Here is a 56,724-nt window from a genome sequence, read left to right on the forward strand (position 1 = left end):
GCCTGGCGGCGGCGGTCCTGGGCGTGATCGTGGTCGCCACCGGCGGCTGGAGCGAGGCCGGGCCGCGGCTGTGGTTCGCGGTGGCGGCGGGTCTGGTCGGGCCGGTCGCGCTGTTCTCCTTCTACAAGGCCCTGGCCCTCGGCCCGATGGGGGTGGTCTCCCCGCTGGCCACGCTGAGCGTCGCCGTCCCGGTCGGGGTCGGACTGTTCCTCGGTGAGCGTCCGGGGCTGCTCCAGGTCGCCGGCATCGCGGTCGCCGTCACCGGAGTCGTCCTGGCCGGCGGCCCGCAACTGCGCGGCGCGCCCGTCCAGCGCCGGACCATCCTGCTCACCCTGGTCGCGGCGGCCGGCTTCGGCACCGTGTTCGCACTGATCACGGAGGCGTCCACCACGGTCACCGGCCTGTTCCTGGCCCTCTTCGTGCAGCGGCTGACCAGTGTCGCGACCGGCGGCGCCGCCCTGTGGCGGTCCGTGCGGCGGGGCGCGCCCGCGTTGCCGGAGGGCGGCTTCGCCCTCGCCGCGCTCCCGGCGCTGGGCTTCGTCGGTCTCGCCGACGTCGCGGCCAACGGCACGTACTCGGTCGCCGCCCAGCACGGCCCGGTCACCGTCGCCGCGGTGCTCGCCTCGCTCTACCCGGTGGTCACCGCGCTCGCGGCCCGCGGCTTCCTCAGCGAACGGCTGCGCGCGATCCAGGCGGCCGGCGCCGGGCTGGCGCTGGTGGGGACGCTGCTGCTGGCCACCGGCTGAACCGACGGCCGGCGACCCGGCCGGGACCCGCTCAGCTCTCGGGCTCCAGTTCGGCGAGCCGGGCCACGTCCTCCTGGTCCAGCTCCGCCAGCGCGCGCAGCTGCTCCGGCGTGGTGCCGGCCGGGATCGGTACCGGCGGGGGCGTGCGCAGCGGCGGCTGCCAGCCGGTCTCGGGCGTCCAGCGGCGTACGACCCGGGCGGGCGCGCCGGCCACCACGGCGTGGTCGGGCACCGTGCCCCGGACCACCGCACCGGCGGCCACCACCACGTTCCGGCCGATCCGCGCACCCGGCAGGATCACCGCGCCGGTGCCGATCCAGCAGCCCGGGCCGATCTCCACGGGCTCCATGCGGGGCCACTGCCTGCCGATGGGCTCGTGCGGGTCGTCGTAGGAGTGGTTGGTGGAGGTGACGTAGACGTAGGGGCCGAAGTAGCAGTCGCTGCCGATGGTGACCGTCGTGTCCGCGATGACGTGGCTGCCGCGGCCGAGGACGACGCCGTCGCCGATGCGCAGGATCGGGTCGGGGCCGAGGTCGAGGTCGGGCATCAGGCCCGCGGTGAGGGTGACCTGTTCGCCGACGATGCAGTGCGAGCCGAGGTGGATCCACGGTTCGCCGAAGACCGTGCCGAGCGGGAAGGCGAGGCGGGTGGCTTCGCCGAGGGCGCCGAAGTGGAAGCGGCCGGGGTGGTCGGCCGTGACGGATCCCGTGCGCTGCGCCCAGGCCCAGGCCGCGTGCACTGCGCGTTGGGCGAGGCGGCGGCGCCAGGACGAGAACGTGTTCTTGGGCTTCGGCACGCAGTCACGCTACTCAGCGGGCGCCGACTTACAGAGGGTGGGCTGCTGTGATCTTCGCCCCAAGCGGTGGCGTAGGTTTCCGGGGAATCGACGACGACGGGAGACGGTGATGACGCAGCAGGCGCTGATCGTGGGGATCGGGGGGCGTGAGCCGAAGGTCGAGGCCGACGTGTTCGTGGCGCCGACGGCCTCGGTGATCGGGGACGTGACGCTGAAGGCCGGGGCCAGTGTCTGGTACGGCGCGGTGGTGCGGGGGGACGTGGAGAAGATCACCGTGGGAGCGCGGGCGAACGTCCAGGACAATGTGACATTGCACGCGGATCCGGGGTTCCCCGTGACCGTCGGGGAGCGGGTGTCCATCGGTCACAACGCGGTGGTGCACGGGGCGACCGTGGAGGACGACTGCCTGATCGGGATGGGGGCGACCGTGCTGAACGGGGCCGTGATCGGGGCGGGGTCGCTGGTGGCCGCGCAGGCGTTGGTGCCGCAGGGGATGGTGGTGCCGCCGGGGTCGTTGGTGGCGGGGGTGCCGGCGAAGGTGCGGCGCGAGCTTAGCCGTGAGGAGCGGGAGGGGGTGACCCTCAACGGGACCTTGTATGCGGAGTTGGCCAAGGCGCATCGCGGGGTGCATGAGCAGGACTCATAACGGGTGCGGCGCGGTGGGGGCTTGTCGCGCAGTTCCCCGCGCCCCTAAGGGGCGCTTCAGTCGCCGGCGCTCACAGGTTCCGCTTCCTTCTGAGTGAGCTGGACCTTCTTCGCCTTGCGGCGGACGATCAGCATCGACGCCAGGCCGAAGAGGACCGCCGCCGCCAGGCCCACGTAGGAGAACCGCTTCAGCCAGTCCTCCGCGACGATGCCGACGTAGTAGACGACCGCCGTGGTGCCGCCCGCCCAGCAGATGCCGCCGAGGAGGTTGGCGATCAGGAACTTCCAGTAGGGCATCTGGAGGACGCCGGCCAGCGGGCCCGCGAAGATGCGGAGCAGGGCGATGAAGCGGCCGACGAAGACCGCCCACATGCCCCACTTCTCGAAGGAGCGCTCGGCGGTGGCGACGTGGCCCTCGCTGAAATGGCTCGGGAACTTCCTGCCCAGCCAGGCCAGCAGGGGGCGGCCGCCCTTGCGGCCGATCGCGTAGCCGATCGAGTCGCCGATCACCGCGCCCGCGGTCGCGCAGGCGCCGAGGACGAACGGGTTGACGCCCGAGTGCTGGGAGGAGAGCAGCGCTGCGGAGACCAGGACGATCTCGCCCGGCAGCGGGATGCCCAGGCTCTCCACCCCGATGACCAGCGCCACCACGGCGTAGACGGCGACCGCCGGTACCGAGTCGAGCCATTCCTGGACGTGCACGGCCGGATCCTCCCCTGTCGTGTGCTCCTTCCCCAGGAAGGCTACCGGGTCGGCCGGGTACCACCGCGCCCGTGGCACCGGCCCGCCCTCCCGCCTTCGGTTATCGGACATCCAGGTGTCATACGGGCGGGGAAGGCTCCCGGCGTCTCCGCTCACCGGCGGCTCCCCACCGCCGGCCCGCCGTGGAAGGACAACGTCCCCGTGTCCTCACTGTCGTCACTGTCCTCGTCCTGCTCCGACGCCCCTGTGCGCCCGCTACCGGCGCCCTCGATGGCAGGCCGTCCGCTCCGGCTCGCCCTGTGCCTGTCCCCGCTGCTCATCGCCGCGGTCTGGGGGCTGACCAACCAGTCACTGCTGTACGAGGGCGTCACCCGGCTCGCCCGCGCCGAACCGGTGTGGCTGCTGGCCGCGGGCGGTTTCACCTGCCTGACCTGGGTGGTGGCCTCCTGCATGCGGCAGGGCGCCGTGCCCGACCGGCTGCCGCCGGGGCTGCTGCTGGCCTCGCAGTTCGCCGCCGGCGCCGCCAACCACGCCCTGCCCGCCGGACTGGGCGCACACGCCGTCACCGTCCGCTTCCTGCGCACCCGCGGCGTTCCCCTGGAGCGGGCCACCTCCTCCATCGCGCTGTACTCGGTGGCCAAGTCGGGCGCGAAGACGGTCGTGCTGATCGTGTTCCTGCTCTCCTCGTCCGCCTGGCGGCGGCTGGGCGAGCTGGTCCCGGACGGCGTGGTGCTGATCCCGGTCGCCGCGGTGCTCACCCTGGTGGGCGTGGCGACGGCCGTCGTACGACCGCTGCGGCGGCCGGTCACCGGGCTGGTGCGCTCCGCGCTCACCGACGCCCGGACGGTGCACGCGCAACCCTCCCGGGTGCTGGCCCTGTGGGGCGGGGCCACCGCGATGCCGCTGGTGCAGGCGTGCGTGCTGGCCTGCACCGGGGAGGCGCTCGGGCTCGGGCTGTCGTGGGGCACCGTGATCTTCGCGTACCTGGCTGCGGGCACCGCGGGGGGTGCCGTACCGGTACCCGGCGGGGTCGCGGTGGACGCGGCGCTGGTGATCACGCTGGTCGCGTTCGGCTCCCCGGTGGCGGTGGCCACCGCCACCGTGATCGGCTACCGCGTCCTGACCGACTGGATACCGCTGCTGCCGGGCGCCCTGGTGCTGTCGGCGATGATCCGCGCGAAGGTGCTGTGAGACGAGGCGTCAGTCGCGTCGGGCGACGATGCGGTAGGCGTTGGAGACGCGGAGGCGGTGCGAGAACGGCCGTACGGCGAAGCGGTCCAGGAGGGTGCCGGCGATCAGCGCCGGGATGCCCGCGAGGAGCAGGGCGGCGCGGAGCGTCTTGCGGAGCGTGCCGGGCGGTGTCGGCAGCCAGGGGGCGTCCTCGCGCGGGGCGGTGTGGTCCAGGGCGAGCCAGACGGCGGCCAGCAGGTCGACCGGGTCGTGGGCCTCGGCGTGCTGTTCGGCGACGACCGTGAAGCCCAGCTCGGTGAGGCGTGCGCGCAGGTTGGCGACCGGGATGAAGTGCAGGTGCTGCGGCTGGAGCCAGGGCAGCCACCAGCGGCCAAGGAGGCGGGCGTAGCGGCTCTCGGGGTCGGGGACCTCGATGAGGAGGTGGCCGCCGGGGCGTACCGTCTCGTGGGCGGCGCGCAGTTCGCGGTCGGGGTCGGTGCTGTGTTCCAGGTAGTGGAACATGCTGACGACGTCGTAGCGGGCGGCGAGGTCGGGGGCCAGGTCGGGGAAGGCGCCGCGGTAGGCGCGCTCCACGCGGCCCTCGCGGGCGGCGAGTTCGACGCCGTCGGTGAAGTCGAGGCCGTCGAAGGCGGTGCCGGGCAATACCTCGCGGGCGGCCTCGCAGAAGTGGCCGTGGCCGGTGCCGACGTCGAGCCAGTTCTTGGGGGTCGGGTCGTGCGGGACCATGGCCTGGGCGCGGCCCTGGTACATCTTGGTCCGGCCGCCGAAGGTGCCGCTCATCTTCTGCTCGCCGAGGCCGTCGTAGAAGTCGCGGTAGTAGAACTCCAGGCCGGTGTCGTTCAGGCGCGGGTTCTGGAAGGTGTGTCCGCACTCCTCGCAGCGGTCGAGCACGAAGGCGCCGGGCTTGTGCTGAAGCAGGTCGGTGGTGCGCAGCCGGGTGGTCAGCCGGCCGGAGCCGCACCAGGGACAGGTGGTCCGCGGGGGTTCGAAGAAGCGGTCGGTGCCCTCGGCGAGGTCCCGCCGGTAGGCGGAGCGCAGTGCCTCGATCTCAGTCTGCTTGCTCATCGGCTCTCCTTGCGTGCGGGTCGGCTGCGAGGCGTTCCAGGTGGGTTGCGGCGGCCGGCGCGCCGCCGGCCGCGCGGAACGCGGTGCGGATCCGGGCCGCCGCCGTGCGCGGGCCGGGTTCGTACAGGACGGTGTCGAGGGCCTCGCCCAGCCGCGGGGCGGTGACCCGGCCGAACCTGACCCGGACGCCCGCGCCGGCGTCGACGACCTGCCCGGCGATCACCGGCTGGTCGTCACGGATGGGGGCGACGACCAGCGGGACGCCGTGCCACAGGGACTCGCACACCGTGTTGTGTCCGGCGTGGCAGACGACCGCGTCGACCCTTTCCAGGAGCGGGAGTTGGGGCAGCGAGGGCAGGATCAGCAGGTCCTTGTCGTCGGCCGCCGGGGGCAGGGTGGAGCCGGGGTCGGCCACCAACGCCTGCACGCGGTGGGCCCGTTCGCGTACGGCGGCCACGCACTCGGCGAGGAACCGCCCGCCCACGTCCGCGTTGGCGGTGCCGAGGGAGACGAGGACCCGCTCGCGGCTCGGGTCCAGCCACTCCCAGGGAAAGCCGTCGGCGACCGGCCGCTCGGAGATCGACGGGCCCACGTAGCGGACCGCCGGCCGGTCGGTGGGGCCCGCCAGTTCGGGTGTGGTGAAGGCCAGGGTGAGATACGGCGAGAAGCGCGGGTCGGCGGTGCCCGCCGGGTCGCCGATGCGCTCCCGCAGTTCCGTGAGCCGGTCCCGGAGCCACTCGGCGACCTTGGGGATGCCGTCGTAGGCGCCGCCGAACTCGGCCGAGGTGGTCGCGGAGGTGGCCCAGGGCAGACCGAGCCGCTCGGCCACCAGGGCCCCGGCGAAGGCCTGTTGGTCGGCGACCACCACATCGGGGCGGAAGTCGTCGACGGCCGCCCGTACGCCGGGCGCCATGGCGTCCGCCAGGGGCACCAGGAACCACTCCCAGAGGAACTTCAGCGCCTCCGCGCCGCGCAGGTCGGCGGGCCGCTCCCCCTCGGCCGTCCCCGCGCACGGGAACACCCGCGCCTGCGGCCCCGCCAGCCGGCGCAGCAGCCCGGCGTCCGCACAGACCCAGGCCACCCGGTGCCCGCGCGCGGCGAGTTCGGCCGCGACGCCGACGGCCGGGTTGATGTGCCCGACCAGGGGCGGTACGACGAACAGGAATCCGCTCACCGGACCCCGGCCGCCCGCGCCCCGCCGACCGAGTGGATCAGCTCCAGGATGTGTCCGCCGACCGTGCCGGCCGCCTCGACCAGCACGGAGTGCTCGTGCCCCGGCAGCACCACCGACCGGTAGTCCGCCAGCAGGGCCTCCTTCAGCGGGACCACCCCGACCAGGTCGGAGTCACCGCCGTACACCCCGAGGACCGGGCAGCGTACGGCGCTGATCTGGTCCTCGGTCAGGACCCGGCTGGCCGGGATGTCCCGGCCGAGGCTGGTCTCGCGGGCGAGGCGGGCCGCGCCCTTGGCCAGGCGGGCGGTGTTGTGGCTGCGGTTGGCGGTGATCCAGGCGATCGCGTCCGACTCGTTGTGGGCGAGTTCGGTGACGACCCGGTGCAGGATGCCGCCGAGTTTCGCCGCCCAGGCGGCGGTCGCCGGTTCGGACTCGATGAGGGTCAGGCTGGCCGTGCGCTCGGGGTGCCGGGCCGCGTAGCCGAAGGCGATGGTGCCGCCGTAGGAGTTGCCGACGAGGTGGACCGGGCCGGTGACCGACAGCCGGTCGAGGAGGGCCTCCAGGTCGTCGATGTTGTGGTCGAGGGTGTAGCCGCCGGCGGGGCGGCCGCTGCGGCCGTGGCCGCGCAGGTCGTACATGACCACGTCGAGGCCGGAGGCCGCGAAGGCGGGGGCCACGGTGAAGTAGTAGCTGGCGAGGCTGTCGGTGAGCAGCCCGTGGACGAGGACCACGGTGGCGACCGGGATCCGGTCCTCCCCCGGGCCCATTCTCTGCACGTGCAGCGAGACGTCTCCGGTGTCGATGATCGCCATGGCTCAGCCCGCCTCCGTGGCCTTCAGGCTCCACACGACGTACTCGACGAGCCGGCCGACGGTCAGCTCGATGATCTCGTCGAACTCCATCCCGGCCAGGAACTCCGCGAAGTTGACCCGCTTCCCGTACCGCTCCTCCAGCAGTCCGGCCAGGGTGACCAGGTCGATGCTCTCCAGCTCCAGGTCGCGGTTGAAGGTGGTGCTCATGCCGATCTCGGCGTCGTCGTCGCCGTACTCCTCCAGGAGGGTACGGAGCATCCGCGCGAGGTCGGCGAGCACCGCCTCCTCGTCGGCACGGATCTCGGGCTCGGTGGGATTCATCGCGGGTCCTCCTCGGGGTCTGCTGCTGCCGGTCCGGTCGTCCAGGCCACGACGTAGTCGCGGTCCGGCAGTGCGGGGGGATTGCGGACCGGCGCGCAGTGCACCGGGTAGGCGCGTTCCAGCCGGCCGGAGACCAGCAGCCGGCTGCCGTCCGGGGCCGCCTCCAGAACGGTGAAGTCCCGTGGCCGGCCGTCGAATCCGGTGCCCTCCGCCTTGGCGACGGCCTCCTTGGCCGCCCAGAACCGGGTGAACCACAGGGACCGGGAGCCGTCTGGGCCGTCTTCGGAGAGGGCGTGCAGCAGCCGGAGTTCGTCCGCGCCGAGCGCGGCCTGCAGGGTGGCCGGGTCGCGGTCGGCGACCTCTTCGAGGTCGATGCCCGGCCCGGGTCCGGGGGTGTGCGGGCGTACGATCGCCACCGCCGCCTCCGCCCGGTGGGCGAGGGAGACGTCCAGCGCGGGCAGCGTGCGGCCGTGCACGCCGACCACGTAGGGGCGGCCCAACGCGTCGTTGTGGACCCGGAGTTCGGCCGGGAAGACCGGCCCCTCGCCGTGCTGCCAGAGCCACTGGCGTACCGCGTCCTTGGCGGCGATCCGGCCCAGCAGCCACTGCCGGCGGCCGCGCGGCGGACGCGCGCCGTACTCCGAACGCTCCGCTCCGCCCAGGGAGTTGCGCATGATCAGCTCCCGGGAGGCCAGGTCCGGCCAGCGTTCGTGGAGCAGGGTCCAGCCGCCGGGCCGGGCCTCGGAGAGGGTGTTGCGCTCCGGGAAGCGCTCGACGGGGCGGGTGTGCGGGTCGTTGTCGAAGCGGCGGTCCTGCCAGCCGTCGATCCGGGCCCAGACCCGGCCGTCGACGGTCAGCTCCACGTCCGCCTCCAGGACGGTGTCGGTGAGCGAAGTGATCCGCACCAGGCAGCCGACCTCGGTGCCGGGGGCGGGATGCGGGCCGTGGAAGCGCATCTCCCGCATCTGCACCGGGAAGACGACGGTCCGCTCGGTGCGGGTGGCCATGATCCAGTAGCCGAGGATCTGGCCGACGTTGTCGAGGAGGGCGCCCGGGGCGGTGGGCGTGGTGATCACGCCGCGGACGTGCCGGTCGCCGATCGCGGTGAGCTCGGTGACGCCCTGGAAGGCCGGGCCGTGGAACATCCAGCGTTCCGAGTACAGCTCGGCAGCGGTGTGGTCGGGGGTGCGTCCGGGGGCCGGGGGGTGCGCGGGGGCGGCGGGGGGTGCGGAGTGGTGGGGGGCGAGTTCGATCACCGCGCGGGCGGTGGGGCCGAAGGTGACCGAGACGCGGCCCGGCCCCTCGGGGGTGACGGTGACCGGGACGTCGACGGGGGGTGTGGCGGTGAGCCAGCGGTCGAAGCGGGCTCCGTGCACGGCGACCGCCCGCAGTCCGGTGGCGTCCTCGGCCGCGTCCATCATGTGCTGGACGATCGTGGTGGCGGGGACCACCGGCCAGCGGTCCTCGGTGTCGGGCCAGTCGGGGCGTTGCGGGAAGAAGCAGTGGTCGAGGAGGTGGGGCATCGCCTCGGGGGACACCTGGATGATGGTGGTGCGGGAGGTGGGGGGCGGCGGTGTCGCGGCGGCGGGGACGGGCGGCGCGGGCCGGGGTGCGGTGGGCTGAGGTGCCGCGGGAGCCGGGATACGGGGCAGGGCACGGGCGGCGGTGGGGGCCGTGGTGCTGCCGGACGGGGTGCGGATCGCGGTGAGGACGGCCGCTGCCGTGTCGGCGGTCTCCCGGAGCAGTGCGTCGAGTTCGGCGGCGGCCGGGATGCGGGTGGCGAGGTCGTCCAGTGGGGACGGTCCGGCGGACGTCCGCCGACTGCCCAGCGCCGCGCGGAGTTCAAGCAGTTCCGGGCCGTCCAGGGACACCAGTGCGCCGCCCAGGTCGAGCCGGACGGGCGGCCGCTGCCGAGCGGGCGCGGTCGTGCCGCCCGTCCTCGGGACAGCCGGTGCGACGGAGGCGCCGGCCGTCCACAACGCGGTGGCCACGCGCCGGAGTTGGGCCAGGCCGGAGCGGTGCGGGGAGTTGGCGGCGACGGCGAGGTGGTCGCGGTCGCCGAGGGTGTCGCCGATCAGGGAGGCCAGCTGGCCGGGTCCGGTCTGGACGAAGACCCGGTGCCCCGCGGCGTACAGGCCCTCGACCAGCTGCCGGAACCGGACCGGCTCCAGCAGGTGCCGGACGAACAGCTCGCGCACCTCCGCCTCGGCCGCGGGGAAGGGGGCCGCGGTGGTGCCCGACCAGACCGGGACCGTCGGCCGGTGCAGCCGGAAGCGCTCGGCGGCCTCCTTGATCGGGGTCAGGTACGGCTCCAGCATCGGGGTGTGGAACCCGGACCGGAACGGCAGCACCTGGCACAGCACGCCGTCGGCCCGGAAGGCACGGACGAAGTCCGCCACCGCCCGGTCCGGGCCGCAGACCATCGACTGGTTCGGCGCGTTGTCGTGGGAGAGGACGATCCCGGCGTCCGTCCAGTCCTCGTGGAGCACGTCGAGGACCCGGTCGGCGGGGGCGCCGACCGCGGCGAAGGCGAGGCCCGGGACGGTGACCGCGTCGGGGTCGAAGTCGGCCATGAACGCGTCGACCTGGTCCCCCGAGTAGAGCCCGGCGGCCGTCATCGCCGTCCACTCGCCGACGCTGTGCCCGGCGACCGCGTCCGGCACCACGCCCATCCGGCGCAGCGCCGAGTCGAGCAGCCGCCCCACGCCGACGACACCGAACCCATGACGGCCTACGTCCCCGACCCGCACGGCGTCCGTGGCCGGGCCGGTGACGGTGGGGAGGCCGAAATGCGCGGCGATGTCGTCGACGCGGGGAGTGAACTCGCCTTCCAGACCGGGGAAGACGAAGGCCAGCCGGCCGGTGCGCAGCAGTTCGGCGGGCCGGAACCACACGTCGTTGCGGCCCTGCCAGGCGCGGCCCCTGCCGACCGCGCGCCGGGCGAGGGCGAGCCGTTTGGCGGTGGGGTCGACGATGCCCAGACGGACCGGGCCCGCCTGCGGATGGGTCCCCTCGGGGGCGAGACCGGCGGCGAGGACGGCGGAGTCGTCGGCGGCGAGGATCGCGGTCAGCTGCTCGGGTGTGTCGGCGGCGAGCAGGAGGATGCGCTCGGGTTCGGTGACTTCGGTGATGCGGGGTTCGGCGACTTCCGTGCCGCGGGGTTCGGCGCCCCCGGTGCTGCGGCTGACGGCGGCCGCGCGGTTGCCCGGGGCCTCCTCCAGCACCACGTGCGCGTTGATCCCGCCGAACCCGAAGGCGTTCACGCCGGCTCTGCGGACCGGCTGTCCGGGAGCGGTCTCCCAGGGCGCGGCCCGGTCCAGGGTGCGGAAGCGGGTGGCGGCGAGCGCCGGGTGCGGGTCGTCGCAGTGCAGGGTGGGCAGCAGGGTGGCGTGGTGCAGCGCGAGGGCGGCCTTGACCAGCCCGGCCACTCCGGCGGCCGGCATGGTGTGGCCGATCATCGACTTCACCGAACCCAGCACGGCCCGCTCGTCGCTGAGCCCGCTGGGTCCGAACACCTCGGCCAGCGTGGTCAGTTCGGCCGCGTCACCGGCCGGGGTGGCGGTGCCGTGCGCCTCCAGGAGGCCGACCGAGTGCGGTGCGGCGGGGTCGAGTCCTGCGGCCCGCCAGGCCTGGCGTACGGCGTGGGTCTGGCCGCCGGGGTCGGGGTTGACGAGCCCGGCGGTACGGCCGTCGCTGGCCACGCCGGTGCCGCGGATCACGGCGTAGACGCGGTCGCCGTCACGTTCGGCGTCGGCGAGGCGTTTGAGGACGACGACGCCGGTGCCCTCGCCGATGAGGATGCCGTCGGCGTCGCGGTGGAAGGGGCGGATGCGCTCGCTCGGGGAGAGCGCGCGCAGCTGGGAGAAGACGCTCCACAGGGTGATGTCGTGGCAGTGGTGCACTCCCCCGGCGAGCATCAGGTCGCAGCGCCCGGCGGAGAGTTCGGTGACGGCCTGGTCGACTGCGACCAGGGAGGAGGCGCAGGCCGCGTCCACGGTGTAGGCGGGACCGCGCAGGTCGAGGCGGTTGGCGATCCGGGAGGCGGCGAGGTTGGGCACCAGGCCGATCGCGTGCTCCGGGCCGGCGGGGCCGAGCCGCTCGGTGAACGCCTCGCGCACCCGGGCCAGTTGGCCGGGGCTGAGGTCGGGCACCAGCTCGCCGAGGGTACGCACGAGTTGCCCCGCCGTCCGGACCCGCTGGTCGAGCCGGACCAGGCCGGGCGTGAGATAGCCGCCCCGGCCCAGGACCACCCCGATCCGGTGCCGGTCGGGCAGCCGGTCCTCGCCGCCCGCGTCGGCGATCGCGGCGGCGGCCACGTCGAGGGCGATCAGCTGGTCGGGTTCGGTGCCGGACACGGAGTTCGGCATGATCCCGTACCGGGTGACCTCCACCTCGGCCAGCCCGTCCACGAAGCCGCCGCGCCGGCAGTACACCTGATCGGGGACGGCGGGCCCGGTGGCCGAGCCCGGCCGGTAGTAGTCCGGGTCCCAGCGTCCCTCGGGCACCTCGCCGATCGCGTCCACGCCGTCGCGGAGGTTCTCCCAGTACGCGTCGAGCCCTGCGGCGCCGGGCAGCAGCACCGCCATGCCCACGATCGCGACCGGTGTCTGACGGTCGTCGGTCATGTCACCAGCCCGAGGCGGTGTAGACGACGGCCCGCACGGACTCCTCGCCCCAGGCGAGCTCGCGCAGCAGGGCGGCGGTGCCCTCGTCGGGGTCGATCAGCGTGACCCCGCGCCGGGCGTACTCGCGCCCGAGTTCCGGGCTGACCATGCCGGTGTGGCCGCCGACGGGCGCCCACGGCCCCCAGTGCACGGTCAGCGCGCGGTTCCCGGTGCGCTCCGCCCAGCCGGCGCCGAGGCTCTCCAGGGCGTCGTTGGCGGCGGCGTAGTCGGCCTGGCCGCGGTTGCCGAGGACGGCCGAGATGCTGCCGAACAGCACGGCGAAACCGGGCCCGTTGGGCAGCTCCTCCAGGGCGGCGAGCAGGGTGGCGGCGCCGGTCGTCTTGGTCCCGTACACCCGCTGGAAGGACTCCGGGGACTTCTCCGCGATCAGCCGGTCCTCGATCACCCCGGCCGCGAACACGACTCCGTCCAGGCGGCCGTGGTCGGCGTGGATCTCCTTGACGGCCTGGAGCGCGGCGTCGCGCTCGCGGAAGTCGACGGCGTGGTAGCGCGCCTCGCTGCCGAGCGCGGCGAGTTCGTCCAGGGTGGCGGTGATCTCCCGCTGGGCCAGGATCAGTTCGGCCTCGCGGTTGATCTCGGCGGGCTTCAGGCCGCCCCGGGCGGCGAGGGCGGCGCGGAGTTCGGCGGGGGTGCGGGCGGCGGCGGTGTCCGAGGCCTCGGGACCGTTCGGCGCGGGCGTCCGGCCGAGCAGCTCGATCCGGCAGCGGCAGGCGGCGGCGAGGGTGGCCGCGAACTTCGCGGTGATGCCCCGGGCCCCGCCGACCAGCAGCACCACCGAGTCCCGGTCGAGGCCGAGGGCGGCTGCCTCGGCGGCCCCATCCCCGGCCGGTCCGGCCCCGGTTCCGGCGAGCGCGCCGGGTGGCACCTCGACCAGTTCGAGGCCCTGCCGGCCGGCGGCCGTGCGCAGTACGACCGGGGCCGGTTCCGGTGCGAGCAGCTCGGCGAGCAGTGCGTCGGCGACCGCCTCGGGTGCGGTGTCCCCGAGGGTCACGACCCGGGCGACGGTGTCCGGGTACTCCCGGGCGACGGTACGGAACAGCCCGTGCAGCCCGGCCGAGCGTGCCGCGTCCGCGCCGTCGGCGGGGCGGACGGCCAGCAGCCAGCGCGGGCCCTTGGCCAGGGCCGCCCGCAGGACCGGGAAGGCGTCGGGCAGCACGGGGGCGTCGCTGCCGGGCAGCGCGCCCAGGTACAGCACGCCGTCCACGGCGCCGTCCGCCTCCCCGAGCAGGTGGTCCGCGTCGACGGTGACGGCCTCGGCGCCGTACCCGGTGAGCCGTGCCGCCACCTGTGCGCCGTCCCCGAGGACGAGGAACCGCCTGCCGGCCAGCACGGCGGCCGGGTCGGCCGCGGCATCCGGCTGCGGCAGGGCCACGGGCCGCATCTCGAACCGCTTCGGCGCCTCGCCCGAGGGGACCTCGTCGGCCGCGGCGGGCCGGGGCGCCGGTACGCCCGCGCCGGGCGCCGGCTCCGACACGGCGACGGTCGCGGCCACCGGTTCGGGCGCGTCGGCCGTCGGGTCGGTGGTGGCCGGGGCCGGTCCCGTCGGAGCCGTGGCCGTCTCCTGCTCGCCGGAGCCGACCCGGGCCCTCAGCCATCCGGTGACGGCCGCCGCCGTTCGCGCCTTGGCCAGGTCCTCCAGCTCGGCGTCGTCCAGGGTCTCCGCACCGCCCGCGATGCCGAGTCGCTTGGCCAACTCCCCCGCGATCTCGGCCCGCTTGATCGAGTCGATGCTCAGGTCCGCCTCCAGATCGAGGTCGGGCTCGATCATGTCGACGGGATAGCCGGTGCGCTCGCTGATGATCTCCAGGACGACCCGCTCGACGTCGGCCGCCGTCTCTGGCTCGGCCGCCGGAGCGGGCGCGGGCGCAGGTGCGAGTGCGAGTGCGGGCTCCGCCGACTGCGGCTGCGCCACGACCACTTCGGCGGTCGGCAGCTGCTGGAGCACCGGCGCGCCCGGCACCTGCACCTGGGTCGCCCCGAAGTAGGTGAGCAGTACGTCGCGCTGGGCGGCGACCATCTCCCGGCTGGTGCGCAGGAACTCGGAGATCAGCGCGTCCCGGTCGGCCGGGGCGCCATGCGGCTGGTTCGTCGTCACGGTCGTCGTCTCCACGACTCGTCGGGCCGGTGCGAGGGCACCGGGCAGGAGGTCTCCGGCGGCGGTGCGCACGAGCTGTCCGTCGACCGTCCAGCCCGGCCGCTTCGGCGCCGGGGTCCGGACCGCGTCCACGGCGTCACGGCCGCGCAGCAGCCAGGCGGTGCGTACCGGGGCCCCGGCCACGGCCAGCCGGGCGAGCGCGTCGAGCCAGCCGGGCAGTCCGCTGCCGGCTCGCGGCTCGCAGGCCACGGTGGTGTGCGGGCGGTCGCCGAGGATCTGCCCGACGAGCCGGGTGAGGACGGTTCCGGGCCCGGCCTCCACGAAGACGCGGGCCCCGGCCTCGTACATCGCCTCGATCTGGGCGGCGAAGGCGACGGGCGAGCCGATCTGGGCGGCGAGTTCGGCGCGTACGGCGTCGGCGTCGGGCCGGTAGGGGGCCGCGGTGCGGTTGGACCACACCGGGAACTCGGGCGGTCGTACGGCCGTGTCCGCGAGGACTTCGGCGAACCGGTCGCCCGCCCCGGCGACGACCGGGCTGTGGAAGGCGCAGGCCACCGGGATCCGCTTGGCGCCGAGGCCGGCCTCGCGCAACAGCCGTACGGCTTCGGTCACTTCCTCGGTCGGGCCGGAGACGACCGTCTGCCGGGGCGAGTTGTGGTTGGCCACGACCACGGAGGCCGGGGCCCCGGCCGTCCGCAGCGCCCGCTCGACGTCGTCCGCTGCGCCGGACACGGCGGCCATGGTGCCGGGTTCGTCGCCCGCGGCGGCCAGGATCGCGGCCGCGCGTTCGGCGCTCAGTTCCAGGAGGGTCTCGGGAGTGAGGGCACCGGCTGCGCTGAGGGCGACGAGTTCGCCGTAGCTGTGTCCGGCGGCCATGTCGGGGCGGACGCCGGCGGCCGTCAGGAAGGCGTGGGCGGCGAGGCCGGTGATGCCGAGGGCGGGCTGGGCGGCCCGGGTGTCGGTGAGGGCGGCCCGGCGGCGCTCGCGGGTGTCGTCGTCGAACGCGGTGGGCGGGTAGAGGGCGTCGGCGTGGGCGCGGCCGAGCTGGAGGTAGTGCTGGAGCTCGGGGAATGCGATGAGGATGTCGGCGAGCATGCCGGGGCGCTGGCTGCCCTGGCCGGGGAAGAGGAAGGCGACCTTGGCGTCGGTCCCGGCGCCTGCAACGGTGCCGGCATCGGCGTCCTGCTGCGGGGCGGCCAGGTGGATGCCGGCGGCCGGGTCGTGCTCCCCGGCGAGGACGCGGCGCAGTTGTCCGGCCAGCCCGGCCACGTCGCCGGCGACCACCGCGGCCCGTACCGGCTCGTGCGAGGCGTCCGCGCGGCGGGCGGCGGCGAGCGCCAGGTCGCGCAGCCGCCAGGAACCGGCCCCGGCGGCCCGCAGGATCTCCTCGACGCCCCGGTGGGCGGCCTGCTCGTCCCGTCCCCGGAACACGAGGAGCTCGGCGGGCCAGGCGTCCAGTCCCTGCTCCGGCGGTACCGCGCTGTCGTACGCGGCCAGCACCACATGGAAGTTGGTGCCGCCGAAGCCGAACGCGCTGACCCCGGCGACCCGTTCGGCGGGCGGGGTGGCCCAGGGCCGGGCCTCGGTGTGGAAGGCGAACGGGCTGCCGTCCTCCCGCCAGGCCGGGTTGGGGTGGTCGAGGTGCAGGGTGGGCGGCTTGACGCCGGTGTGCAGGGCGAGGGTGGTCTTGATCAGCCCGGCGAGACCGGCGGCGCACTTGGTGTGCCCGATCTGGGACTTGACCGACCCGAGCGCGCAACTGCCGTTCTCCGCACCCGCTTCCGCGAACACCTCGCTGAGGATGCCGAGTTCGGTGCGGTCGCCGACGACGGTCCCGGTGCCGTGCGCCTCGACCAGGCCGACCCGCGCCGGGGAGATCCCGGCGCTGCGGTACGCCCGCAGCAGCGCGGCCCGCTGGCCCTCGGGGCGCGGGGCGGTCAGGCCCAGGGAGCGGCCGTCGCTGGACGAGCCAAGGCCCTTGATCACGCCGTAGATCCGGTCGCCGTCGCGCTCGGCGTCCGCCAGCCGCTTCAGGACCACGCAGGCCACGCCCTCGCCGAGCGCGATGCCGTCGGCGGAGCCGTCGAAGGCGCGGGAGCGGCCGGTCGGGGACAGCGCATGGACGGAGGAGAACAGGACGTAGTCGTTGATGCCGTTGTGCAGGTCGGCGCCGCCGCACAGCACGACGTCGCTGGTGCCGGCGGTGAGTTCCTTGCAGGCGACGTCGACGGCGGCCAGCGAGGAGGCGCAGGCGGCGTCGACGGTGTAGTTGGCGCCGCCCAGGTCGAGGCGGTTGGCGATGCGGCCGGAGATGACGTTGGCGAGCATGCCCGGGAAGGAGTCCTCGGTGAGCCGGGGCAGCTGCTCTTCGAGGCCGTCGGGCACCTTGCCGTAGTAGGAGGGCAGGACGGCGCGCAGGGTGGCCGCGTTGGAGAGGTCGCTGCCGGCCTCGGCGCCGAAGACGACGGAGGTGCGCGAGCGGTCGAACTCCCGCCCCCGCTCGCCGTATCCGGCGTTGTCCAGGGCGCGCCGGGCGGCCTCCAGGGCGAGCAGCTGGACGGGCTCGATGTGGCCGAGGGAGGCGGGCGGGATGCCGTAGCCCAGCGGGTCGAAGGGGATCGGCGGCAGGAAGCCGCCCCACTTGGACGTCGTACTGCCGTCGGCGTGGTGCACGGCGGGATCCCAGCGCTCCGCCGGTACCTCGGTGACCGCGTCGTGTCCGGCGACCACGTTCGCCCAGAAGGCGGCGAGGTCGGGGGCCTGCGGGAACATGCAGGCCATGCCGACGATCGCGATGTCGAGCGGGGCGGGGACGGAAGGCTGTGCCGGCCGCGCCGTCGCCGTGCGCCGCGCCAGGAAGTCGGCGGCCCCGTCGGTCACGGCGTGGTGCAGCGCGGCCACGGTGGTGGTCGCCGAGCGCAGGACGGCGACCTCCCCGGCCATGAACATCCCGTCGGAGAGCTGCCGTTGCTCGTCCACGGCCGTCAACTCGCCGTCGGCCGACCGGTCGACGCCCTTGCTGGCGATGCGCAGCCGGCCGACGTTGAGGCGCTCCAGCTCCTCCCACACCCGCCGGTCGGGCACCCCGCTGTCCCGCAACTCCGCTTCGCGCTCTCGGTAGTTGAAGGTGAACGGGCTGGGGACACAACGGGTGGCGTGGCCGGGTGCGGTCTCCAGCAGGGCGGTCGAGGCGGCCGCCATGACCTGGCGCTGGAACAGGGGCTGGATCGCGCCCCGGTCCACGGCCTCCTCGGTGAAGAGGTAGGCGGTGCCCATGAGCAGGCCGACGGCCGCACCCCGGGCGGTGAGCGGCGCGGCGAGCGTGGCGACCATCGCCGCCGAGCGTTCGTCGTGGATGCCGCCCGCGAAGAACACCTCCACGTTCGCCGCGTCCGGGAAGTCCTCCAGTACGGCGAGCTGGGCCTCCCAGAGCGGGAAGCTCGCGCGCGGTCCGACGTGGCCGCCGCACTCGGAGCCCTCGAACACGAACTTCCGGGCCCCGGCGTCCAGGAACTGCCGCAGCAGCCCCGGCGAGGGCACGTGCAGGAAGGTGCTGATCCCGGCCCGCTCCAGCGCCTCCGCCTGGGCGGGGCGGCCGCCCGCGACGATCGCGTGGCTGGGCCGCAGCTCGCGTACCGCTTCGAGCTGGGCGTTCCTGAGTTCCTCGGGCGCGAAGCCCAGCACGCCGACACCCCAGGGACGTCCGTCGAGCGCGGCCTTGGCCTCGGTCAGCATCTCCCGGGTGCGGGTGCCGTCGGCGAGGGCCAGCGCCAGGAAGGGCAGCGCCCCGTCGTCGGCGACGGCCGCGGCGAAGGCGGCCCGGTCGCTGACCCGGGTCATCGGGCCCTGGGCGACGGGCAGCCGGGTGCCGAGGGCCCGGCTCATGGCGGAGGTGGCGGGCCGCAGCGCGTCGACGGCCGGGCCGGCGACCGGCACGGCGGTCGGCAGCGCGTCGACGGCCGGGCCGACGACCGGCACGGCGGTCGGCAGCGCGTCGACGGCCGGGCCGACGACCGGCACGGCGGTCGGCAGCGCGTCGGACGCGGCACCGGCAGCCGGGTCGGTCGGCCGCAGTGCGTCGGCGGCAGCGGCGGCACCGTTCCCGCGGATGGCCGCCGTCAGTTCCCGTACGGTCCGCCGTACGTCCCCCCACCGCTCGGCGAACCGGGCGGCGAGGAAGCCGTCCTGGCCCACCGGGAGCAGTTGGGTGCGCAGGTCCTCGGCGCCGAGCAGCGCGGCGACCGCGGCCGGGTCGTCGGCGGGCGGGCGCACGGCGTCCGGGCCGCGGCGGTGCAGGACCCGGTATCCGGCCACGACGGCGGTCTCGGAGCCGTCCAGGGAGCGCAGTGCGGCCGCCGTCGCCTCGGGCAGCCGGGACTCGGCGAGCAGGGCCAGCTGGCTGTCCAGGACCACCCCGGCCGCGCCACCGGCCACCGCGGCCGCCGCGGTGTGCGGTCCGATGCCGCCGGCGGCCCAGACCGGTACCGCCAACTCGGTTGCGGAGAGCAGCTGTTGGAGGAGGACGAAGGTGCTGAGCTCGCCGACCCGGCCGCCGCTCTCGGCGCCCCGGGCGATCAGTCCGTGCGCGCCGGCCGCGACCGCCGCACGCGCCCCGGCGAGGTCGGTCACCTCGGCCAGCACCCGGGTGTGCGGGGCGAGTTCGGCGACGGTCCAGGGTGCGTCAGCGGCCCGGACCACGGTGTCGGGGGCCGGGCCGAGACCGTCCGGGCCGAGACCGTCCGAGATGAGATCGTCCGGGGTCAGGGCGCAGCCGGCGGCGATCCGCACGCCGTACGGTCCCGGAGCCGCTCGTCTCAGCCGGGCCAGCGCCTCCCGGGTTCTTCGGTCGCCGCGGCCCAGGTCGAGGACGCCGAGTCCGCCGGCGGCGCAGACCGCTGTGGCGAGCCTGGCATCGGGTTCTCCGAAAGGGGTGATGCACATGATCAGGTCGACGGCACGCACAGGGGACGTCATGACGCTCCGAATAATCGGGAGGACAGCACGGTGGGGGATGTGTGCGGCGGAAAGCTCGTGGTGAGGCCACCGGAAACTAGCGAGTTCGTTACTCGCGGGTCAATAACGGAGCGTGCCTATCGCGTCCGGTAGCATTGATTCGGCCAGCAGGAGGAATTCACCGCAAGAGCCGAAAATCCGAGCAATCCACTTCGGGGCGGCCGTCGTACGGCACCGGGATCCCTGGCGGCACACCGCCACAAGCCCGTCAAAGCACCCTGGCCATTCACCGGGCACTCATCGCGGCGCAACGCGGCGTGTGGCTGCGCCGAGCTCTGTAAATTCGGGATGACTTCGGTCCGCTGGCTCGATCGTGACACACCGGAAAGCCACGCCGAACACCTCCGCGTCAACCCTCACCCAATCCTGACAAAAACCTGCCGTCAACCGCACGGCTTCAAATGAAACACACGGCGGGGAAAATTCTTGTAAACCCTTGAAGTAAAGGGCCGGAGAGCCGCTGGCTCCCCGGCCGCTCATTGACAGGAATTCAGCGGTGGCCGCCGCCCACCCGGGCGCCGGTGCGCAGCCTCAGGTCGCCCGAGGAGGCACCGATCCAGACGGTCCGCCGTCCGGTGCCGAGTGTCCAGCGGTGGTGCCGCGCGTCCCAGGACGACAGGGTGCCCGCGGCCACCCGCACGGTCACCCGTTGCCGCTCCCCGGCCCGCAGGGCCAGTCGCCGGTAGCCGCCCAGCACCCGTACCGCCTGGTCGAGCCGGAGGTCCGGGGAGGGTCCGACGTACACCTGCGGCACGTCGGTCCCGGCGCGGCGCCCGGTGTTGTGCACGGTGAACGTCACCTCCAGCCCGTCGTGCGTCCAGCGTGCCCGGGGGTCGGAGTACGCGAAAGAGGTGTAGGACAGTCCGTGCCCGAAGGGGAAGAGGGGCCGCACGCCCTGCGCGTCGTACCAGCGGTAGCCGGCGTGGATGCCCTCGGAGTACTCCTCCACACCGTCGACGCCGGGGTAGCGGCGCGGGTCGCCGGCGACCGGGTGGTGCTCGTCGTCGGCCGGGAAGGACTGGGTGAGGCGGCCGCCCGGGTCGCTGTCGCCGAAGAGGACGGCGGCGGTGGCGGCCGCGCCCTCCTGGCCGGGGTAGTACATCTGGAGCACGGCCCCGGTCTCCGCCAGCCACGGCATCGAGGTGCACGACGAGGTGTTGAGGACGACGGTGGTGCGCGGGTTGGCCGCGGTCACCGCACGGATCAGCTCTTCCTGGTGGCCGGGCAGGGCGACGGTCGTGCGGTCGAGGCCCTCGGTGGCGTCCTCGTAGGCGAACAGCACGGCGTGCCGGGCGGCCCGGGCGGCGGCCACGGCGTCGGCGACGTCCTGCCCGCGGGTCGCGCCGGTGCTGCGCCGCAGCCGGAACAGCAGACCCGAGTCTCCGCCGTCCGCCGTGATCTTCAACGTGTGCGCGCCCCGGGCGAGTTGAAGCGTCTTACGGCGGACGCCGAGGCCGTCGGGGGCGACGGCGACCAGGCCGCCCGAGAAGTACTCGCCGTATCCGGCCGCGAGCGGGAAGAGCTCCTCGCCGTCGAGCAGGACCTGGGGGCGGGCGGTGGCCGCGGAGGAGAAGTGCAGCACGAAGGTCCACTCGTCGTCCTCGGCGACGGTGAGCGTGCCGTCGTACGCCCATGCCTTTCCGGCGCCCACCTGCTGTCCCTCGCTCGTGAAGCCGGGGCTGAGGGCGCCGGCCGGCAGGGCCTTGCCGAACAGGTCCGCGCCGAGGGCGTAGCCGACCGTGGAGCGGGTCCGGGCCCTGATGGCGTCGAGGGGGCTTTCGGCGTGGTCGGGGACGACATGGGCGCTGCCGCCGCCGCTGACGAAGGGCAGTGAGCCGGTCGGTCCGATCACCGCGACGCTGCCGCCGTCCAGCGGCAGGGTGCGGTGCTCGTTGCGCAGCAGCGTCGCGCCGGCCTTCGCGACCTCCAGGGCCACGGCCGCGCCCGCCCGGGCGTCGCGGCCGGGCCGGGGCGGGGCGCTGCCGTCGAGGAGGCCGAAGCGGTCCATGACCGCGAGGATCCGCCGTACCGCCCGGTCGACGTACTTCTCGGGCACACTGCCGTTCTGCACCGCCGACTTGAGGGCCGTCCCGAAGTAGGTGCCGTCGGGTATCTCCATGTCGAGGCCGGCGGTGAGCGCGGCGGCGGTGCTGTGGGCGGCGAACCAGTCGGTCATCACCCAGCCGCCGAAGCCCCACCGGTCGCGGAGGATGTCGGTGAGCAGGGTCCGGTTCTCGCAGGCGAAAGTGCCGTTGACCTTGTTGTAGGAGCCCATGACCGCGCCGGTGCCGGCACCCACCGCGGCCTCGAAGCCGCGCAGTTCGAGTTCGTGCATGGTCTGTTCGTCGGCGTGCACGTCGATCGAACTGCGGTCCTGCTCCTGGTTGTTGAGGGCGAAGTGCTTGACGGTCGCGATCAGGCCCTCGCCCTGGATCCCTCTGATCTCGGCGGCGACCAGGTCGGCGGTGAGCAGCGGGTCCTCGCTGAACGTCTCGAAGTTGCGGCCCGCGTAGGGGGTGCGGATGAGGTTGACCATCGGGGAGAGCAGCACATCCTGGCCGAGGGCGCGGCCCTCGCGGCCGATCACCTGGCCGTAGCGGCGGGCCAGTTCGGGGTCGAAGGCGGAGGCGAGCAGGACGGGGGCGGGCAGGGCGGTGGCGTGCTCGGTGATGCGGACACCGGCCGGGCCGTCGGCGAGTCTGAGGGGCGGGATGTCCAGCCGGGGGACGCCGGGCACGTAGCCGGCCTGGCCGAGCGAGCCGGGGTCGTCGGCCCCGTGCAGCAGGGAGATCTTCTCGTCCAGCGTGAGCCTGGCGAGCAGCCCCTCGACGCGGGGGCCGGCCCCGGCCTCGGGTCTGTCCGCCGCCGCGGCGGAGGTGAGGGGGACGAGTCCGCCGGTGGCCGCGGCGGCGACCGCGACGGCGCCGGCCGTCAGTCGCAGGGCGGATCGTCGGGAGACGGTTTCGGACATGAGCCGTCACTCCTTCGGTGTGCGGGCACGACGATGTGGACCGCGAAGGCGCCGGGGCCGCCGGACCGCGTTCGGCCTGTGAACGCGTCAACGGCCACAGGACCTTGACGACCAGTCAGCCGCACCACCGGCGCTCCGGAAACGTAGATCCGGTGGTGACTCGTGTCAACGATCTGAACAGAAGACGGACCGAAGCCGACAAGAGCCGAAGACGGAGAGCCACTGCATGCAGCGGTCCCCCGACACGAGAGCGAGGGGGCTCGGGCCGACGGCACAGGAAGTTCCTCGCAACGCGTAGGGCGCGTTTGATCTACTTCTGTTCAGAACACCGATCGACGAAGAGCCGAGGTCATGACCACCCACTGCTGCGAGGCGATGAACAGCCGCGTCAACGTGCCCTGCGACCGGCACGACGACCCCTTCGCGTGCCCGGACGCGTTGGTCACGTTCAGCGCCGAGTTCCAGGAGTACGGCCTGATCATCCATGACGGCGGCGCATCGAGCATCACCATCGCGTTCTGCCCCTGGTGCGGGCGAAGGCTCCCCGAGTCGCAACGGGACAGCTGGTTCGACGAACTGGAACGCCGCGGGATCGATCCGTGGGCGGACGAGGTCCCCGCCGAGTTCCGCGACGAGCGCCGGCCGGCCTCGCCTCCTCAGGAATGACGGTCCGCACCGTGCAAACGGCTGCGCAGCAGCCACTGTGCGAACGTCCGACGTGCGGGCCGTACCACCAGACAGCCGAGACTCTTCGCACCGACCAGTTCCACGCGCAGCGTGGGCGGCAGACCGGAACTCGTCGGTTCCTGGCGGTACTTGGCCTTGGTGTGCACCAGTAGCAGACCGTCGGCGTCCACCACGACGCCCGGCCGCGTGATCAGCGTCAGCGTCATCGCCACGTCGATCCGCAGGGTGTCGTGCGTGATGACCGCTTCCGTGAAGTCGAGCGTCACCTTGCAGTACCTCACCGCGAGTTCCAGCCTTCGCGGTACCCCCCAGCGCTCCAAGCCCCCCGGGCCGGTCGGGCCCGGAGGCGAGGCGGGGCCCGGTGTGGGGGCTAGCCGAGCAGGCCGCCCGCCCCGGTCACGGCGTCCGGAACGGAGCCCAGGGCGTCCGTCACGGTGGCCGGTACCGAGTCCAGGGCATCGCCGACCGCCTCGGTGAGCGGGCCCACGGGCTCGTTCGGCGCGGTCGGGGTGACCGCGACGGGACGCTCACGGGAGCCGGCCTGTGCGACCCGCGTGCCGTACGGCTCCCGCGGTTCACCCGTCTGTTCCTCCGGAACGGGCGGGGGTGCGGGGATTCCCCCGGGCCCGGCCTTCCCCGGCGCGGGCGGTGCGGAGTGCGTGGCCTCCGGCGTCACCGCCGCAGCGCCGCTCCCCGACTCCAGGTCCCACCGCTGCCGCACCGCCCCGCTCCGCCGGGCCACGACCACCCGCGTGCCGTCCGCGGCCAGCGCGAGGTCCTTGTCCCAGCGCAGCAGGAGTTCGCCACGCACCGTGAGGTCGTACGACACCTCCCCCGCGTGCACCAGACAGCCGGAGACCACAACGCTGCGCGCACCGGGGTCGGCGGCGAGGCAGAGGGTGGGGTCGAGCGCGCTGCGCAGCAGGCCGTCGTCCTGGTACGACCACTGCTGGGCCCCGTTGTCCGAGCAGAGGCCGAGCCGTAGTTCCGCTCCGGTCCGCACCCGGCCCCCGCGCACGTCCAGGCAGAGCCCGGCGTCGAGGCTGCGCAGCCTGCCGTGGGCGATCTCGACGGGCTCGCCCACCGAGGCCGGGGACGGGGAGGCCGCGGAGGGCGGGTTCGCGGCGGGGCCGGGCCGGGTGGTGGCGCCGCCGGGGGCTCCCCAGGTGGTGGCGCCGGGGTGCGGGACACCGTTGTCATCGGACCAGCCCTTGGCCACGAGCACGGTGGCGAGCAGCGCGAGGGAGACCAGGCCGGCACCGGCCAGCATGACCTTGCGCCGTCCGCTCTCGGACCCGATGCGGTGCCGTCCGGCGGGCACCACCGCAGGTGCGGGTCGGCCTCCGGCCGGCCAGGCCTCGACGACCGCGCCGTGGCCGGGCCGCGTGTCGAGGTAGCGGCGGGCGCCCCAGCCGAGCACGGTCTCGGCGAGCAGCACCTCCAGGCCGCCGTCGAAATGGCTGAGCTGTTCGGCCGCGTACCGGCAGTACCGGCAGTCGGTCAGATGCCGTTGCACATCGGGGAGCAGAGAGCCGCCCCTGCGAATGGGGACGTCGAGGAGCCGGTTGTAGAAGCGGCATTCCTTCGAGGGCGCGAGTTCCCGGTGGGCGCGCACCAATCCGGTCCTGAATTGTTCACGGGCCTGGTCGAGGGCGGCCGTCGCGGTTGCGGTGTCGACACCCAGCAGACCGGCGGGTATGTTTATCGGTTCGGCTTCGGCCTCGGAGTGCCAGAGGAGGCATTGCGAGGCTCCCGGAAGGGCTTGGAAAGCGCGCTCCGCGAGTTGCCGTCTTTCGGGGGTGCCGGGTCTCGCGGCGCCGAGTCCGCGGCCGCCGGTGGTCTTGCGCAGTTCCGGTGCGACCACCGAAATGGCTTCGTCGGCGGCCCAGGCGCGGACCGTCTCCCGTACCGCCACGAGGAGCTGGGGGCGCAGGGCGCCGCCCACCGCGCCGCCGGCCAGTCTGCCGAGGACCCGCTCGAAGGCGGCGCTGGCGACGAGCTGGGCGGTGGGCGTGGCGGAGGCGAGACAGACGACGGCGTAGTCGCAGGTGGCGCGCCAGTGGCGGGCGAGCAGCAGGGCGACGGCATGATGCCTGGCCGCGGGGGTCCCGGTGAGCTGGGCGATGAGATTGCGGTCGGACTCCCCCGGGGTCGAACCGGGGCGAGGCGGGTAAGGCGGGCGTGGGGGGTAGGGGGATTGCACTGAACCATTTCCTTCCGGGCCGCAGGACGGCATGCGAAATGGCGCCCTGACGGAATGCAGTGCTGATTGGTGCGTACCTTTAGGATCCATAACGGCCGGCCTGACGGCCGTACCGTTCCATGGACCCTCCCGCGGGGTGGCTCACCTTCGCACACAGGCCTCACAGGAAACAAGAAGTTGAGGTGACCGAAGTTCAAAGACACGGGAATTCAGATAAGTTACCGGCGGTATGCAAGCTCCGCCGGGATTCAGCGGTCGCACAGGTTCAACTTGTGTGCGTCACGGACCCGATGGCACACGAAATCTTCAACTCCCGGACGGCGGGGGTCACCCGCGGCGGAACGTGGAGTTCCACAGCCGCCTCCCATGTTTCTCCCGGCCCTCTCTCATCCCGGCGGGCCACCATGTGCGGCATGACCGCCCCCCACTCCTCCCCCGCCCCCACGTCTCCCCGGCCGGTCCGCAAGGCCGTCGTCCCGGCCGCCGGGCTCGGTACCCGGTTCCTGCCCGCCACCAAGGCGACGCCGAAGGAGATGCTGCCGGTCGTCGACAAGCCCGCCATCCAGTACGTCGTCGAGGAGGCCGCCAAGGCCGGGCTCGACGACATCCTCATGGTCACCGGCCGGCACAAGCGGGCCATCGAGGACCACTTCGACAACGCCTTCGAGCTGGAACAGGCGCTGGCTGCCAAGGGCGACACCGTGCGCCTGGACGCCGTACGCGATCCCGCGCGGCTCGCCGACATCCACCACATCCGCCAGGGCGACCCGCTCGGCCTCGGCCACGCGGTGCTGTGCGCCAAGCACCACGTGGGCGACCAGCCCTTCGCGGTGCTCCTCGGCGACGACCTGATCGACGCCCGCGAGACCCTGCTCAGCCGGATGCTGGACGTCCGCGACCGCCACCAGGGCAGTGTCGTCGCGCTGATGGAGGTCGACCCGTCCCAGGTCCACCTCTACGGCTGCGCCGCCGTCGAGCCGACCGCCGAGGACGGCGTGGTGAGGGTGACCGGCCTGGTGGAGAAGCCGTCCCCGGAGAAGGCGCCCAGCAACTACGCGGTCATCGGCCGCTACGTCCTGGACCCGGAGGTGTTCGACGTCCTGGAACGGACCGCGCCCGGCCGCGGCGGCGAGATCCAGCTGACCGACGCGCTGCAGGACCTGGCCGCGGCCGGCACGGTGCACGGGGTGGTCTTCGACGGACTGCGCTACGACACCGGCGACAAGGCCGACTACCTGCGCACGGTGGTCCGGCTCGCCTGCGAACGCCCGGACCTGGGGCCCGAGTTCACGGCGTGGCTCAAGGAGTTCGTGGCGGGCCTGGAAGAGGACGGGGCGGAGCGCGAGGAAAGCCGCGCCGCCTGAGCGGCCCCGGTGAAGGACGGGGTGAGGGTCCTGCGCCCCTCACCCCGTCCGGCGTTCGCGGATCCGGTCAGCCGTTGGGACGCAGCGTCCAGACGACCGTCATCTCACCCGTGACAGCCCCGTCCTCGCGCGTGATGGCGACGGCGACCGGGAACTCGGGGCGCTTGCCCTCGTCGAGTTCGGCGACGACGTCGGCGATCGGGCGGCCCAGCGTCGCGGTGGCCTTGACCGGGCCGAGGGCGACCTTCTTGTACGCGATCTCGGCGCTGACGGCGAGCGGCACGGCCCGGGAGAGCTGGTCGCCGAAGGCGGCCAGCACGATCGCGCCGCTCGCGGACTCGGCGAGGGTGAACATCGCGCCCGCGTGCGGGCCGCCGATGTGGTTGTGGAAGTCGCCCTGGTCCGGCAGGGACAGCACGGCCCGCTCCGGAGTGGTCTCCAGGTACTCCAGGTTGAGGGTCCGCACCATCGGGACCGTGGCGGCGAGCATCTCGCCGATCGACATCTGGTCAGTGCTCATGACGGTCATGTTACTCACGGGTAGAACAGCCTGACCAGAGCCGATGCGGTGATCGTTGTCAGCGTTGACGCCACGGTCCGCGAGATCCTCTCCGCGGTACGGCTGTACGACGTCCCGGCCGGCCGAGGCGCCGGTACGGTTCCGGCGACGGCCGGTGACCGGGACGTGTCACGGGCGGCACTAGGGTTACGAGCCATGTGGCCAGAACAGCAGCCGCCAGGGGGCGAGCAGTACCCGCAGAACAACCCGTATCAGCAACCGGGTTACCAGCAGCCGAATCCGTATCAGCAGCCCGGCTACCAGCAGTATCCGCAGCAGGGCGGGTACGGGCAGCAGCCGCAGTGGGGCCCGCCCGGGCCCGCCGGCGCTCCGCAGGCACCATCCGGCGGGGGCGGGGGCGGGGGCGGAGGCGGAGGAGGCGACCGCACGAAACTGGTCGCGATCATCGCGGCGACGGCCGTCGTGGTGGCGGCCGGGGTGACCGGGTTCCTGGTCCTCGGCAGCAAGAAGGACGACCAGGCGGACACCGGCAGGAACCGGCAGGCGACCCATGCACCGGCCGTCTCCGCCTCGGCCTCCGCCTCCGCCTCCGCCTCCGCGTCGGCGGACGACGATCCGCGCGGTGACGACGGGACCGAGAAGCCGACGGTCGCGGGCTGGAAGACCGTCGTGAACCCCAAGTGGGGCACGGCCTTCGACGTGCCGGCCGACTGGGAGGTCCTGACCTCGGGGACGTCCGTCGGCTTCGAGGACAAGGACGGCAAGCCGCTCATCACGATGTCGGCGCCCGCCCAGTACAAGTCGAAGTGGTGCACGAGCGACGACGACAAGGACGGCAGGACCGAGGACACGGCCCTGGCGGCGGTGGGCACCAAGGGCGAGAGCGGCGCGAAGACCGGGGGCGACGCGGCCGTCCGGGAGGTCCCCTGGTGGGTGTACGGCGGCTACACGTACCCGGACAAGAAGACCATCACCTGGGACAAGAAGGCCACCGCCTACACCACCGCGTCGGGCCTCAAGGGCGCCTACGCCTGGGCGCGTTCGACGAACACCCCGCAGAAGGGCAAGTGCGCGAGCGACGGCAAGGCGATCACGTTCGGCTTCGAGAACTCGGCCGGCGACCTGGTGTCCTGGGACTTCTACGGTGCCAGGGGAGTAAACGGCGAGGTCCCGACGGCGACGGTCATGAAGATCCTCAGCACGGTCCGGCTGCACGGCACCCCGACCGGGGGCTGACGCCGGCCGCGGACCGCCCGCCCGCGGACCGCCCGCCCGGGGACCGCCCGCCCGGGGACCGCCCGCCCGGGCATCGGATGCCCGGGAGTCGGATGCCCGGGAATCGGATGCCCAGGAATCGGATTGGCAAGGCGGGCTTCCGACGGGGATAGTCGGGCGGTGACCTCCGCCTCCGACTCCCCCGGCACCCCTGTCCGCCTGCGCAGACCCGCCTGGGCGGGCCGCAACTACAGCCTGCTGACCGCGGCGACGATCGTGACGAGCCTGGGCGCCAACGGCTCTCTGATCGCCGCCGCGTTCGCGGTGCTGGACGCGGGCGGCGACGGCGGGGACGTCGGCCTGGTGGCCGCCGCCCGCACCTTCCCGCTGGTGCTGTTCCTGCTCGTCGGCGGCGCGGTGGCGGACCGCCTCCCCCGTCATCGCGTGATGGTCGCGGCCAACGCCCTCAACTTCCTCTCCCAGGGCGCCTTCGCCGTCCTCGTGCTCACCGGCGAACCCCGCCTGTGGCAGATGATGCTGCTCACCGCGCTGGGAGGTACCGGCCAGGCGTTCTTCAGCCCGGCCGCGGAGGGCATGCTGATGTCCTCGGTGAGCGGCGAACAGGCGGGCCGTGCGTTCGCCGTGTTCCGGATGGCGATGCAGAGCGCCGCCCTCGGCGGTGCGGCCCTGGGCGGCGCGCTGGTGGCGGCGGTGGGCCCCGGCTGGGTGCTGGCGGTGGACGCGGCGGCGTTTGCGGTCGCCGGTGCGCTGCGCTCGTTCCTCGACGTCAGCCATGTCCCGCCGCGCGCGCCGGGCGAGGGGATGCTGGCCGATCTCCGGGAGGGCTGGCGGGAGTTCGCGGGCCGCCCCTGGCTGTGGGGGATCGTCGTCCAGTTCTCGGTCGCGAACGCGATGGTGGGCGCCGCCGACGCGGTGTACGGCCCGCTGGTCGCCCAGGACAGCCTCGGCGGCCCGGGACCGTGGGGTCTCGCCCTCGCCTGCTTCGGCGCGGGCACGGTGGCCGGCGCCCTCCTGATGACCCGCTGGAAACCCCGCCGGCTCCTCTTCGTCGGCACCCTCTGCATCTTCCCGCTCGCGCTCCCCTCGGCTGCGCTGGCGGTACCCGTCTCCGTGGGAGTCCTCTACGCGGTGATGTTCGTGGCGGGCACGACGGTCGAGGTCTTCGGCGTCTCCTGGATGACCGCGCTGAACCAGGAGATCCCCGAGGAGAAGCTCTCCCGGGTCTCGGCGTACGACTGGTTCGGCTCCGTCTCCCTGCTGCCCCTGGCGACCGCGCTGGCGGGCCCCGCCGAGCAGGCCTTCGGCCGGGGCCCGGCCCTGTGGGGCTGCGCGGGCGTGGTCGTCGCCGTGACGGCCGCGGTGCTGCTCGTCCCGGACGTACGCAACCTCACCCGGCGCACGGTCCCGGTCACCGCGCAGCCGTCGGCCGTCTCACCCGATCCCGAACGTTCCGCCGGGGGGCTCGGGTGACGGTACGGCGTCGGCGTCCCCGACCGGCCGGGCCGCGCCGACGAACTCCCGCAGGGCGGGCCCGTGTTCGACCCGCGCCGGAAAGGCGTCGGCGGCCGTACGACGGGCCAGCGTGCCGGCGTCGATCGGCCGGTGCGAGGCGATGAGCACCGCGTTCCCGAACCGCCGCCCGCGCAGCACGCCCGGCTCGGCGATGAGCGCCAGTTCCTCGAAGACGGCGGCGAACGTGGCGAGTTGAGCACGCAGGAAGCCGAAGGGGGCGGAGTCCGCGAGGTTGGCCAGGTAGACCCCGTCACCCCTCAGCACCCGCTCGGCCTCCCGCGCGTAGCCCAGCGAGGTCAGGTGCGCGGGAATCCGGGACCCCCCGAAGACATCGGCGACGATCACGTCGGCGGAGTCCGCGGGCGCCGCTTCCAGCCAGCGCCGCGCGTCGGCGGCGTGCAGGGCGATCCCGGCGCCGTCCGTCAACGGCAGATGCTCGGTGACCAGCTCCAGCAGCTCCCGGTCGGCGTCCACGACATCCTGCCGGGACCCCGGCCGGGTCGCCGCCACGTACCGGGGCAGCGTGCAGGCGCCCCCGCCGAGATGCAGCACGTCCAGGGGCGCGCCGGCCTCCGCCACGGCGTCCAGCACATACCCCAGCCGCCGGGCGTACTCGAACTCGAGATGCGTCGGCTCGTCGAGATCCACATACGACTGCGGCGCCCCGTCGACGGTCAACAACCAGGCCCGCTCCCGATCGACGTCGGGCATCAGCTTGGCGGTCCCGTGCTCGGTGACCCGGACGACGGGTATGGATTCGTTCACTTCTCCATTGTGCGGTGCCCGTGCCGGCTCAGGGGCGCGGGGGACTGCGCGACCGGCCCCCGCCGGCCCGCAGTCCCCCGCACACCGCAACCTCACTCCACCGAGGTCACGGTCCCCGCCCCCACCGTCCGGCCGCCCTCACGGATGGCGAACCCCAGCCCCGCCTCCAGCGGAACCTCCCGTCCCAGCTCCACGGTCATCTCGACCGTGTCCCCGGGCCGGGCGACCGCCGTCTCACCGAGGTCGACGTCCCCGACCACATCCGCCGTACGGATGTAGAACTGCGGCCGGTACCCCGTCGAGACGGGAGTCGTACGACCCCCTTCGCGCCCCGACAGGACGTACACCCGCGCCGAGAACCGCCGCGCCGGCACCACACTCCCCGGCGCCGCCACCACATGCCCCCGCCGCACCGCGTCCCGGGGCACGCCCCGCAACAACAGCGCCACGTTGTCCCCGGCCTGCGCCTCGTCCATCGGCTTCCCGAAGGTCTCCAGGCCGGTGACGACGGTCTCGACGTCCGCGCCGAGTACCTCCACCCGGTCCCCGACCCGCACGGTCCCCCTCTCCACGGCACCGGTCACGACGGTCCCGCGCCCGGTGATGGTGAGCACGTTCTCCACCGGCAGCAGGAACGGCGCGTCCAGATACCGCTCCGGCATCGGCACGTACGTGTCCACCGCGTCGAGCAGCGCCTCGATCGACGCCGCCCACCGCGGGTCCCCCTCCAGGGCCTTCAGCCCGGAGACCCGTACGACGGGCACGGAGTCGCCGCCGTAGCCGTGCGCGCTGAGCAGCTCCCGCACCTCCAGCTCCACGAGCTCGACCAGTTCCTCGTCGGCCGCGTCCGCCTTGTTCAGCGCCACCACCACGTGGTCGACGCCCACCTGCCGGGCGAGCAGCACGTGTTCGGCGGTCTGCGGCATGATCCCGTCGAGCGCGGAGACGACGAGGATCGCCCCGTCCAGCTGCGCGGCCCCGGTGACCATGTTCTTGACGTAGTCGGCATGGCCCGGCATGTCCACGTGGGCGTAGTGCCGGGTGTCGGTCTCGTACTCGACGTGCGCGATGTTGATGGTGATGCCGCGGGCGGCCTCCTCGGGGGCCCGGTCGATACGGTCGAACGGCACGAACGTGCCGGTGCCGCGCTCGGCGAGGACCTTGGTGATGGCGGCGGTCAGGGTGGTCTTGCCGTGGTCGACATGGCCCATCGTGCCGATGTTGAGATGCGGTTTGGTGCGGACGTATGCCGTCTTGGGCATGGCTGTACCTCGAAGCCTGGTCAGCGATGATGAGTCTCGTCAGGGCGAGACGCGGGGACCCCGGGGAACCGGCCGACCCTCCCCCTGCGGGGTCCGCCGGACTTTCCGGGGAGGGTCAGCTTCGGGCGCCGTCGACAGCGGCCGCGAGAACGGGGACGGCAGCCTTCGGCGCATCCGCGACTGCGGATGCTGCGACGAGGAAGGCGAACCGGAACATGACACAGATCATGTCCGACGCGTCGCCCCACGTCGAACGGTTTTCCGCGACGCCGATTTCGCCCAATGGACCGCATCCATACGGCGATCACACATCCGCTTCGGTTAGTGTCGCCGAATGCTCGATGCCAACCGCTCTGGCACCGCCACGGCCCCTCCCCGGGTCGCCGCCAAGGAGCTGACCATCGCCGTGCCCGTTCCGGTGAGCTTCGGCGCGCGCTGCACGCGCGTGCTGCTGTCGCCGTGGTCCCGGCTGTCCCTGCTCGTCGCCCTGCTGGCGGCCGCCGCGTCGTCGGTGCTGCTCTTCGAGCCCCAGAAACTGATGACGCAGGGCTGGCCGCCCCAGGTGGCGGGCGCCACCGCGGTGGTGATCTTCGCCGTGGCGTACGGGCTGATCACGGTGGCGTTCGTGCCCCGGCCGATCCTGAACCTCGCGGCCGGTGCGCTGTTCGGCTCGGTGACGGGCATGGGCGCGGCCATGGCGGGCACCGTGCTCGGGGCGTGGATCTCCTTCGCGCTCGGCCGGATGCTCGGCCAGGAGGCACTGCGCCCGCTGCTGCGCGGCCGGCTCCTGAAGGCGGCGGACAACCAGTTCAGCAGGCACGGCTTCCGCTCGATGCTGGCGGTACGCCTGTTCCCAGGCGTACCGTTCTGGGCCGCGAACTACGCGGCCGCCGTCTCCCGCATGCGGTACACCCCGTTCCTGGTCGCCACCGCCCTGGGCTCGATCCCGAACGTGGCCGCGTACGTCGTCGCAGGCGCCCGAGCCTCGACACCGACGTCCCCGGCCTTCCTGATCTCGGTGGCAGCAATCGTCGTACCGGCGGTGGCAGGAGCAGTACTGGCCTGGAGAAAACGCCACCACCTACGCCCCAAGCCATAGCGCCCCGATATGCGGCTACCGCCGCGTGGGCGCGAAGCGCCCCTTCAGGGGCGCGGGGCTGTATGCGATATGCGGCTACCGCCGCGTGGGCGCGAAGCGCCCCTTCAGGGGCGCGGGGAACTGCACGACCAGCCCCCACGGCGCGCCAGCCGCCCAACGACACCACGCGGCACCCCCCCTAGGCGCACCGCCCCCTACCGAACCGCTTCCAAAATCATCGCGTTCGCCAGCCCACCCGCCTCACACATGGTCTGCAACCCGTACCGAGCCCCACGCTCCCGCATCGCATGCACCAGCGTCGTGGTCAGCCGGGTCCCGCTCGCCCCCAGCGGATGCCCCAGGGCGATCGCCCCGCCGTTCACGTTCACCTTGGCGAGGTCCGCCCCGGTCTCCTGCCGCCAGGCCAGCACCACGCTGGAGAACGCCTCGTTCACCTCGAACAGGTCGATGTCCTCGATGCCGAGCCCGGCCCGCCGCAGCACCTTCTCCGTCGCCGGGATCACACCGGTCAGCATGAGCAACGGGTCGGAGCCGGTCACGGCGAACGCGTGCAGCCGGGCCAGCGGCCGCAACCCGAGCCTCGCCGCGGTCTCACCGGAGGTGATGAGCACCGCGGACGCCCCGTCGTTGATCGGGCTCGCGTTGCCCGCCGTGACGTTCCACTCGATCTGCGGGAACCGCTCGGCGAACCCGGGGTCGTAGTAGGCGGGCTTGAGCCCGGCGAGGATCTCGGCGGTGGTACCGGGCCGTACCGACTCGTCACGGGCGACGCCGTCCAGCGGAGCCACCTGCGCGTCGAAGAGCCCCGCCTCCCACGCGGCCGCCGCCTTCTGGTGCGAGGAGGCGGCGAAGGCGTCCATCTCCGCGCGGCCGAGCGACCACTTGGCGGCGATGAGCTCGGCGCTGATGCCCTGCGGGACCAGGCCCTCCGGGTAGCGCGCGGCGACTCCGGGACCGAAGGGGTCCTTGCCGGCCGGCACGTTGGACCACATCGGCACCCGGCTCATCGACTCGACGCCACAGGCGACGACGACGTCGTAGGCGCCGGACATGACCCCCTGCGCGGCGAAGTGCACGGCCTGCTGGGAGGAGCCGCACTGGCGGTCCACCGTGGTCGCCGGGACCGTCTCGGGGAAACCGGCGGACAGGACGGCGTACCGGGTGGTGTTCATGGCCTGCTCGCCGACCTGGTCGACGGTGCCGCCGATCACGTCGTCGACGAGGGCGGGGTCGATGCCGGAGCGCTCGACGAGGGTGCGCAGGGTGTGGGCGAGGAGTTCTACGGGGTGGACGTGCGCCAGGGACCCGTTCGGCTTGCCCTTCCCGACGGGGGTGCGTACGGCTTCGACGATGACTGCGTCACGCATCACGGGGACCTCGATTGCCAGTCTCGATTACCGGTGAGTAGGAAATCCGAACCCACCATAACTCCACGAGTTTGAAAATCCAACCCTCCACTAGACTGGCCCTATGGCCGCCCCCAAGGACCCCCGCCCGTGTTCGATCGCCGACGCCCTCGCGCTCGTCGGCGAGAAGTACTCCCTGCTGGTCCTGCGGGAGGTGTGCCTGGGCAACGGTCGCTTCGACCAGCTGGTGCGCAACATCGGCGCCCCGCGCGACATCCTGGCCACCCGGCTGCGCCGGCTCGTGGACGCCGGGATCCTCACCAAGCGGGTCTACAGCGAGCGGCCGCAGCGCTTCGAGTACCTGGCCACGCAGGCGGGCCTCGAACTGCAGCCGGTCCTGTTGACCCTGATGGCCTGGGGCGACCGCCACCTCCACCCGGACGGCGACCGCCCCATGGTGATCGAGCACGGCTGCGGGAAGACCCTCACCCCGGTCGTCACCTGCGCGGCCTGCGGCGACCCGGTGCGGCACGGGGACTCGACGGCCCACCCGCAGGCACCGGGCTGGACGGTCACCGGGCCGATGACGGCCTGAGCCCGCCGGAAACCGCTCGGGGCCCTGCCGGTCATCGAGTGAAACCTCGGTCACTTTTGCGACCGGGGCGGCCTCGTCATTCCGGGTGCTTGGCGCCTCTTCTCTACGTCAGGGTTGAAACCTCCTCACGTACTGAAGGACACGACTCGTGCACCAACTCGCCCAGAGCGCGGTCCTGGCGATCGGCACGCTGGCCCACGCCAGGACGATCGCCAGGTGGGTCCGCGACCGCTCCCGGGAACGACTTCACCGTTCCGTCCTGCGGGAACTCGCCCGGACCGGCGGCACCGTCCGGGAAGAGCACCGGGGGCGTGGCGGCACCGTACTGATCTGGGAACTCCAGCTGCCCGAACGGCGTGTCGAACCGGAGCGGAGTCCCATGGCGGCCCGGACCGCGGCCCGCACTCACCGGCCCCGCCGCCGCAGGTGCACCGCCGTCCCCGCGGCAGGGCGGTCTTCCCGCACCGGCGGAGCGGGCGGGGGCCAGTGACCTCGCAGCCTCCGGCCAACGAGGCCGCGCGGGCATACGACGCGGATTTCGCACCGTTCTTCGCCGACTACCAGCCCAAGGCCGTGCGGTACGTCGTCTCGCTGGAGCCCGCGATGCCCTACCACGACGTGCGCGAGATCGTCAGCCAGGCCTTCCTGTCGACCTACACCCGTTGGGACGAGATCGCGAACCCCGGAGCCTATCTGTTCCAGACATTGCGGAACGGCATCAGAGGGCACCACCGAACCTCGGTTCGCAACGCCCTGCTGCTGGAGAGGCTCACGCCCTCCCGGACGTCCCAGGTCGACTCCCCCGATCCCCTCGAAGGAAAGATCGCCTACGACGATGTCATCGCCGCCTTGCAGCAACTGCCCCCGAAAATGCGTCAAGTAGCCGTCATGAAGTGGATGCTGGACCAGCCGGACTCTCTGATCGCCGAGGCGCTCGGTATCCGCCGCAGCACCGTGACGACCCATCTGACCGAGGCCGCCAGGCGGTTGCAGAAGCTCTTCGGCACCACGGCGACAGGGCGTGGGACGGGAAAGGAGGAGCGATGACCAGCGAGAGCCATGACGCCGAGCCCGGTCTCTTCCCGGATCCCTCCATCACCGACCGATTCAAAGTGGCGGCAGACTATGTGGACGAGCAGCACCCGCTGCTCACCGCCGAGGCCCAGGCGGCCATGCTCGCGTGGGTGCGGGAGACCGCCGCACAACTCTCCCCCGCCCCGGAGCCGGCCGCCGCGCCCCCGCCGACGGCCATGTCATCTCCGTACCGGCACGAGGGCTCCGCCGCGGTGTCTCCGGGGAGGCGGGCAGGTCTCGCCACCCTCACCAGGCACCGCCGCGCGACCGCCTTCGCCATGGCGCTCGAAGAGGATGACCGGGCGCAGGCGGAGACTGCTCGGCCCACGGCCGCCGAAGTCGAACGGACCGAGCAGGGTGCGCTGTTGGCCCTGGCGACGGGTCTCACCGCGCTGCCCAAGCCGGAGCTCGACCCGAAGGTGAAAGTCGTCCAGCGGGCCCAGTTGGTGGCCGCGATGGAGGCCATGCCGGCGGAGGGCACCCTGGGCGGGGCGGCGGACGCTTCGGTTCCCGAGCAGCGTGCGCCCCGTTCCAAGGGCGCACACCGGGCCGGCCCGCTGGGCAAGCTGCGGCCGCGTTCCCGGCTCGTCAAGGCACTCACCGCGGGCGGCCTGAGCGTCGGCGTGGCCGCCGGAGCCTTCGGCGGGGTAGCCGCCGCCAGCTCCGACGCCCTGCCCGGCGACTCGCTGTACGGCCTCAAACGCGGCATCGAGGACTTCAAGCTCGACTGTCTGGCCGACGGTGACGACCAGCGCGGCCAGACCTACCTCGACCAGGCCTCGACCAGGCTGCTGGAAGTGCAGGGCCTGCTGGTCCGGCAGAACGGCGCAGCTGCCGACGCGCGGAGCACGGCCGAGCTCCGGGTGGCGGTGACCGGCTTGCGGTACGACACCTCCGAGGGAGTGCGTCTGCTCCTGATCGCTCCCGGCGAGTCCGCTCGCGAGGAGGATGCGCAAGCGGCGATCGAGGCGCTGTCGGCCTTTTCCCAGGAGCACCGCCGGACCTGGACGGTGGCGCGCGCCCAGTTGCCACCCGCGCTCTTTGACGTGAGCCGGGAGGTCACCGCTCTCTTCGACACCATCGACCGGCACGTCGACGCGACGCCCGGCACTTCCCCGGCGCATCCCCCGGGACGCTCCGCCGTGTCCGGGGAACCTGGTCGAACAGCCCGGGAGCGCGGCTCCGGCGCCTGAACCGCCCGGGGTTGACCGTGACGACGGTCCACCCCGGCAGATGGGGAGTTCCGCCGCGCATGCCGTCGGCGGCGGTCCGGCCGTAGACACCCGGGGCAACACCGCGACACCGCCCCGCGGCGCCGCGAACACGACCGCCACGTCACTCACCAGGGATGCGACTCCAGGTATTTGGCGATGTCCGCGCGCTCCCAGGCGCCGTCGCCGATGACGACCCGGTAGCGGCGCCGGAGGGTGTCGCCGGGGGCCAGTTCCAGCTCGTCGTGGAAGGCCCAGGAGGGGGCGATGCCGGCGAACGGGTCGTTGCGCACGAACCAGTGGGCGGGGTGGCTGCCGTGGGTGCCCGAGTGGTCGTTCTCCGGGGCGTGTTCGAAGACGACGGTGGCATGGCCGTCGGCGCCGTCGTGCTCGCCGGACAGGGCCAGCCAGGCGGACCGGGAGCCCATGAGCTCCGGCCCCTCCCCCTCGGGGCCGATGATCCGGCCGTCCCGGAAGGCGCGCGGGCCGCGCCAGAACAGGCCGGTGTAGCCCGCCTGTTCGCGCCCGGCCGTGGTCGGGCTGCCGAACAGCAGCGGTTCGGCACGGCGGTTGGTGATCGCGCTGGTCCAGGTGAGCGCCCAGGAACCCGCCCCGGGGTCCACGTCGTGGACCTCGACGCGGCGCCGCTCCTCCGCCCACAGGGTCCCGTCGTACGGATGCCAGGTCAGCCGCTCCGCGACGACCAGACGGCCGTCGGCCGAGGACAGCTCGTCGAAGCCGGCGTGCCGCATCGAGCCGACACGCTCCGGGATGGCGAGGTAACCCTGGCCGTGGACATAGGAGTTGCCGCCCCACAGGTTCGCGCCCGACAGGTGCGAGGCGGTCAGGGAGAGGCCCTTGTGCCAGCGGTGGTCGTTGGGGCGGTAGTCGGTGACGACGTCCCCGGCGAGGGTACGGATCGGGTGCAGGTAGGGCCTCGGCGCCTCCCAGGCCGCCTCGGGCCGGTAGACGTACGAGAAGAGCTGTACCCCGGTGACCGGCTCGGTCACGGTGATCCGGTCGCCGTGGGTGTGCGTGATCCGCAGCTCGCCGCTCATGCGGACACCTCCTCGCGCTCGGCCGGCGCCCAGCCCGGGGCGCCGCCGTGCAGGGCCGTGTAGTAAGGATCACCCGGACCGATCTCGCCCGCGCGGACGGTCGTGCCGGTGAACGCCGCCTTGTACAGCGCGGTGACCAGCTCCAGGCTGGTGCGCCCGTCCGCGCCGCTGCTGCGCGGCCGCTCCCCCGCCCGCATGGCGGCGACCAGTTCGCGCAGCTGGGCCAGGTGCGAGCTGGGCACGTCGGGACCGAAGTCCCGCCAGACCGCCGCCTCGTCGGCGGGGACGCCCGGGGCCGGGGTGATGCGCCAGTTCTCGTTGCCGTGCCCGTACAGATGGGTCAGTTCGACCGTCGCGCGCTCGCAGTCGATGCGGATGCGGCTGACCTCGTCGGGGCTGAGCACGCTGTTCACGACGGTGGCCAGGGCGCCGTTCGCGAACCGGACCAGGGCGGTGGAGACGTCCTCGGTCTCCACGTCGTGCACCAGCCGGCCGGCCATCGCCCGCACCTCGCCCCACGGCCCGAGCAGGTCGAGGAGCAGATCCGTCTGATGGATGCCGTGGCCCATCGCCGGACCGCCGCCCTCGGTCGCCCAGCGGCCCCGCCAGGGCACCGCGTAGTAAGCGGTGTCCCGGTACCAGGTGGTCTGGCAGTGGGCGACCAGCGGACGGCCCAGCGCCCCCTCGGCCAGCAGCCGCCGGACATGGGCGGCCCCGGAGCCGAACCGGTGCTGGAAGACGATGGACGCGTACGGCCCGCCGTCCGTGCCCTCCTCCGCCTCGACCGCGTCGAAGTCGGCGAGACTCGGCACCGGCGGCTTCTCGCACCACACCCAGGCGCCGGCCCGCAGCGCGGCCACCGTCTGGTCCCGGTGCAGGGTCGGCGGGGTGCCGATGGTCACCAGGTCGGGCCGCTGCTCGGCGAGCATCCGGTCCAGGTCGGTGTAGGCGTGCGGGATGCCGGCCTCGGCGCAGAACTCCTCGACGGCGGTGGCATCGATGTCGACGGCGGCGACGACCTCGGTCTCACCCTCCGCGGCCAGCCGGGCGAGGGCGGGCAGATGGGAGCCGCGCCCGATGGCGCCGGCGCCGACGACGGCGGCTCGGATGCGCCGCCCGGCGAAGGGGGGTGTCGAGCGGGGGGAGCGGGGCATGGACGTGATCAGCACTCCTCGGGCGTGTACCTGCGGTGGGCGAACTCCCGCCCGAGTCGCGCCGCACCCGCACCCTGACGTGCGGGAGCAAGCGCTTTCTCCTGCAGAAACGTAAGCGGCGGCACCTTGACCGGTCAACACCCCGTGGCCGGCCGTCCGTCTGCCGAACCCCCTGTGTCCTCGCTGTCACTGCGGCCCGCTACGCTGCCGTTGCACGCGCGTGATCACGTGCGCCCGTCCGATGCACGTGCGCCCGCGCGACCGCCAGCCCCTTCCACACCACCGCCAGCCCCTTCCACACCCCTGGGACGCCGTACCTTCATGTCTTGGTTTGAATCGCTGGTCCTCGGCCTCGTCCAGGGGCTGACCGAGTTCTTGCCCGTCTCCTCCAGCGCGCATCTGCGGCTGACCGCGGCCTTCTCCGGCTGGGAGGACCCGGGAGCCGCCTTCACCGCGATCACCCAGATCGGCACGGAGACCGCGGTGCTGATCTACTTCCGCAAGGACATCGGGCGGATCGTCTCGGCCTGGTTCCGGTCGCTGTACACCAAGGCGATGCGGCGCGACCACGACGCCCAGACGGGCTGGCTGGTGATCGTCGGCTCGATCCCGATCGGTGTGCTGGGCGTGACGCTCAAGGACCAGATCGAGGGCCCGTTCCGCGATCTCCGGATCACCGCGACCATGCTCATCGTCGTCGGCATAGTCATCGGCGTCGCCGACCGGCTCGCCGCCCGCGACGAGACGGGCGGCAAGCACCGGACGCCCAAGCAGCGCAAGACGCTGGAGAACCTCGGGGTCAAGGACGGCCTGATCTACGGCCTCTGCCAGGCCTGCGCCCTAATCCCCGGCGTCTCCCGCTCCGGTGCCACCATCAGCGGCGGCCTGTTCGTGGGCTACCGGCGCGAGGCGGCGGCCCGCTACTCCTTCCTGCTCGCCATCCCGGCGGTGCTGGCCTCCGGCGCCTTCGAGGTCAAGGACTCGGTGGGCGACGGCGAGGTGGCCTGGGGCCCGACCCTGTTCGCCACGGTGATCGCGTTCGCGTCCGGCTATGCGGTGATCGCGTGGTTCATGAAGTGGATCTCCAACAAGAGCTTCATGCCGTTCGTCTGGTACCGCATCGCCCTCGGCATCGTCATCATCGCCCTGGTCTCGGCGGACGTCCTCAGCCCGCACGCGGCGGAGTCGGCAAGCTGAGCAGGCCGAGCAGCGCCCCGAAGGGGCGCGGGGCTGTAATGAATGTGCGGCCACCGCCGCGTGGGCGCGCCGAGCCCCCACGGCGCCGCGGAGGAACGACGGCACAGCGCGGCGCTTCCGGCCGAGCGCTCAGCGGTCGGCGGCCGGCGTGCCCTGGTGGTAGTACATGCGCCAGCCCGTCTCCGTGAGGCGCCACAGGGAGCTGCGCCAGGCCCGGCGGCCCTGGTTGTCGGCGCAGTAGGTCAGGTGCACGATGCCCGGGGCCAGTACGGTCCCGGACATCTCGGTCACCTCGACCGGTGACTCGGGGGACACCGATCCGCCGCTGGTCACCGTCAGGATCGACGTCGCGTCCCAGCGGCGGCCGGACACCCCGACCTCGGTGAAGTCCGGATCGAGCAGTTCCAGGACGAGGTCCGGGCGGGCGCGCACCTCGGGATCGAGAAGCCGCAGCTCCGCGTCGACGGCCGCCTGCACCGCCCGATGGTTCTCGTCGTCACTCATACGCCGACCCTACGGACACTCCGTCGCCGCGGACAGCGGATATCCGCTCGGGATCAGCCCAGCTTGAGCAGCAGATCCGCGAGTTCGGCCGGCATGGTGATCATGCAGTCGTGGCCGGTGGGCAGCTCCCACACCTGCTCCGTCTCGGGGACCGGACGGCGCACGACGCCCTCCGGGACGTTCGCCACGCAGTGGATGTGGGTCCGGGGGACGGCGCGAACGGCCGGATCGTCCAGGCGCACCGGCTGCTGGAAGCTGCGCACCGACTGGTCGGACAGCGTGCTGCGCAGCCACGCCACGTCCGCCGCCTCGGTCACCCCGAACAGCCCGTAGGGCGACGGCAGTTCGGGCAGCGGCGGGACCCGCCAGCCGCTGTCGGACGCGAGGGCCCGGTCGATCAGGGCCCGGGTCACGGGCTGGATGTCGGCCGCGGTCTCGCCGTGCTCCGGGACCATCGCGTCGAGGTAGACCAAGTGCCCTATGCGTTCCGGGACTTCGTTGGCCGCCGACGAGACGACCAGCCCCGCGTAGCTGTGTCCGACGAGGACGACGTCGGTGAGGTCCTCGTCCCTGATCAGCCCGACGACGTCGGCCACATGGGTGTCGAGGCCGACGTCCGGGCCGAGCAGACGGGCCTTCTCGCCCTGACCGGTCAGAGAGGGCGCGTACACCCGGTGCCCGGCCGCCGCCAGCAGGGGAACCACCCGCTCCCAGCACTCCCCGCTGTGCCAGGCGCCATGTACCAGCAGATAGGTCGACATGATCGTGCTCCTTCGTTGCAAGTCGCTGTCACCGGCCACGTTCGCGGCCCGGCTCCGGCCGGGGCAGTGCCCCGGTGATCCTGGGGGTGACAGGACCAGGCACGGGCACGGGGACCGCATTACGGTGGCGGGATGACCGACGAACCGAACCTGCTGGGCGCCTACGTGCGCGCCCGCCGCGAGCTGGTCACGCCGGAGCAGGTCGGCATTCCCGTGCTGGGGGTACGGCGGGTGCCGGGCCTGCGCCGGGAGGAGGTCGCGATGCTGGCCGGCATCAGCTCCGACTACTACCTGCGCCTGGAGCAGGGCCGCGACCGCAACCCCTCCGTACAGGTCCTGGAGTCCCTCGCCCGCGTCCTGCGGCTCGACGAGGACGCGACGGCGTATCTGCTCCGCCTCGGCGCCGGCCGGCCCCGCCGGCGCCGGCGCCGGGCCCGGCGGGAGACCGCTTCGCTGGGCGTCGCCCAGCTCGTCGCCGCCCTGCCGCTCCCCGCCCTCGTCGAGGGCCGCTACTTCGACGTCCTCGCCGTCAACGCCCTGGCGACGGCGCTGTCACCGCGCTTCTCGGTCGGCGCCAACCGGCTGCGGGACACCTTCCTCGACCCCGCCGAGCAGGCCCTTCACCCCGGCTGGGAGGAGGCCGGTGCCGGTATGGTCGCCGGCTTCCGCAGCTCCGTCGGGACGGACACGGACGACCCCCGGGTCATCGAGCTCGTCGGCGAACTCTCCCTCGCCAGCCCGCACTTCAGCCGGCTCTGGGCCCGGCACGACGTGGCGTCCTGCGACGGCGCGGCCAAGGTCATCGACCACCCCCAGGTCGGCCGTCTGCGGCTGAACCGGGAGCGGCTGAGCGTCAGCGGCACGGCGGGGCAGACGCTCGTCGTCTACCACCCGGACCCGGGCAGCGACAGCGCCGAGAAGCTCGCGCTGCTCGCCTCGGTGCTGCCGACGGCGTGAGGACGGCCGGGCGCCGCATCTCGGCCAACCCCCGACTACCTTTGTTTTCAAGGGGTTTGGGATCGCCGCACCGGCTCCGGCGAGGACGAAGGCCTGCACAGGGGCGTACGGCCCGGTCGGAGTCACGGCCGGCGTCCTGGCAAATGCCAAGGCGTGGCCGCCCGTCCGCCGTATCGCCCGTGACCAACCCCATACGGTCTGCGTAGTGGCCCGGTGGCGCAGGGTCAGTTCTTGCCCCTACGCTGTTCGGTATGTCCCCCGATTCCCGAACCCCTGGTTCCGTGCGGTCTGCTGCCGAGGTCAACGAGCACATCCGCGCGCTGTGGCTGCGTGCGGGCGGAACACTGTCGGCCCAGGAGCGGACGGAGTACGAGCTGCTGGTGGTCGAGTGGGCCGCGGCGATCCGCGAGCAGATCATCGAGGCGGCCTGACCGGCTGAGGGGTCAGCGGCCGCCGGAGACCCGCAGCACCGTGCCCGTCGTATAGGAGGCCTCGGTCGACAGCAGCCAGGCGATCGCGGCGGCGATCTCCTCGGGCTCACCGGCGCGGCCCAACGGCGTGGTGGCACCGACCCGGCCGGCCCGGCCGGGGGCGCCCATCGCCGCGTGGATCTCCGTGTCGATCACACCGGGCGCCACCGCGTTGACCCGCACGCCGTCCGGGCCGAGTTCCTTGGCGAGGCCCACGGTGAGGGCGTCGACGGCCGCCTTGGTCGCCGCGTAGTGGACGTATTCGCCGGGGCTGCCGAGGGTTGCCGCCGCCGAGGACACGTTCACGATCGCACCGCTGCCGCGCGGTCCCATCAGCCGGGCCGCCCGGCGTGAACACAGCAGCGTACCCAGCAGGTTGACTTCCACGACCCGGCGCAGGTCCGCGGTCTCCGCGTCGGCCAGCCGCCCGAACGGCCCGGTCACCGCGGCGTTGTTCACCAGCCCGGTGACGGCACCCAGCTCCCGCTCAGCCGTGTCGAACAGCCGCTCCACATCGGCCTCCACGGACGTGTCCACCCGGACGACGGCACACCGCGCCCCGCCCTTGCGCACCCCCTCCGCGACCGCCTCGGCGGCATCCGCGTCCCGGACGTAACCGATCACCACATCGTGCCCGTCGGCCGCGAGCCGCAGACAGGTCGCGGCGCCGATACCCCGGCTGCCACCGGTGACCACCGTGACGGGACGTGCCATCGCCAACCTCCTCGATCCGACCGGACAGCGATCTTACGACCGCAACTGCGCAAGCATCCCGTCGGCCACGGGGTACGGCCCCTCCTCGGGCAACAGCCCATCCACCGCGTCGAGTTCACCGGCCCGGACAGCGCGTGGACCTGGCCTCACCCGAGAGGCCCAATGGGCGGGAGCGGTGCGGCAGCGCGTTGAAGTGCAGGTCCCGCTCGGGATCCCACTGCACCCGCGCGGGCGCACGCCCAAACTCCCGTTGCCAGGCGGCCTGTTTCTCGTGCAGCCCGAAGACGCCTCCTGCCCCTCCCTGGCGCCCCAGCCGCGGCGGTACATCATCCAATCGCAGGATGGCTTGATCCACGTCAAGCCCCGCTCACAGACCTTCTGCCGTACCGCTCTCCTGCGCTTCGAGAAGTTCATCGCCGTGCTCGGTCACCCAGCGCCCAAGTGCCGTCATCGGACCGTCGACCAGACTCTGTCCCAAGCCGGTCAGCGCGTAGTCGACACGCGGTGGCGCCTCGGCATGTGCGTGGCGCTCCACCAGCCCGCCCGCGAGCAGACGATGCAGAGAGTCGGTCAGCACCTTGTCGCTGATGCCTCCGATTGCAGCGCGCAGCTCGCGGCGTCGGCGCGGTCCCAGGCGAAGGGCCGCCAGTACAACGGGATCCCAGGTATGAGCGAAGAGATCGGTGGCCGCGCGCAGCCAGCAGTCGGCGACCCACTCGTGGCGGTGGGCGTCGTCTTCAGTCATCTCGCCGCCCGTCATCGTGTGTCCGGCACGCACTGATTGGTGCGTAACGCTGTGCCTACCGTAATCACCCGACCGACGGCTATGGGAAAGGCACGGATCAGATGCGTATCGGGATCCTGGGAACGGGGACACTGGCGGCGGCCCTGGGTGAGGGCTGGGCACGTGCGGGGCATGAGGTGGCGATCGGCGGACGGTCACAGGTCAAGGCGGAGAGGCTCGCCGAGCGTCTGCGCCACGAAGTGCTCGCTGTCCCGCCGCGTGAAGCGGTCACCGGGTGCGACGCGGTGCTCCTCGCCGTGTCCTGGGACGGCGTCGAGGACATGCTGGGATCGGTGGGCGCCGCCGACGGCGCGCTCGCGGGGATGCCGTTGATGGATCCCACGAACGCCGTCACGCACGGCGTCGGCACTCTGCTGGTCGAACCCGGTGAGTCGATGGCGCAGCGGATCGCCGGCCTTGCTCCCGGAGCCGGGGTGGTGAAGGCGTTCCATCTCTTTCCCGCCGACCAGTGGACGAGGCCGTCCGGTGACGGCCGGTCCCGTGTGACGGTGGCGATGTGCGGTGACGATGCGGCGGCACTGCGCGTCGTCGGCGAACTGATCCGTGACGTCGGCGGAGTCCCGGCGACTACGGGGACGCTGGATCGCGCTCGCCAGCTGGAGGAGGTGGCGGGTTTCGTCATAGGCATGGCCTTCGCGGGCTTCGTCCCCGGCTCCGCGATCCCTCACGCCCCGTCGGACGACGGACTGGCCGGCTCACAAAGGTAGTCAAGCCTCGTTCGCAGACCTCCTGGGACACCGCCTTCAGGCGACGTCGTCACGTGGGAAGGCGGCGTCGTGTCGTCCCCCTTGCACAGCGGCCGGCACCCGGCTCGATGCCGTGGCCAAGGACCAGGGCTCGCCTGGGCCGTCTACGATCCCCGGTCATGACCGATGACGCGCTCGACCACTCCCGGCCCGGTCCGATCACCCGCTTTGCCACCGACCAGTTGTGGCTCATCGAGGGCCTGCCGGCCGACCCGGTCGGTATGTGTGCTGTCGTACAGAGCCTGGTCATCCAGCCGACCGATGCCGCCGCGCTCGGCGTTCCCGAAGAGCGGCTCGGGGAGAAGAACATCCGGCCGGTGAACGAGTTGGTCGCCACGCTGACCGCGCTGGACCCCTCCCCTCTGCACCACCCGCGGCCCCCGGAGAGAAGGGTGGTGGGCACGTGCCGCCACTTCGCCACCATCGCCTGCGCGATCCTGCGGGCACGGGGCGTCCCCGCCAGGGCCAGGTGCGGCTTCGGCACCTGCTTCCTGGCGGGACGCGGCCTCGACCACTGGATCACCGAGTACTGGAACGCCGGTGAACGGCGCTGGATACGCGTCGACACGGAACATCTGGGCCACGGCTACGTCGAGCGCCCGGAGGACCTCGCACCGGGCGAGTTCCTGACCGGCGGCGAAGCGTGGATCCAGTACCGCAAGGGGCTGATCGATCCACAGCTGTTCGGGGTATTCGGCACTGATCACGCCTGGGGACCCGCGGAGATCAGCGGCAACGCCGTCCGCGACCTCGCGGCCCTCTGCAAGCTGGAGATGCTGCCCTGGGACGAGTGGGGCCTGATGACCGAGGCCTACGAGGGCAGGACCGGCCCCGACTACGACCAGCTCGTCGACACGGTCGCCGAGGCCTGCCTCGGCGAGGATCCGGCCGCCCTGACCGCTCTGTTCGCCAACGAGGATCTCGCGGTCCCCCGCCACATGATCAGCCTCTGATCAGCCCCGGCTCACCGCTTCAGCACCTGGGCGGTCAGGTCGTGACGCCGAGACGGCGCGCCCCCGCTCCGCTCCGTACCGGCTCGTCAGCCCGCTGCCCGCTGGAGGCCGTCGAGGATGAGGTCCAGGCCGAATTCGAACTCGTCGCCGTAGGCGTACCCGGGACGCACGACGTGAGCGGTCGCGATCTCGGTCAGGGAGAACCCGCCCTGACACAGGCAGGGCGGAGAACGGCTTCGTGGTGACGCAGGGTGGCCGGGCCCCGGGGCGGACCGTGACTCCATCAGTCCGATCGCCCAGCGGTGACGGGACAGCGCGTGGCGCGTGGAGAAGGCCCGCTGCCGCATCGCCTGCCGCCAGTCGTCCCCCGGCGTGGGCAGGTCCTCCTTGTGGGCCACGTGGTTGTACAGGGACATCGCCTCCTCGAAGCACTCCAGGCCACCCACCGCGATCCGGCTGGTGAGGCGTGCGAGGGCACCCCAGACCTGTCCGGTTCGCGGCGAGTTGTCTTGATCGTGAAGGAGGCCGTTGCTAAGCCTTGGGCACTCAACTCAAGCGAGGACGCCGTGTATCAAGAGCCCCCTCTTCCCGTTCCTCCGCGTTCACGTGTCCGGGGATTCGTCTGCGCCGTCGCGGCCACCGCCCTCGTGACGCTCACCGCCGCGACAAGTCCGTCCGACGCGGGCACCCGGACCGTGGCGGACCCGGCAGCCGTGGTCCGCGAGTGGAACTCCGTCGCCACCGACACGATCAAGACCAGCCTCGGCCCACGCCCCTCCGGGCAGGCGGCGATCTGGGAGGGGTTCGTCTCCGTCGCCGTGTACAACGCCGTGGTAGGCATCGAAGGTGGCTACACCCTCTACAAATGGCGCGAGCGCGGTCCGGCCGAGGCATCCTCCGCGGCGGCCGCCGCCACCGCGGCCCACGACGTGCTGCTCACCTGCTTCCCCGCCTTCGAGGAGCGGCTCGACACCGCCTACGCGGACTCGCTCGCCGCTCTGCCGGCCGGTCAGGCCAGAGACCGGGGCGTTGACTACGGAAGGCGCGCCGCCGCCCGCATCATCGAACTCCGGGAAGGAGACGGAAGGTTCGCGGACGTTCCGTTCACCGCCTCCCCGGCACCGGGGGTCTGGCGGCCCACCCCGCCCGCGTTCCAGCCCTTCATCGACACCTGGCTCGCCAGGCTCCGCCCCCTCCTGCTCGCCTCTCCGCAGCAGTTCCGCCCCGGCGGACCACCCGCCCTCTCCTCGGCCGCCTACGCCAAGGACATCCAGGAGCTGAAGGCCATGGGCGCGAAGACCGGCTCGGGCAGGAGCGCGCAGCAGACCGAGACCGCGCTCTTCTTCAGCGGCAACCTGGTCGAACAGGTCCAGACAGCCGTACGAGACCACGCCGCCCGGCACCGACTCGGCATCGTCGAGACGGCCCGGCTGTTCGCCGCGGTCAACGCGTCGGCGACCGACGCCGTCGTCACGGCATGGGACGCCAAGCTCCACTACGGCTCCTGGCGGCCGATCACCGCCATCCGCCTCGCCGACACCGACGGCAACCCCGCGACGACGGCGGACCCGGCCTGGGAACCGCTGCTCGTCACCCCGCCGCACCCGGACTACGTCGCCGGCCACACGACCGTCGTCGGTGCCGTGGCACGCGCCCTGACCGGAGTTCTCGGCACCTCGCGCATCGACCTCCACGTCCCCTCCCAGGTCACCGGCACGACGCGGTTCTACGGGTCCGCCGACGCCCTCGACCGGGACGTCGTCGACGCCCGTGTGTGGGGCGGCGTCCACTCCCGCACGGCGGACGTGGCCGGCTGCCGGGCCGGCGCCCGGGTGGCCGCCTGGGCGCTGGACCACTACTTCCGGCCGGTCGCCAAGAACGGCACCCAGCCGTCCCCGCGGACACGAACGGCCCGGCAGGACAGGCCGGCCGAGCCGAAGTGCGGCGACGGCATCGGCTGAACCACAGAGTCGCGAGGGACTCGCGGGCTGGTAAACGGTGGTGGTGGGGTCCGTGTGGCGGGCGCGGATACGGGACCTGGATTCTTGTTCGACTGACTGGCCGTTCATATGCCCTGGGTCGAGGGTGGTTCGGTTCGAACACCACCGAATATCGCCCGTGCCCCTTGGTTCTGCCCGTCCCGTGCCCAACACTGAGCCGATGACGCAGCGTGTGGAGCTCGCGACCGTGATGGACCGGCTGGCCGTGGACGAGATGGTCACCGAGTACGCGGCGGCCGTCGACGACGGTGACTGGACGGCGTACCGGAGGCTGTTCGCGGCGGACGGGCGGGCCGACTACCGCTCCGCCGGCGGGATCGAGGGCGATGCCGGGCAGGTCGCCGAGTGGCTCGCGGAGAACCTGACCCTCTTCTCGATGCGGCAGCATCTGATCGTCAACCGCCGGGTGACGTTCGGGATCCTGGACAACGACACCGGCGACACCGCCCATGTGCGGGCCGACTACGTCAACCCCATGCGTTTCGCAGGCGGCGACGGCGCCTCCACCGCCCCGGACTTCGTGTGCGGCGGCCGCTACTCCTTCGCTTTCGTGCGCACCGGGGACGGCTGGCGGCTGCGCCAGGTGGTCGTCGAGGAGAAGTGGCGCAGGCTGCCCGACCCGCGTGCTGTGACCGTGTCCGACTGAGCCCGCTCCCATGCCCCCTGTCGGAGGTCCCACCCGGTCCCGCACACTGGAAGGACCCGCAGGCAGGAGGCGATGGATGAGGACCGTCGAGCGCTGGCTCACCTCCCCGTGGCGGCGTTCCTGCGTCGGGGCGCTGGCGGGCGCCCTGCCGGTGCTGGCCTTCCCGGCGCCGTCGCTGTGGTGGTTCGCCTATGTCGCGCTGGTCCCCTGGCTGCTGCTGGCCCGCTCGGCGCCGACCGGGCGGCGGGCGGCGTACGACGGCTGGTGCGGCGGGTTCGGCTTCATGGTCGCCGTGCACCACTGGCTGCTGCCGAGCCTGAGCGTCTTCATCTTCCTGATCGCCGGACTGCTGAGCGTGCTCTGGGCGCCCTGGGGCTGGGTGACCCGCCGGCTGCTGGGCGGGGTGCCGTCGTCGGGGCGGGCCGCGGTCGCGGTGCTGGTGCTGCCGTCGGGCTGGCTGATGGTGGAGCTGGCGCGGTCCTGGCAGGGGCTCGGCGGGCCGTGGGGCATGCTCGGCGCGACCCAGTGGCAGGTGACGCCGGCGCTGCGGCTGGCCTCGGTCGGCGGGGTGTGGCTGCTGAGCTTCCTGGTGGTGGCCGTCAACGTCGCGGTCGCCGTGCTCATATCCGTGCGGGAGGCACGCGTGCCCGCGGTGGCCTCGCTGGTGGCCACGGCCGCCGCGACCTCCGCGGCCTGGGTGTGGTCGCCGCGCCCGGACGTCGACGGTCACGTCCGCATCGCCGTCGTACAGCCCGGCATCGTCGGCGGCACCGACAGCGGCGACCGGCGGTTCGACAGGGAGGAGCAGCTGACCCGGCAGCTGTCCGGGCAGCATCCGGACCTGATCGTCTGGGGCGAGAGCAGTGTCGGGTACGACCTCGGGGACCGGCCCGATCTCGCGCGGCGGATCGCGGCCCTCTCCCGGGAGACCGGCGCGGACATCCTGGTCAACGTCGACGCCCGGCGCTCCGACCGGCCCGGCATCTACAAGAGCTCCATACTGGTCGGCGCCGGCGGCCCGACCGCGGAGCGGTACGACAAGATGCGCCTGGTCCCGTTCGGCGAGTACATACCGGCCCGCTCCCTGCTCGGCTGGGCCACCTCGGTCGGCAAGGCGGCCGGCGAGGACCGGCGGCGCGGCACCGAGCAGGTGGTGATGAACGTCGGGCACGGGCTGCGGGTCGGCCCGATGATCTGCTTCGAGACCGCGTTCCCCGACATGAGCCGGCATCTCGCCCAGGACGGCGCGCAGGTGCTGATCGGCCAGTCGTCGACCTCCACCTTCCAGGACAGCTGGGCCCCCGAGCAGCACGCCTCGCTGGCCGCGCTCCGGGCCGCCGAGACCGGCCGCACGATGGTCCACGCCACGCTCACCGGGGTCTCCGCCGTGTACGGCCCGGGCGGCGAGCGCATCGGCCCCTGGCTCGGCACCGACGCGAGCACCGCCCGGGTCTACGAGGTGCCGATCGCCCGCGGGGTCACCCCGTTCGTGCGGTACGGCGACTGGCCGGTGGACGGCGCGCTGCTGGTACTGGCCGCCTACTGCCTGGCCGAGGGGCTGCGGACGGTCAGGCTGCGCCGGGGTGCCGCAGAACCTCTCGTACCACCTGCTCGCACAGTTCATGAGTCGCCAGTGCGTCCCGGGCACTGAGCACCTTCCCGGCGCGGACCGCGTCGAGGAAGGCGAGGACGGCCTGTTCGATGCCGCGCTGCCGGGCGACCGGCACCCAGTCGCCGCGTCGCCGGACCGTCGGCTGCCCCTTGTGGTCGATCACCTCGGCGAGGTTCAGGACCTGGCGCTTGGTGTCCTGCCCGGAGACCTCCAGGATCTCCTCGGCCGAGCCGCTGAGCCTGTTCATCACGCCGAGCGCGGTGAAGCCGTCGCCGGCGAGCTGGAGGACGACGTGGTGCAGCAGGCCGTCGGCGACCCGGGCGCGGACGGTCACGTCCTCGACCGGGCCGGGGGCGAGGAAGCGCAGGGTGTCGACGACGTGGATGAAGTCGTCGAGGATCATCGTGCGGGGTTCCTCGGGCAGCCCGATGCGGTTCTTCTGCATCAGGATCAGCTCGCGCGGGTGGTCGGCGCACTGCACGTAGCCGGGGGCGTGGCGCCGGTTGAAGCCGACGAAAAGCGACACGTTCCGCGCCTCGGCCAGGGTCACAAGGCGCGCGGAGTCTTCCAGTCGGTAAGCGAGGGGCTTGTCGACGTACGTCGGTACGCCCGCCTCCAGGAGCCGGGTGACGATCTCGGGGTGGGCGACGGTGGCCGCGTGCACGAAGGCGGCGTCGAGATCCTGGGCGAGGAGGCCGTCGAGGGTCGCGTGCCGGTGGCCGGCGGGCAGGCGGAGGCTGTCGGCGACCCGGGCGAGGGTGGCCGGGGTGCGGGTCTGCAGGTGGAGTTCGAGCCCCGGCTGCGTGGCCAGCACCGGCAGGTACGCCTTCTGCGCGATGTCGCCGAGTCCGATGCAGCCGACCTTCACTGACGCTCCCCTAGCGGTTGCCTGTGCGTGCCTGAGCGGAAGCATACGGGCCGATAATCCGTGGTGGGGCCGGGCTGGAGTGGGCCAGGATGCCGGGTATGACGACCGAACGCCGTATGCCCGCCTTCGACGCCGACGAACGCACCATGCTGGAGGGCTGGTTGGACTTCCACCGGCAGACCCTCGCGGTGAAGTGCGAAGGGCTGACCGACGCCCAGCTCAGGACCGCCGCGGTGGAGCCGTCCGCGCTGTCCCTGATGGGGCTGGTGCGCCACATGGCCGACGTGGAGCGGTCCTGGTACCGCAGGGTCCTCGCCGAGGAGGAGGCGCCGCCGCTGTACTTCGGCGACGCGGACCCGGACGGCGAGTTCCACCTCACCGAGGCGGACACCTGGCAGGAGGCGTACGCGACCTGGCAGGCCGAGATCGAGGCCGCCCGGCAGGCCGCGGCCGGTCTCGGTCTTGACGACCTCTCCAAGGGCCGCCACCGCCGCACCGGCGAGCGGATCAGCCTGCGCTGGATCCACACCCACATGATCGAGGAGTACGCCCGGCACAACGGCCACGCCGACCTGATCCGGGAGCGGATCGACGGCGCGACCGGCGACTGACGTCAGCATCGCAACCACCCGCCCCTCGTACGGGGCGCGAGATCACCCGTGCGGGGCACCAAAGTGTCGTCGACGGTGTCAACCTCCGCGCCGACCCAGCAGAGTTGCGCGGGTGCATCGAACGACGACCACCGCAGCGCTCCTGGTCACCGTGACCGTCTCGGCCCTCTCCGGCTGTGTGACGGTCCAGCGCCCGGCGGCGCCCGGCCCCCCTCCGGGTACGGCTCCCTCGCTGCCGTCGGTGCCCCGCCCGGACGGCAGCGCCGAGCCGAGGGTGGTGCAGGCGCCGGCCAAGGAGGCCCTGGAGATGGTCGGCCCGTCCCGTCCGGCCCACCGGTCCGCACCGGCCGGCTCCCACGCCCCGGCGCCTCCTCCGCCGGCCCGCCAGCGCCCCCCGGCGGCCCCGCGCGCCGCCACCCCGCACCCCCGCACCGCACACCGGTCGCACCGATCGGAGGCCGACCTCCCGGACCTCTCCCGCTCCGTCCCGAAGGCCCCGGACGTGTGCGCCCTCGGCAAGCAGTACGGCGGCTGGACCGCGGACAGCCCGCAGGCCCGGATCTGCGAGCAGACGTACGGGCGGTGAGACGCCGGCCGGGGACGGACCGGGGTGCCTGGGCCGGTCCGGGCCCTACATCGGCCGCTGTCGCGGCGGGCCCCAGGATTCGCCGCCCGGACCGCCGTCGTCGCCGAGTCGCAGCTCCAGGCGGGTGATCGCGGCCCGGACCCCGTTGCCGTACCCGTCGTCGCCGAGTGCGGCGGCCGCGCCGCGGGCCCGGTGCAGGTGGCTGCGGGCGGCCTCGGTACGGCCGAGCTTCACGTAGTCGGCGGCGAGGTTCAGATGCAGGGAGGGGTAGAAGCCGCGCAGCCCCACGGCTCCCTCCGCCTCGTCCGCCGCCGACAACGCCCGCAGATCCCAGGCGAGTTCGTCGGACGGGTCGTCCTGGGTGTCGGCCAGGTAGTGGGCCAGGGTGCAGCGGTGCAGCGGCTGGCCGTGCTCGCCGATCTCCGTCCACAGGTCGAGCAGGCGCCGGCGGGCCTCCTCACGGTCCCCGGCGTGGTGCAGCATCACGACCTGCCCGATCCGCGAGAGCACGGCATCGGGCGCCGTACGCTCCTGTCGCTCCGCCACGGGGCCCTCCGGGCTGTAAGCCGTTGTGTGCTGCCGACGCTAGACGGCGCCGCCTGTTTTCATCGTCAGGCGGCGCCGTGGGACCGCGGGCCGGCGGTGGCTGGTCACGCCAACGCGGCGGAGCCGCACATCGGCACAGCCCCGCGCCCCTAAGGGGTTGCCCCCGGTCGGCTTCGAGGCGCCCTCTGTACTTGCTCAGCCCAGGTCGGGAATCCGCCAGTCGATCGGCTCGTGCCCCTGGGCCGCGACCGCCTCGTTGATCTGGGTGAACGGGCGGGTGCCGAAGAACTTCGCGGCGGAGAGCGGGGACGGGTGCGCGCTCTGGATCACCACGTGCCGGGTCTCGTCGATCAGCTTGGCCTTCTTCTGCGCGTAGCCGCCCCAGAGGACGAAGACCGCCGGGTCGGGCCGCTCGGCGACGGCCCGGATCACCGCGTCCGTGAACTTCTCCCAGCCCTTGTTCTTGTGCGAGTTGGCCTCACCGGCGCGGACCGTGAGGACCGCGTTGAGCAGCAGCACGCCCTGCCGGGCCCACGGCATCAGATAGCCGTTGTCCGGCGCCGACTCCCAGCCGAGCTCCTCGTGCATCTCCTTGTAGATGTTCCGCAGGGACGGCGGGATCCGCACCCCGGGACGGACGGAGAAGCACAGGCCGTGGCCCTGGCCCTCGCCGTGGTACGGGTCCTGGCCGAGGACGAACACCTTGACCTGGTCGTACGGCGTCGCCTCCAGCGCGGCGAAGACCTCCTCGCGCGGCGGATAGACGGGGCCCTTCGCCCGCTCCTCCTCGACGAACTCGGTCAGCTCCTTGAAGTAGGGCTGCTGAAGCTCGTCACCCAGAACCCCGCGCCAGGACTCGGGCAGCATGGCGATGTCGGTCACGTCAACGTCCTCACGAATTGCGGTCACTTGCAGATCCTGCTGATACCGAAAAACCTACAGGCGACCACTGACAACCGGTGCCGGACGGCCGTTTCACCAGCTGGTCTTGCGGTGCAGCTCCCACATCATCATGATCGTCGACGGGTCGAGCGCCCGTTCGCCGCCGGAGATGTCGTCGCTGGCCGCGACGTACTGCCGCCCCTGCCACAGCGGGATCAGCCGGGCGTCGTCGACGAGGATCTGCTGCGCCTCCTCGAACTCCTTGACGACCTCGCCGCGGTTGCTCTCGCGGCGCGACTCCGGCAGCAGCTTGCCGGTGATCACGGGTGACGCGTAGGGCGTGCCGAGGGCGTTCTGCTCGCCGACGAAGGGGGCGATGAAGTTGTCGGCGTCGGGGAAGTCCGGGAACCAGCCGCGGCCGAACACCGGGTACTCGCCCTTCTGGTAGCCGACGACATAGGTCTTCCAGGGGCGGCTTCTGAGGGTGATCGTGAACAGCCCGGAGTCGTCCAGCTGCTGCTTTAGCTCCTGGAACATCTGGCCGGTCTCGGAGCCGTAGCGGTCGGTGGTGTACCAGAAGGTGAGCGGGACGCGCCGGGTGATGCCGGCGTCGGCGAGGATCTTGCGGGCCTTGGAGGTGCTGGGGTCGCCGTAGTCGTCGAAGAAGTCGGTGGCGTGGCCGGTCAGGCCCGCCGGGACCATCGAGTACAGCGGGTCGACGGTGTCCTTGTAGACCGTGTGGGCGATCGCGGAGCGGTCGACGAGCTGGGCGACGGCCTTGCGCACGGCCGGCTGCTTGGCCCACGGGTCCGCGGGGTTGAACACCAGGTAGCTGATGTCGGTGCCGCTGCCGTCGATGAGCTGCAGGTCGGTGCTGCGGTGCGCCTCCAGGGCGACGATGTCGGAGGCGGCGAGTCCGCGGTAGGTGACGTCGATGTCCCCGGACCGCAGGGCCTTGACCATGGTGGCCGAGTCCTGGAAGTAGCGGATGGTCACCGCGTCGTTCTGCCGGTCGGCGAATCCCTGGTAGGTGTCGTTGCGGACCAGCTCGGCCCGCTTGCCCTCGTCGTAGGACTTGAGGGTGTACGGCCCGGAGCCGTGCACGGAGTCGTCCTTGCGCAGCGCGTGGGCGGGGTAGTCGTCGGGGTCGACGATCGACATGGCCGGGGTGGCGAGGACGAACGGGAAGGTGGTGTCGGCCTTGTTGAGGTGGAAGACCACCTCGCGTTCGCCGATCGCCTGCACCCGGTCGAGGCTGCCGAGCAGTCCGGCGGGGCCGCTGGGCGCGTTGATGCTCCGGATCCGGTCGATGGAGTACTTGACGGCCTCGGCGTCGAGCTTGTCGCCGTCGGCGAACTTCAGGCCGGAGCGCAGTTCGCAGCGGTAGGTGCGGTCGCCGGAGTCGGTGAAGGCGCAGTTGCGCGCGGCGTCCGGCTGGGGGGTGGTGGCGCCGTCGGGGTAGGCGAGCAGTGTCTGGTAGACGTTCCGGAACAGCTCCCAGGAGCCGTCCCACGATCCCGCCGGGTCGAGGGTGCTGGGGGCGCTGGTCGTCCCGACGACGATCGGGCCGCTGTTGCCCGTACTGCCGGAGAACACACCGCACCCGGCCACCAGGGATATGGACGCGAGCGCGGCAGCTCTTCGCAGACCTCGGTTCCGGTTGAACACGCGCACACTCCTCGATCCGCCGTACCAGGGGTCGGCGGCAGACCATACCGCAGCGTTGCGCGCCTTGAAGCACCCCGGAAACACGGGCGTTGATCGAATGCGCTATGACGACGTTGTCATGTGGCTGTGCAAATCCTGTACGACCGCCGGGGCGCCGTTTTCCTCACACATGTGGCAAATATCTGTGACGAAAACGACGCCCGAGGATCCGTCAGGCCATGCCCGCGTTCAGGAAGATGCCGCCGTCGACGACGAGCGTCTGGCCGGTGATCCAGTCGGACTGCTCCGAGGTGAGGAACGCGGCGGCGCCGCCGATGTCGGAGGGCACGCCGAGCCGCTTGAGCGGGTAGCCCGCGGAGGCCTCCGCCTCCCGGCCCTCGTACAGGGCCTCGGCGAACTTGGTCTTGACGACCGCGGGGGCGATCGCGTTGACCCGGACGCCGGGGGCGAACTCGTGGGCCAGCTGCTGGGTCAGGTTGATCATCGCGGCCTTGCTGATGCCGTACGCGCCGATGAACGGCGAGGCCGACAGCCCGGCGACGGAGGCGATGTTGACGATGGCGCCGCCGTTGTCCTTCTGCCAGGCGTGCCAGGTCTTCTGGGCGAAACCGAGGGCCGAGACCACGTTGGTCTCGAACACCTTGCGGGCCACGTCCAGGTCGACGTCGGCGATCGGGCCGAACACCGGGTTGGTACCGGCGTTGTTGACCAGGTAGTCGACGCGGCCGAAGGCCGCCATGGTGCGCTCGACGACCTCGCGCTGGTGGGCCAGGTCGTGCGCCTTGCCTGCGATGCCGATGACGCGCTCGGCGCCGAGGCTCTCGACGGCCTCCTTGAGGGCGTCCTCGTTGCGGCCGGTGATGGCGACGCGGTCGCCGCGGGCGACCAGCGCCTCG

The 56,724-nt window shown here is 72.8% G+C and carries 50 protein-coding genes and 1 pseudogene (2 of these 51 running past the window's edge); 22 read left to right on the top strand and 29 right to left on the bottom strand.

From position 1 onward, the window contains the following. Positions 1 to 746, top strand: the 3' portion of a protein-coding gene (locus SSP29_RS38410) for a DMT family transporter (protein WP_089105546.1). The gene continues 112 nt to the left of window position 1, outside the view; 746 of the gene's 858 nt are visible here — the last part of the coding sequence; the start codon falls outside the window, past its left edge; its stop codon occupies positions 744 to 746. Between the two features lie 31 nt (positions 747 to 777). On the opposite strand, the gene SSP29_RS38415 is transcribed toward SSP29_RS38410, so the two are convergent. Continuing rightward, positions 778 to 1,542: an acyltransferase gene (locus tag SSP29_RS38415; RefSeq protein WP_089105547.1), complete on the bottom strand. Its 765-nt coding sequence runs from the start codon at positions 1,540 to 1,542 to the stop codon at positions 778 to 780. Between the two features lie 109 nt (positions 1,543 to 1,651). On the opposite strand from SSP29_RS38415, the gene SSP29_RS57125 reads away from it, so the two are divergent. Next, the gene (locus SSP29_RS57125) at positions 1,652 to 2,188 is read left to right on the top strand and encodes a gamma carbonic anhydrase family protein (RefSeq protein WP_089105548.1); all 537 of its coding nucleotides are present in this window, start codon (positions 1,652 to 1,654) and stop codon (positions 2,186 to 2,188) included. A 56-nt stretch (positions 2,189 to 2,244) separates the two neighbouring features. Here SSP29_RS57125 and SSP29_RS38425 read toward each other — a convergent pair whose 3' ends face one another. Next, a complete protein-coding gene (locus tag SSP29_RS38425; RefSeq protein ID WP_089105549.1) occupies positions 2,245 to 2,889 on the bottom strand; it encodes a DedA family protein in 645 nt (214 codons plus the stop codon). Positions 2,890 to 3,159: 270 nt separating this feature from the next. On the opposite strand from SSP29_RS38425, the gene SSP29_RS38430 reads away from it, so the two are divergent. After that, positions 3,160 to 4,080 carry a lysylphosphatidylglycerol synthase transmembrane domain-containing protein gene (locus tag SSP29_RS38430; protein ID WP_089105666.1) on the top strand — a complete coding sequence of 307 codons (921 nt, stop codon included), beginning with the start codon at positions 3,160 to 3,162 and terminating at the stop codon, positions 4,078 to 4,080. A gap of 9 nt (positions 4,081 to 4,089) precedes the next feature. Here the strand turns inward: SSP29_RS38430 and SSP29_RS38435 are convergent, their stop codons facing one another. The 7 genes from SSP29_RS38435 to SSP29_RS38465 form a co-directional block, all read right to left on the bottom strand. Further along, positions 4,090 to 5,145 (bottom strand): class I SAM-dependent methyltransferase, encoded by a 1,056-nt coding sequence (locus tag SSP29_RS38435; protein WP_150135710.1) that lies wholly within the window; start codon positions 5,143 to 5,145, stop codon positions 4,090 to 4,092. Then, complete coding sequence (locus SSP29_RS38440) at positions 5,129 to 6,319, bottom strand: glycosyltransferase (RefSeq protein WP_089105550.1); 1,191 nt, start codon at positions 6,317 to 6,319, stop codon at positions 5,129 to 5,131. Before SSP29_RS38440 ends, SSP29_RS38435 begins: the two co-directional genes overlap by 17 nt. Next, a complete protein-coding gene (locus SSP29_RS38445) occupies positions 6,316 to 7,131 on the bottom strand; it encodes an alpha/beta fold hydrolase (RefSeq protein WP_089105551.1) in 816 nt (271 codons plus the stop codon). Before SSP29_RS38445 ends, SSP29_RS38440 begins: the two co-directional genes overlap by 4 nt. A gap of 3 nt (positions 7,132 to 7,134) precedes the next feature. Beyond that, entirely contained in the window at positions 7,135 to 7,452 is a 318-nt protein-coding gene (locus tag SSP29_RS38450) for an acyl carrier protein (protein WP_089105552.1), read from the bottom strand. After that, entirely contained in the window at positions 7,449 to 12,077 is a 4,629-nt protein-coding gene (locus SSP29_RS38455) for a type I polyketide synthase (protein ID WP_089105553.1), read from the bottom strand. Before SSP29_RS38455 ends, SSP29_RS38450 begins: the two co-directional genes overlap by 4 nt. Before the next feature lies 1 nt (position 12,078). Then, positions 12,079 to 19,206, bottom strand: a complete 7,128-nt coding sequence (locus tag SSP29_RS38460) for a type I polyketide synthase (protein ID WP_089105554.1) — start codon at positions 19,204 to 19,206, stop codon at positions 12,079 to 12,081. A gap of 529 nt (positions 19,207 to 19,735) precedes the next feature. Further along, a complete protein-coding gene (locus SSP29_RS38465) occupies positions 19,736 to 22,216 on the bottom strand; it encodes a beta-glucosidase family protein (protein WP_089105555.1) in 2,481 nt (826 codons plus the stop codon). A 351-nt stretch (positions 22,217 to 22,567) separates the two neighbouring features. Here SSP29_RS38465 and SSP29_RS38470 point away from each other — a divergent pair, with 351 nt between their 5' ends. Beyond that, positions 22,568 to 22,882: a DUF6980 family protein gene (locus SSP29_RS38470; RefSeq protein ID WP_089105556.1), complete on the top strand. Its 315-nt coding sequence runs from the start codon at positions 22,568 to 22,570 to the stop codon at positions 22,880 to 22,882. On the opposite strand, the gene SSP29_RS38475 is transcribed toward SSP29_RS38470, so the two are convergent. Continuing rightward, complete coding sequence (locus SSP29_RS38475; RefSeq protein WP_150135711.1) at positions 22,873 to 23,169, bottom strand: hypothetical protein; 297 nt, start codon at positions 23,167 to 23,169, stop codon at positions 22,873 to 22,875. The genes SSP29_RS38470 and SSP29_RS38475 overlap by 10 nt on opposite strands. Positions 23,170 to 23,273: 104 nt before the next feature. Beyond that, positions 23,274 to 25,106 (bottom strand): RICIN domain-containing protein, encoded by a 1,833-nt coding sequence (locus tag SSP29_RS38480; RefSeq protein ID WP_245883469.1) that lies wholly within the window; start codon positions 25,104 to 25,106, stop codon positions 23,274 to 23,276. A gap of 413 nt (positions 25,107 to 25,519) precedes the next feature. On the opposite strand from SSP29_RS38480, the gene galU reads away from it, so the two are divergent. Further along, entirely contained in the window at positions 25,520 to 26,470 is a 951-nt protein-coding gene (galU, locus tag SSP29_RS38485; RefSeq protein WP_089105558.1) for a UTP--glucose-1-phosphate uridylyltransferase GalU, read from the top strand. 67 nt (positions 26,471 to 26,537) lie between these two features. On the opposite strand, the gene SSP29_RS38490 is transcribed toward galU, so the two are convergent. Continuing rightward, the gene (locus SSP29_RS38490) at positions 26,538 to 26,975 is read right to left on the bottom strand and encodes a DUF4442 domain-containing protein (RefSeq protein WP_089105668.1); all 438 of its coding nucleotides are present in this window, start codon (positions 26,973 to 26,975) and stop codon (positions 26,538 to 26,540) included. A gap of 210 nt (positions 26,976 to 27,185) precedes the next feature. Between SSP29_RS38490 and SSP29_RS38495 the strand changes: the two genes are divergently transcribed. After that, a complete protein-coding gene (locus tag SSP29_RS38495; RefSeq protein ID WP_089105559.1) occupies positions 27,186 to 28,226 on the top strand; it encodes a DUF8017 domain-containing protein in 1,041 nt (346 codons plus the stop codon). Positions 28,227 to 28,385: 159 nt separating this feature from the next. After that, positions 28,386 to 29,696: an MFS transporter gene (locus tag SSP29_RS38500; RefSeq protein WP_089105560.1), complete on the top strand. Its 1,311-nt coding sequence runs from the start codon at positions 28,386 to 28,388 to the stop codon at positions 29,694 to 29,696. Here the strand turns inward: SSP29_RS38500 and SSP29_RS38505 are convergent. The 3 genes from SSP29_RS38505 to SSP29_RS58815 form a co-directional block, all read right to left on the bottom strand. Continuing rightward, positions 29,658 to 30,503, bottom strand: a complete 846-nt coding sequence (locus tag SSP29_RS38505) for a spermidine synthase (protein WP_089105561.1) — start codon at positions 30,501 to 30,503, stop codon at positions 29,658 to 29,660. The genes SSP29_RS38500 and SSP29_RS38505 overlap by 39 nt on opposite strands. Before the next feature lie 92 nt (positions 30,504 to 30,595). After that, positions 30,596 to 31,765, bottom strand: a complete 1,170-nt coding sequence (tuf, locus tag SSP29_RS38510) for an elongation factor Tu (RefSeq protein ID WP_089105562.1) — start codon at positions 31,763 to 31,765, stop codon at positions 30,596 to 30,598. A gap of 115 nt (positions 31,766 to 31,880) precedes the next feature. Beyond that, positions 31,881 to 32,048: a hypothetical protein gene (locus SSP29_RS58815; RefSeq protein WP_167450088.1), complete on the bottom strand. Its 168-nt coding sequence runs from the start codon at positions 32,046 to 32,048 to the stop codon at positions 31,881 to 31,883. A 51-nt stretch (positions 32,049 to 32,099) separates the two neighbouring features. On the opposite strand from SSP29_RS58815, the gene SSP29_RS38515 reads away from it, so the two are divergent. Continuing rightward, on the top strand, positions 32,100 to 32,864 hold the full coding sequence (locus tag SSP29_RS38515; RefSeq protein ID WP_089105563.1) for a TVP38/TMEM64 family protein: 765 nt from the start codon (positions 32,100 to 32,102) through the stop codon (positions 32,862 to 32,864). Positions 32,865 to 33,058: 194 nt separating this feature from the next. On the opposite strand, the gene SSP29_RS38520 is transcribed toward SSP29_RS38515, so the two are convergent. Next, positions 33,059 to 34,231 carry a thiolase family protein gene (locus tag SSP29_RS38520; protein ID WP_089105564.1) on the bottom strand — a complete coding sequence of 391 codons (1,173 nt, stop codon included), beginning with the start codon at positions 34,229 to 34,231 and terminating at the stop codon, positions 33,059 to 33,061. A 103-nt stretch (positions 34,232 to 34,334) separates the two neighbouring features. Between SSP29_RS38520 and SSP29_RS38525 the strand changes: the two genes are divergently transcribed. The 4 genes from SSP29_RS38525 to SSP29_RS38535 all read left to right on the top strand — a co-directional run bounded on the left by SSP29_RS38525 (position 34,335) and on the right by SSP29_RS38535 (position 37,072). After that, a complete protein-coding gene (locus SSP29_RS38525) occupies positions 34,335 to 34,805 on the top strand; it encodes a winged helix-turn-helix transcriptional regulator (protein ID WP_089105565.1) in 471 nt (156 codons plus the stop codon). Between the two features lie 148 nt (positions 34,806 to 34,953). After that, entirely contained in the window at positions 34,954 to 35,295 is a 342-nt protein-coding gene (locus SSP29_RS58820) for a hypothetical protein (protein WP_167450100.1), read from the top strand. Beyond that, on the top strand, positions 35,292 to 35,852 hold the full coding sequence (locus SSP29_RS58825) for an RNA polymerase sigma factor (protein WP_167450101.1): 561 nt from the start codon (positions 35,292 to 35,294) through the stop codon (positions 35,850 to 35,852). Before SSP29_RS58820 ends, SSP29_RS58825 begins: the two co-directional genes overlap by 4 nt. After that, positions 35,849 to 37,072, top strand: a complete 1,224-nt coding sequence (locus SSP29_RS38535) for a DUF5667 domain-containing protein (protein ID WP_089105567.1) — start codon at positions 35,849 to 35,851, stop codon at positions 37,070 to 37,072. Before SSP29_RS58825 ends, SSP29_RS38535 begins: the two co-directional genes overlap by 4 nt. 146 nt (positions 37,073 to 37,218) lie before the next feature. On the opposite strand, the gene SSP29_RS38540 is transcribed toward SSP29_RS38535, so the two are convergent. Both SSP29_RS38540 and SSP29_RS38545 read right to left on the bottom strand, forming a co-directional pair. Next, positions 37,219 to 38,148, bottom strand: coding sequence for a DUF6807 domain-containing protein (locus SSP29_RS38540; protein WP_089105568.1), 930 nt, complete (start codon positions 38,146 to 38,148; stop codon positions 37,219 to 37,221). Further along, complete coding sequence (locus SSP29_RS38545) at positions 38,145 to 39,302, bottom strand: Gfo/Idh/MocA family protein (protein ID WP_089105669.1); 1,158 nt, start codon at positions 39,300 to 39,302, stop codon at positions 38,145 to 38,147. The genes SSP29_RS38540 and SSP29_RS38545 overlap by 4 nt, the downstream gene beginning before the upstream one ends. 321 nt (positions 39,303 to 39,623) lie before the next feature. Between SSP29_RS38545 and SSP29_RS38550 the strand changes: the two genes are divergently transcribed. Continuing rightward, a complete protein-coding gene (locus tag SSP29_RS38550) occupies positions 39,624 to 40,499 on the top strand; it encodes an undecaprenyl-diphosphate phosphatase (RefSeq protein ID WP_089105569.1) in 876 nt (291 codons plus the stop codon). Positions 40,500 to 40,628: 129 nt separating this feature from the next. On the opposite strand, the gene SSP29_RS38555 is transcribed toward SSP29_RS38550, so the two are convergent. Together SSP29_RS38555 and SSP29_RS38560 are read right to left on the bottom strand one after the other, a co-directional pair. Next, positions 40,629 to 41,003, bottom strand: a complete 375-nt coding sequence (locus SSP29_RS38555) for a nuclear transport factor 2 family protein (protein WP_089105570.1) — start codon at positions 41,001 to 41,003, stop codon at positions 40,629 to 40,631. A gap of 53 nt (positions 41,004 to 41,056) precedes the next feature. Next, on the bottom strand, positions 41,057 to 41,764 hold the full coding sequence (locus tag SSP29_RS38560) for an alpha/beta fold hydrolase (protein WP_089105571.1): 708 nt from the start codon (positions 41,762 to 41,764) through the stop codon (positions 41,057 to 41,059). A 132-nt stretch (positions 41,765 to 41,896) separates the two neighbouring features. Here SSP29_RS38560 and SSP29_RS38565 point away from each other — a divergent pair, with 132 nt between their 5' ends. After that, on the top strand, positions 41,897 to 42,721 hold the full coding sequence (locus SSP29_RS38565) for a helix-turn-helix domain-containing protein (RefSeq protein ID WP_089105572.1): 825 nt from the start codon (positions 41,897 to 41,899) through the stop codon (positions 42,719 to 42,721). Positions 42,722 to 42,972: 251 nt separating this feature from the next. Beyond that, the gene (locus SSP29_RS57130; protein WP_089105573.1) at positions 42,973 to 43,152 is read left to right on the top strand and encodes a hypothetical protein; all 180 of its coding nucleotides are present in this window, start codon (positions 42,973 to 42,975) and stop codon (positions 43,150 to 43,152) included. Positions 43,153 to 43,164: 12 nt separating this feature from the next. Here the strand turns inward: SSP29_RS57130 and SSP29_RS38575 are convergent, their stop codons facing one another. The 3 genes and pseudogenes from SSP29_RS38575 to SSP29_RS38585 form a co-directional block, all read right to left on the bottom strand. Next, positions 43,165 to 43,905, bottom strand: coding sequence for an SDR family oxidoreductase (locus SSP29_RS38575; protein ID WP_089105574.1), 741 nt, complete (start codon positions 43,903 to 43,905; stop codon positions 43,165 to 43,167). A gap of 33 nt (positions 43,906 to 43,938) precedes the next feature. Then, positions 43,939 to 44,265, bottom strand: a pseudogene (locus SSP29_RS57135) (DUF4291 family protein); the annotation flags it as partial. A 7-nt stretch (positions 44,266 to 44,272) separates the two neighbouring features. Beyond that, the gene (locus SSP29_RS38585; protein WP_089105670.1) at positions 44,273 to 44,650 is read right to left on the bottom strand and encodes a winged helix-turn-helix transcriptional regulator; all 378 of its coding nucleotides are present in this window, start codon (positions 44,648 to 44,650) and stop codon (positions 44,273 to 44,275) included. A 101-nt stretch (positions 44,651 to 44,751) separates the two neighbouring features. Here SSP29_RS38585 and SSP29_RS38590 point away from each other — a divergent pair, with 101 nt between their 5' ends. Then, a complete protein-coding gene (locus SSP29_RS38590) occupies positions 44,752 to 45,417 on the top strand; it encodes an NADPH-dependent F420 reductase (protein WP_089105575.1) in 666 nt (221 codons plus the stop codon). Between the two features lie 158 nt (positions 45,418 to 45,575). Continuing rightward, positions 45,576 to 46,409 (top strand): transglutaminase-like domain-containing protein, encoded by an 834-nt coding sequence (locus SSP29_RS38595; RefSeq protein ID WP_089105576.1) that lies wholly within the window; start codon positions 45,576 to 45,578, stop codon positions 46,407 to 46,409. 86 nt (positions 46,410 to 46,495) lie between these two features. Here SSP29_RS38595 and SSP29_RS38600 read toward each other — a convergent pair whose 3' ends face one another. Further along, positions 46,496 to 46,855, bottom strand: coding sequence for a TetR/AcrR family transcriptional regulator C-terminal domain-containing protein (locus SSP29_RS38600; protein WP_150135721.1), 360 nt, complete (start codon positions 46,853 to 46,855; stop codon positions 46,496 to 46,498). A gap of 201 nt (positions 46,856 to 47,056) precedes the next feature. Between SSP29_RS38600 and SSP29_RS38605 the strand changes: the two genes are divergently transcribed. From SSP29_RS38605 to lnt, 3 genes are all read left to right on the top strand, one after another. Beyond that, positions 47,057 to 48,370, top strand: a complete 1,314-nt coding sequence (locus SSP29_RS38605) for a vanadium-dependent haloperoxidase (protein WP_107436323.1) — start codon at positions 47,057 to 47,059, stop codon at positions 48,368 to 48,370. A gap of 199 nt (positions 48,371 to 48,569) precedes the next feature. Continuing rightward, positions 48,570 to 49,055 carry a nuclear transport factor 2 family protein gene (locus tag SSP29_RS38610; RefSeq protein ID WP_089105577.1) on the top strand — a complete coding sequence of 162 codons (486 nt, stop codon included), beginning with the start codon at positions 48,570 to 48,572 and terminating at the stop codon, positions 49,053 to 49,055. Between the two features lie 76 nt (positions 49,056 to 49,131). Continuing rightward, positions 49,132 to 50,706, top strand: a complete 1,575-nt coding sequence (gene lnt / locus SSP29_RS38615; protein ID WP_089105578.1) for an apolipoprotein N-acyltransferase — start codon at positions 49,132 to 49,134, stop codon at positions 50,704 to 50,706. Here the strand turns inward: lnt and SSP29_RS38620 are convergent. Continuing rightward, a complete protein-coding gene (locus SSP29_RS38620; protein ID WP_089105579.1) occupies positions 50,624 to 51,535 on the bottom strand; it encodes a Gfo/Idh/MocA family protein in 912 nt (303 codons plus the stop codon). The genes lnt and SSP29_RS38620 overlap by 83 nt on opposite strands. A 98-nt stretch (positions 51,536 to 51,633) precedes the next feature. Between SSP29_RS38620 and SSP29_RS38625 the strand changes: the two genes are divergently transcribed. Together SSP29_RS38625 and SSP29_RS38630 are read left to right on the top strand one after the other, a co-directional pair. Next, entirely contained in the window at positions 51,634 to 52,146 is a 513-nt protein-coding gene (locus SSP29_RS38625) for a DinB family protein (RefSeq protein ID WP_089105580.1), read from the top strand. A 112-nt stretch (positions 52,147 to 52,258) separates the two neighbouring features. Beyond that, positions 52,259 to 52,732, top strand: a complete 474-nt coding sequence (locus SSP29_RS38630) for a hypothetical protein (RefSeq protein ID WP_089105581.1) — start codon at positions 52,259 to 52,261, stop codon at positions 52,730 to 52,732. 45 nt (positions 52,733 to 52,777) lie between these two features. Here the strand turns inward: SSP29_RS38630 and SSP29_RS38635 are convergent, their stop codons facing one another. The 4 genes from SSP29_RS38635 to SSP29_RS38650 form a co-directional block, all read right to left on the bottom strand. Further along, entirely contained in the window at positions 52,778 to 53,278 is a 501-nt protein-coding gene (locus tag SSP29_RS38635) for a hypothetical protein (protein ID WP_089105582.1), read from the bottom strand. 195 nt (positions 53,279 to 53,473) lie between these two features. Then, the gene (ung, locus tag SSP29_RS38640; protein ID WP_089105583.1) at positions 53,474 to 54,160 is read right to left on the bottom strand and encodes a uracil-DNA glycosylase; all 687 of its coding nucleotides are present in this window, start codon (positions 54,158 to 54,160) and stop codon (positions 53,474 to 53,476) included. Positions 54,161 to 54,253: 93 nt separating this feature from the next. Further along, positions 54,254 to 55,828, bottom strand: coding sequence for an ABC transporter substrate-binding protein (locus tag SSP29_RS38645; RefSeq protein ID WP_089105584.1), 1,575 nt, complete (start codon positions 55,826 to 55,828; stop codon positions 54,254 to 54,256). A gap of 211 nt (positions 55,829 to 56,039) precedes the next feature. Then, positions 56,040 to 56,724: the 3' portion of an SDR family oxidoreductase gene (locus tag SSP29_RS38650; RefSeq protein WP_089105585.1), read on the bottom strand. The gene runs 77 nt beyond the window's last position; only the last 685 of its 762 coding nucleotides appear in the window; its start codon lies beyond the right edge, outside the window — the gene reads right to left on this strand; the stop codon is at positions 56,040 to 56,042.

Source organism: Streptomyces hyaluromycini (assembly GCF_002217755.1).
Taxonomy (GTDB): Bacteria; Actinomycetota; Actinomycetes; order Streptomycetales; family Streptomycetaceae; genus Streptomyces; species Streptomyces hyaluromycini.

Excerpts from the sequence above, each read along its gene's own strand:
- SSP29_RS57125 (WP_089105548.1), top strand. The coding sequence starts at position 1,652 with ATGACGCAGCAGGCGCTGATCGTGGGGATCGGGGGGCGTGAGCCGAAG.
- SSP29_RS38430 (WP_089105666.1), top strand. The coding sequence starts at position 3,160 with ATGGCAGGCCGTCCGCTCCGGCTCGCCCTGTGCCTGTCCCCGCTGCTC.
- SSP29_RS38435 (WP_150135710.1), bottom strand. The coding sequence starts at position 5,145 with ATGAGCAAGCAGACTGAGATCGAGGCACTGCGCTCCGCCTACCGGCGG.
- SSP29_RS38445 (WP_089105551.1), bottom strand. The coding sequence starts at position 7,131 with ATGGCGATCATCGACACCGGAGACGTCTCGCTGCACGTGCAGAGAATG.
- SSP29_RS38450 (WP_089105552.1), bottom strand. The coding sequence starts at position 7,452 with ATGAATCCCACCGAGCCCGAGATCCGTGCCGACGAGGAGGCGGTGCTC.
- SSP29_RS38455 (WP_089105553.1), bottom strand. The coding sequence starts at position 12,077 with ATGACCGACGACCGTCAGACACCGGTCGCGATCGTGGGCATGGCGGTG.
- SSP29_RS38460 (WP_089105554.1), bottom strand. The coding sequence starts at position 19,206 with ATGACGTCCCCTGTGCGTGCCGTCGACCTGATCATGTGCATCACCCCT.
- SSP29_RS38465 (WP_089105555.1), bottom strand. The coding sequence starts at position 22,216 with ATGTCCGAAACCGTCTCCCGACGATCCGCCCTGCGACTGACGGCCGGC.
- SSP29_RS38470 (WP_089105556.1), top strand. The coding sequence starts at position 22,568 with ATGACCACCCACTGCTGCGAGGCGATGAACAGCCGCGTCAACGTGCCC.
- galU (WP_089105558.1), top strand. The coding sequence starts at position 25,520 with ATGACCGCCCCCCACTCCTCCCCCGCCCCCACGTCTCCCCGGCCGGTC.
- SSP29_RS38490 (WP_089105668.1), bottom strand. The coding sequence starts at position 26,975 with ATGTCGATCGGCGAGATGCTCGCCGCCACGGTCCCGATGGTGCGGACC.
- SSP29_RS38495 (WP_089105559.1), top strand. The coding sequence starts at position 27,186 with ATGTGGCCAGAACAGCAGCCGCCAGGGGGCGAGCAGTACCCGCAGAAC.
- tuf (WP_089105562.1), bottom strand. The coding sequence starts at position 31,765 with ATGCCCAAGACGGCATACGTCCGCACCAAACCGCATCTCAACATCGGC.
- SSP29_RS38515 (WP_089105563.1), top strand. The coding sequence starts at position 32,100 with ATGCTCGATGCCAACCGCTCTGGCACCGCCACGGCCCCTCCCCGGGTC.
- SSP29_RS38520 (WP_089105564.1), bottom strand. The coding sequence starts at position 34,231 with ATGCGTGACGCAGTCATCGTCGAAGCCGTACGCACCCCCGTCGGGAAG.
- SSP29_RS38525 (WP_089105565.1), top strand. The coding sequence starts at position 34,335 with ATGGCCGCCCCCAAGGACCCCCGCCCGTGTTCGATCGCCGACGCCCTC.
- SSP29_RS38535 (WP_089105567.1), top strand. The coding sequence starts at position 35,849 with ATGACCAGCGAGAGCCATGACGCCGAGCCCGGTCTCTTCCCGGATCCC.
- SSP29_RS38540 (WP_089105568.1), bottom strand. The coding sequence starts at position 38,148 with ATGAGCGGCGAGCTGCGGATCACGCACACCCACGGCGACCGGATCACC.
- SSP29_RS38545 (WP_089105669.1), bottom strand. The coding sequence starts at position 39,302 with ATGCCCCGCTCCCCCCGCTCGACACCCCCCTTCGCCGGGCGGCGCATC.
- SSP29_RS38550 (WP_089105569.1), top strand. The coding sequence starts at position 39,624 with ATGTCTTGGTTTGAATCGCTGGTCCTCGGCCTCGTCCAGGGGCTGACC.
- SSP29_RS38555 (WP_089105570.1), bottom strand. The coding sequence starts at position 41,003 with ATGAGTGACGACGAGAACCATCGGGCGGTGCAGGCGGCCGTCGACGCG.
- SSP29_RS38560 (WP_089105571.1), bottom strand. The coding sequence starts at position 41,764 with ATGTCGACCTATCTGCTGGTACATGGCGCCTGGCACAGCGGGGAGTGC.
- SSP29_RS38565 (WP_089105572.1), top strand. The coding sequence starts at position 41,897 with ATGACCGACGAACCGAACCTGCTGGGCGCCTACGTGCGCGCCCGCCGC.
- SSP29_RS57130 (WP_089105573.1), top strand. The coding sequence starts at position 42,973 with ATGTCCCCCGATTCCCGAACCCCTGGTTCCGTGCGGTCTGCTGCCGAG.
- SSP29_RS38575 (WP_089105574.1), bottom strand. The coding sequence starts at position 43,905 with ATGGCACGTCCCGTCACGGTGGTCACCGGTGGCAGCCGGGGTATCGGC.
- SSP29_RS38585 (WP_089105670.1), bottom strand. The coding sequence starts at position 44,650 with ATGACTGAAGACGACGCCCACCGCCACGAGTGGGTCGCCGACTGCTGG.
- SSP29_RS38590 (WP_089105575.1), top strand. The coding sequence starts at position 44,752 with ATGCGTATCGGGATCCTGGGAACGGGGACACTGGCGGCGGCCCTGGGT.
- SSP29_RS38595 (WP_089105576.1), top strand. The coding sequence starts at position 45,576 with ATGACCGATGACGCGCTCGACCACTCCCGGCCCGGTCCGATCACCCGC.
- SSP29_RS38610 (WP_089105577.1), top strand. The coding sequence starts at position 48,570 with ATGACGCAGCGTGTGGAGCTCGCGACCGTGATGGACCGGCTGGCCGTG.
- lnt (WP_089105578.1), top strand. The coding sequence starts at position 49,132 with ATGAGGACCGTCGAGCGCTGGCTCACCTCCCCGTGGCGGCGTTCCTGC.
- SSP29_RS38625 (WP_089105580.1), top strand. The coding sequence starts at position 51,634 with ATGACGACCGAACGCCGTATGCCCGCCTTCGACGCCGACGAACGCACC.